The following is a 57,671-nucleotide window of genomic DNA, read 5'->3' on the forward strand; positions in this document are numbered from 1 at the left end:
TCGGACGGAAGGTTTTTAAAGGGATGTGTTGGTAAGTTGAAGAATATTGCAATCGATTGAAAATTGATGAAGTTCGTGAATATAGTGATATAAGAATGATTACAGAAGTTCGTAAATATTACGTTATATGAAACTTTAAAAACTGAAAAGGACATTAAAATATATGGATGAAGATTTAAGACCTAATTTAGCAGAACGTGAATTTTTAAATTTAGCTTACAACAGTTTTCATGACATTTTTGAAGAGATATTTGAAGATTCATTTTGGAATAAAGAGGCTTACTATCGTTTTTCAAAAGTTAGAGATGCTTTTGCAATCTATGTTGAACTACTGAATTATGAACCAATAAAATATGTTATTGAAGAAATGAAGAAACAAAGACCTCCTATGGAATCTGAAATTGGAAGTGAATTATTTAAATTTGTACGAAACTTGTTAGCTCATTTTCCATTCTTTAATAGTTGGGATGAAGTATGGATAAGTGAGGTGTTATGTAATTGGTTGAAACAAGGCCAGTCAATCGATCGATTTCTTAAAAAATATGTTGGTTACAAGGAGATTAAGTACAGATTATGGGAAGCAAGTAAAAAGGAAATGACATATTTGAGTATTAACTTTCCAGTTCAATACACCGAGAATACTAAGATATATTTGAAAGATATTTTAAATGAAACTGAAGGAATCAGATTTTCTTTAGTACTAATGAAACAGATAATGGATACACAGATAAATAAAGAGTGAATGAATAGAAGTTTCAAAGGAGCTAGGGATCCATATAATATTCACGCTGCGGGCATATGCTATTGATCCTGCATGCGTCGGTTCGTGAATACAGAAACGTTATCCGAAAAGCTTAAATATTTATTAATAACAAAATGAAGCAAAACTAGATTAGTTTGGATTAGGAGCAGAAGATTATGATGTGGATTGAAATGTCAACAGACGAAACACATGGAGGGAAAGGATGGGAATTTTCTCAATGCCTATGGTCTCCAGCATATAAGCTGGTTAAAAATTCTAGAAGACCTTGGGCATATTGGAATAGCTTGATACGTGTTAAAGAAGGAGACGTTATTTTACATCTTAAAGGTAATTCAGATCCTAGATTTGTAGGATATTCTATTGCTGAAGCTAATGGCTTTGTTACAAATCTCAGACCGTCTAACCCTGGAAGACAATGGGATTATGCAGAAAAGTTTAACAGAGTAAATTTAAAAGACTTTGAATTATTTGCTGAGGAAATTTTGCTTAGTAAATTATTCAGTCAGAAGGAAAGTCAGCTTAGATACTATTTCAATATAAATAAAATCAAGAAAGGAAATGAAAAAAAACTTTTGTTTTATGTAGTTCAAAATGATAGTTTACGCAGGCAAAATGGAGCTTATTTGTCAGAGTTAGATAGGACATTGAGTGATATTCTATTTGATGAAATTACAAGTTATACAAACGTTAAAGAAGCTAATATTAGAAGACAGGTAAAGGCATATGAAAGTCAATCAAGTTTAGCAATTCGGATTGGACAAAATGAATTTTCGAAAAATGTTAAAGGAAACTTTCACAATACATGTTGCTTTCCTAGTTGCGAAATTAGCGATAAAAACTTTTTGATAGGGTCACATATAGCACGTTGGTCGGATAGACCAGAATTAAGAGGAGAAATAGATAATGGTTTGTGTCTTTGTTTAATGCACGATAAAGCTTTTGAAATAGGTTTATTTACTTTAGATAGTGATTTGCTAGTATCAATAAATAATGAGCGTTTAGCCAATTATGGTGATCCAATAACTCGAATAAAAGAATTTAATGGTTATCCTATCAAGCAAGCGCAAACATGCATTAATACTAATTATTTAGAACATCACTGGACAAGAATTGGTTTTATACCTTAAATAAAGAAGTATAGCGGTTTTAAAAAAGCTCGTTCATTTGGATAACATAATATTCAACTTGAGAGTATACACCCTAAGTTCTACATGCTTAGTTTGTTGGATGAAGGAACTTCATAGGAAATCAGCAAACCAAAAATTAATCAACAAAACTAAAGGAGAATTGAAATTTATGAAAAAGTGTTCTTACTGCGGTAATCAAGCCCCAAATTTTACAAAAGAACATATTATTCCTTCTGGTCTATTAGAAATGTATCCTGATCAGGATGTGACTTTTAATAATACAACTACAAAAAATAGAATGTATAAAGACAATCAAGGACAGTCTATTAAAGATGTATGTGCTAATTGTAATAATAATTTGCTCGGTAAACTAGATGCTTATGGAGTAAGATTAATTCGACAATATTTCTTAGAGAAGTATGACGAAGATTCAACTATTAATATGAAATATGATTACCATCTTCTTCAACGATGGTTATTAAAAATAATTTATAATTCAATACGAAGTTCTGGAATTGAAAGTAAGTGGTTTAATGATGAAATTCAATATATTATCTCAGATGAAATTCAAGATGGGTTACCTCTGGTCTCAATATTTGGAGGCATTTACGTTGATATGACAGCTTTTGGCGAAGATAAAGCGCTACTTACAAGCCCACTTAGTTCTTATCAACCACTTTATATTCTTCATTCTCCTTTAATATTAATCAATGGTATTCAATTTAATCGAAAGCGAGGGAGATCAATTACTGAGGATAAAATGAAAATTCGTCGAGCTGATCATGTTGTTACTATAAGATTCGCTTCTGCTATTTTTTTAGTTGTGTTATGGAATAAAAAAACATTTCCAAGTGCAATTGAAAAATTCAATTCAGAATTTGAAGCAGATTACCCATATATATTGATTAAACAGAATCACAATAATGTTATTTTACAAAGGTCTACAGACAGTGTTAGCTGTTTGCAACCAAGCGTAATTCAGAGTAAGAAGGCAATGATTGAAGCGGATGAGGATATTAGAATGGTATTAGGCGGAAGAAGCATATCTGAGACACAAGAAGAATGGAATAAAAATTGGACACAAGAAGATCAACAAAAAGGCAGAGTCCTAATTGATAACTTACTTTTTCCTAATAATAAAAGTGTACAAAAAAAATATGAGGAGTTATCCAAAGAGAGAACAGATAATTAAAAAATTAAAATCAATTAAAGACTTAAAATATTTTAATGGATTGCTAACGTCCTATAAAAAATATTCATGCTGCGGACATTCGTCCTTGATTCGCCATAAGTCAGAAATCCCATATATCTCGGTTGAAATACAGAAACAGATGAAGAGCATATTTATATATTAACTACAACGCCCCAATTAAAAGAAGAAATAGAAACATTCGAAGTGAATAGAGATTTTAGCTTTTTAAACATTTTGATGGCTAACTCCATAAATATCTTCAAAAATTCACTAATCATTTAATAACTAGAAGCACATTACTAACATACAATTCAAGGTAAAAATTAGTTGCTTATGTTGAAGTATTCGGAATTTAATAGAGTTAACTACTTACCAACATATGGTATAGTTATGGATAAATTAGAAGTCAAAAGGATGATGTAGATTTGAGTTTATTTCCTGTTACCTACTCACTTTTGTCCAAGCAAGCCTTATTAGCGCATATCAAAGACAATTATAAATTTCAAGAGCCTATTCATTTAAAATACTTTCTTAAAGGTATGAACGATACCTATATTGTAGAAAATGGATCAGACAAATATATCTTTAGAGTGTATCGTGCCGATCGAAGAAATAGATCGGAGATTGCTTTTGAACTAGATGTATTGAATTATCTACATGAGAATGATGTAAACGTCTCCATACCTATAGCCCAAAAAGATGGAAATCTCATAAATGATTTTTTGGTCACTGAGGGTGTAAAGCATGGGGTTATGTTTAGTTATGCAGAAGGTAATGAGAAGCGGATTCATACTGTAGAAGATAGTTATTTGTTTGGCGAATCTGTTGCTCAAATCCATAAAGTGACTGAACATTTTAAAAGTGAACATGTAAGAGATCCTCTAGATTTGGAACATCTAATAGAGAGACCGCTTAATATCATCAAATTACATATGGAACATCGTTTAGAGGATTATCATTTCATTTATGAACTAATCTTAGGACTAAAGGAACAGTTAGTAAGCAAGATAGAACAAGGCTTAGATTGGGGTATTTGTCATGGGGACTTGCATGGTAACACTAATGTATCCTTTACTGACAATGGGAAACTAACACATTATGATTTTGATATTTCTGGTTACGGTTGGAGAGCTTATGATATCGCAGAGTTTAGATTGGCGAGAGAAATTCATAGTGGTCATGATCTGGACGAAGTTGAAAAGCTTTGGGAAGCATTTCTAAATGGATACAGGAATGTAAGAGATCTAAGTAGAAATGATGTTGAAGCCGTGTCTCTATTCGTGGTAATTAGACAACTGTGGCTCTTTAGCTTATGTTTTACTGAATAGAGCTAATAGGGGGAGCTGACTTTGATGATGAATTTATTGACAGTAAGATGGAGTATTTCAGGAAAGTAAATTTTTAATCTTTTGTATCATTCTTTTCGTGGATATAAAATATAAATCTTCAAATGATCTTCATAATAATGAATAGGAGCAAGCCTATGATCCTTGAATCTCTGAATCAGTCTCAAATCAACGATGAAAAAATAAAATCATTTGTGCGTTATTTGAAAAAAGAAAAAATTGAAAGTTGTTTGGTCAGTGTGGGCTCAGATATTGTACTTCAATATTTTAGAAACAATAAATCGAAAGATAAGCTCTATAAAATCAACTCGTGTACGAAAAGTATTACTTCATGCTTAATTGGAATTGCTGTTGAACAGGGATTAATTTCAGATCTTCGTACGCCGATTGTTCATTATTTTCCATCGCTTCAACAGGATCAAGACATCCGCAAACAAAGCATTACTATTGAGCACTTATTGAGCATGAGTGCAGGATTTGATTGGCCCGAGCTGGGTGAATGGAATGGTTGGCCTGCCATGATACATAGTCCGAACTGGGTTGATTATATATTAGAACGCCCATTAAATGCTGAACCTGGTGAAAGAATGAACTATAATTCTGGCTGTAGCCATCTATTATTAGCCATACTTCAACAGGTATCAGGAATGAGTGCAAAAGATTTTGCGATAAAGTATCTATTTTCTAGTTTGAAAATGAAAGATTTCATATGGCATGTAGATCCTCAGGGAGTGAATATTGGTGGTTTTGGTATACATATGTCTATACAAGATATGCAAAAATTCGGCTACTTTTATTTAAACAAGGGACGTTATGGGAAACGTCAACTGCTTAGTGAAGAATGGATAGCGACTTCAACTCAACCAAAGTATTTAACCTATGATGATATCGGTTATTACGGTCATCACTGGTGGGTGGCCAATGAATCTTTAGAGAACTCTTTTTATTTCGCTATGGGTATGGGCGGGCAGTATATCTGTATAGATCATTCTCAAAATATAGTTATTGCATTAACAAGTGATACCTACGGCGATACCTTTAAACCATTAAGAGCGATTACAGAACTTTTGCGATAACATTAAAAAGTCGGCACTTCTGCTAATAAAATATTTTTGTCTCGTTGTATGTGTGCTTAGTATCTCAAGCAAAATAATACTGGAAGTGTGAACTTAGGCTGTACATACTAATTAGCGAAGTCTGAAGACATATTGTTTTCGGTCAAATAAGAACTTTTGAACGTCAAGAATGTATACCTTTAGGTAGCAGAAATTCTTATTCTAGGAGGAGTCTACATGATATTAGAAAAAGTCATAAATAAAATTGAAATACAGAGCGAATACAAAGATTTTGTTGATAAGTATATCGATACCATCCTTACTGAATTCAAAGGTAAGGTTCATAGCATTTATATGTGCGGCTCGATTCCAAAAGGAATGGCTACCCCTTTTAAGTCAGATGCGGACTTTACGATTGTATGTGTAGATCCTCAAGATATAGATTACGAGAGATTATCCACGATTAAAGACAGGCTTTTGAAAGAATATCCAGTAGTTACTAAGATTGATACGATCATTTGCTCGATGGATAGTGTATTAAGTAAGCCCAATGAGTGGGGCTTTTGGGTAAAAATCATTTGTGTCTGCGTATATGGTCAAGACGTTGGCGAACAAGTACCACCGATCAAGATTTCTCCAGAGTTTATTGTAGATTTAAATACAGACACCAAGGAAGAAGTAGATCGTATACATTATTCACTTTCTAATGCTAGTGATCACACCATGCAAATGAGATATATCAAAGGTTACTCTAAGCGATTACTTCGTGCATTATACTCTTTGGTTTTGGAAGATACAGGTGTATGGGAAGATGATATGCTTAAGATGAAGAATGCCATAATAGACTATTGTGAGATTGACTCGGCTTTAGTTAATTATCTGTATGCTTGTTACTTGGATAGTCATGTAAATGTTAAAGAGTTTCTGGGAGTTGCAGATGAAGTATATCGTAATTTTGAGAAGGCTATACATGCAATGGCTGCTTCCAGAAATTCTTTTGACTGAAACTATATTGAGGTTAGGATTACACATGGAAACAAAGTATCACATCCATTTACTAATGACTCAAGATGTCTATTCGTTAAGTGTTTAACAAGTCATAGCTAGCTACAAATTGACTCTAAGGGAACATGATGTCGACCATAAATACAGTAGCATTATACGCAAATTAGATATTTAGGGAGCATTTTCAAAAATGATCAGGAATATAGAAAATATAAAACCTACCATCGATAATTTTTCGATCCATAGAATTCAGTGGTTTTCAGAATTACATTTTCAAGTTACTCAAGATAAATACTTTGAAAATATTTCTATACTGGATATAACATTCTTAATTAAAGAAAATGAAACAACTTATGAATTACTTATAAGATTTATGAATATAGATGCTCTACGCTTTCAATCTGGAGGAACATTAACTCACATAAGTGGATTTAATATTAAAGATTTAACAGAACACGGTTATTATCCAATGAAATATGAAATCGAAGATTACGAGAACGGAATTATCCATTTTTATTGTGCTGATATTGAATTCTTAAGTCTTACTGAGAATGAATACATTGCTATTTAGAAGATATAGGCTATTGGAAAAAGTGCTAATAAAAGTATGTTCTTTATTGTAAAATAATTGAAATAGCCTTTAATTCTGTGTATGATAGAAAAAGAGATCGATTCATAAAGAGCGATCTTTTCTTCAAAAATCGTTTTGTAAGCGTATACATATTACCTGATTAACTAAAATAAGTGGCTAAAGGAGACTTAGGATGGTCAAATCAAAATTAAAAAAAAGGTTGTTGGTATTGAACCACAGTCTATTGATTCTGGCATTACTAATCACAACGTATGGAGTGATTCCGATGAAAAATGTGTCTGCGGCAAGTTATAACGCAACGGTTAATCCGAATGTACAGTATCAGACATGGGAGGGTTGGGGGACATCACTTGCATGGTGGGCGAATCGGGTAGGTGGTGCTTCTGAATCGGTACGTAATGATTATGCTGACAAATTATTTGGCAGTAACGGGCTACAAATGAATATTGTTCGTTACAATATTGGTGGTGGCGAGAACCCAGCCTATCCGAATCATATGGAACTTCGTGCACGCATTCCAGGTTTCAAAGATTCAGCTACATCTGCTTATGATTGGACACGAGATAGTAATCAGCGTTCGATTTTACAAGCAGCCAAATCTCGCATCCCATCTAGTGAATTTATTGCCGAAGCTTTTTCCAATTCACCGCCGTGGTGGATGACGAAGAGTGGAAGTGTCACCGGTAATCAGAATGCTGCTGAAAATTTGAAAGAAGATATGTATGATGATTTTGCCGATTATTTGACTACAGTAACCAAACAATTCCGCGATCAATGGGGCATTAATTTCCGTACATTATCTGCTTTTAATGAGCCTAGTTCAGATTACTGGTATTTCGGCAATCGTCAAGAAGGGAATGTGATGTTTGCGCCTAATCAACAAGTGATGATCGGGCAGTTATCCAATGCGATAGCAGCGAAAGGTCTGCCGATCGGCATTAGTGCTCCTGAAGAAACCAGTATTGATCTAACTCGTCAAAGTATCGACAGCTATTCAGCAGCTACCAAGTCCAAATTAGTGCAGTACAACACTCATACGTATCAAGGTAGTGACCGCACAGGACTGAATACTTCAGCAAATGGTAAACGTTTGTGGAATTCCGAGCATGGTGACGGTGACGATACAGGTATGACGTTATCCCGTACGATTTTATCGGATCTCAAATATATGAAAAATAGTGCATGGGTCTACTGGCAAGCGGTAGAGACACCGGGCGGTTGGGGCATGATCGAAACGGATCTCAACAATGCGAGTGCCAATCTAGGCACGTACACCGTCAAAAAGAAATATCATATGATGGCGCAATGGAGTAAATTTATACGCCCGGGATACAAAATTATTGATATTGTCGATAACAACTCGGTGGCTGCTTATGATACAGCAGGCAAAAAATTAGTCATTGTCACTGTGAATAGCACAACGTCACCAAATACAGTCAATTATGATTTGTCTCAATTCACTACGTTAACAGGCAATGTGACCGGTTACCGGACAAGCAGTTCAGAGAATATGGCGGCAATTAGCGGATTGTCATTGGCAAATAAGAAATTTACTAATACCCAACCAGCTAATTCGGTCAGTACATTTGTGATTACAGGAATCTCTGGCGCAACAGGTGGAGGGACGACGATCGATGCTAATGCTTATTACAAAATCGTCAACCAAAACAGTAACAAATTATTGGATGTGAGCGAAGCGTCTACCGCAGATGGCGCCAATGTTATCCAGTGGATGGATATTGGTGGTACAAATCAACAATGGAAATTCGTAGCGACAACGAATGGTTATTACAAATTAATTAATCGCAAAACAGGGAAAGCACTGGAAGTGTCTGCGCAATCGGTAGCCGATGGTGGCGATGTCGTTCAATGGACAGATAATGGAGGCACCCATCAACAATGGAAGCCCGTTTTTACAGATAATACGCTGAAATTAATCAATCGCAACAGTAACAAGGTCGCTGATATCAGCAGTGGTTCAATCAGTAATGGCGGCGATGTGATTCAGTGGACAGACAACGGCGGTACCAATCAGAAATGGATATTGCTTAAAGTGACAGACTAATATCAATATAATAACGATAACATGTATAGCAAAAAGAAGCCCTTCACCGTCGAAAGGCTTCTTTTTGTTATTTGTATTATCCATAATCTTGTGTATGATCATGATTAATTGATTTGATTTTATAATTAGCCATCTGCGCTTACATATACAAACGAATAATTTTTTCCAAATAGACAGCGATCTTTTACAAAGTAGCGATATCAATAACAAAGCGATAACGCACATCACTGTTTACAACACGCTCATAAGCTTCGCCTACATAATCCGCACCGATCACTTCGATCATTGGAGCAATATTATGTTCTGCTGCAAAGTTAAGCATTTCTTGCGTTTCTGGAATACCGCCTACAAGTGATCCTGCAAGGCTACGACGGCCCATGATTAGTGAGAATACACTGTATTGATCTGGATCAGCAGGTGCACCTACATTTACTAGCGTTCCATCTACACGTAGCATAGAAAGGTAAGCATTCACATCAAGGTTAGCAGATACTGTATTTAAGATAAGATCAAATTTATTCGCAAGTGTTGTAAATGTCTCTGCATCACCTGTTGCATAATAATGATCTGCTCCAAAACCGATTGCTTCTTCTTTTTTGCTCATAGAACGACTCAATACGGTCACTTCTGCACCTAGTGCATGAGCGAATTGAATCGCAAGGTGACCTAGACCACCAACACCAACGATAGCTACTTTTTTACCAGGGCCGATATTCCAATGTTTCAAAGGGGAATATGTAGTGATCCCTGCGCATAGAAGTGGACTAGCTACATCCAAGCCTAATGCTTCTGGAATACTGACTACAAAGCGATCAGTAACAACGATTTTTTGGCTATATCCACCATAAGTTGGGTTACCATCGTAATCTCTAGAGTTGTACGTTTGGACAACACCTTTTGTACAGTATTGCTCGTCACCTTGCAGGCAGTATTCACATTCGCCACAAGAATCTACAAAACAACCTACACCTACACGGTCGCCTACAGCAAATTTAGTCACGTCTGTTCCTACAGCTTCAACCACACCAGCGATTTCATGACCTGGAACCATCGGGAAAATACCGCCGCCCCATTCATCATACGCGCTATGGATATCCGAGTGACAGATTCCGCTAAATTTGATATCAATTAAAATATCGTTTGGACGTAATTCTCTCCGTTCAATCGTTGTTTTCTCAAATGGTGCTTTTGGACTTGCAGCACTGAGTACGTGTGTTTTGCACATAAGTTTCTCTGCTCCTTCTCCTTAAGCAATATCAATTTCGTTTGAAATGCTAAAGTGATCGATTTTTTAGTGTACTACAGGTATAAAACATTTCACTACAAAGTAAAACATCTATACTTTAATGTACATCTGTATATTATCACCAAAATAAGATTGCTTACAATCGATAAAAAAGAGCGATTTGTCTATTAATGAACAATAGTTGCATACATGTTCATTAATTCATATGTTTGTTGTCTGTAGAAGTGCTTATAAGTTGCGATCTAATAATAAGCCCACTTGATCAGCCATCACTTCACTAGAATAAGGCATTTTGTTAATAATCCACCATTCGGTAATTCCGGCATACGAAGTAACGATAAATTGCAAAAGGATATCTTCGCTAATACTGTCATTTTTCTCACCGGACTGTTTGACTTCGTTTTGAAATTCTTCCCTAAGAAATTCAACAAATTGAGTACGAAAAGAAGTAGCACCTTTACTAGCTAACATCGTCGAGAAAAAAAGATAGTTCTGCTCTAAATATTCAAACCACGGCAATATTGCTTCTCTAAAATCAAGTTCAGCTACTGATCGGCAAATACTTCTTAATTTCTCAATATGTTCTTCTATCAGCTTATTCAGTAGATCCAATTTATCTGCATAATGAAGATAGATCGTCCCCCGACTTATATTGGCACGTTCAGCAATATCTTGTAACGTAATTTCATCAAAGCTTTTCTCGGTCATTAATTCGATAACTGCTGTTTTCATCGCTTCTTGTGATTTAAGAATACGGCGATCTATTTTTGACATAAGAAGTGCACCAGACTTTCGTAAAGTATATCTATATCGTTATAAGTTAAAAGTAAGTTCGTATTTTTCTTTGAGACGTTTAATATCGGTACGCGGCGGTGAGCCAAACATACGTGCATATTCACGACTGAATTGAGAAGCACTTTCATAACCTAACCGAAACGCCACATCTGCGGCATCTGCTGATTCAGCTAACAATAAGCGTCTTGCTTCTTGCAGACGTAATTGCTTCTGGAATTGAAGAGGGGTCATAGTTGTTATATCTTTGAAGTTACGATGGAATGAAGAAATACTCATACTGGCTACTTCTGCAAGCGTCTCGATCGACAACGATTGATCATAATGATTGATAATATATTGAATCGCATCTTGAATACGATACGTACTGCTTCCTTCCATAGCGCTCTGTGCTAACGTCGATCCATATTCACTTTGTAGCAGTCGATACAATATTTCTTTGATACATAATGGAGCTAGAAAAGGAATATCTTCTGGATGATCTAACAAACGAGCTAAGCGGAGAATAGAATCGAGTAGCCCTGCATTAATTTGCCCTACAAATAGCGCACGTTCAGCATGTTCACCAGCTACGGTTTGAATCGAAGAATCTTTAAGCACGTCTAGAATCTGTTGTTGAGTAAATTCCAGCTTAAAACTTACATACGGTTCCTCCGCAGAAGCTTTGATAATTTGTCCGACTACAGGCAAATTCATAGAACCTACTAAATAATCATTAGGATTATACAAAAATCGTTCTTTGGCTAGGTAGATTTCTTTGGAACCTTGCGCGATAAAACATAGTGCAGGACGGGCTACATGATAAGCTGGTTCTGTTGTATACAAATAACGTACAAAAAACAAAGAAGAGATAGCTGTTTCTTGAACACCTTCAGCAGTAGAATGACGTTTGATCAAGCTAGCAAGTTCGTCTTTTTTATGTTGCATTTCTTGAGACATAGGAGAACCCTTTCTTGTATGAATTTTGAATAAAGATTATAGTCGTGAGAGAATTAGGCAATCATTTAAGATAAATACGATACCTGTGTATTTGGGATATATTGCATACTATAGAGGAGCCGTTGAACAGATGATCTGTTTAATGTGTTTACTATTATAGACATCTGTTCATTAACGAAGCAAGCGCTTTTGAATCTGAAGATATGAAAGTGAGGAGAATGATCATGGAATATGTCAAATTAGGAAAAACAGGATTAGATGTATCACGCATTTGCTTGGGATGTATGGGTTTTGGCGATGCCAAACGTTGGACTCATTCATGGGTATTGGATGATGAGCATAGTCGCCCGATTATTAAGCAAGCGTTAGAACTTGGAATTAACTTTTTTGATACAGCGAACGTGTATTCATTAGGAGCAAGTGAAGAGATTGTAGGACGTGCACTGAAAGAATATGCGAACCGCGATGAAATCGTATTAGCTACCAAAGTCCATGGAAAAATGCACGAAGGCCCTAATGGCGGCGGACTATCCCGTAAAGCTATTATGAGTGAAATCGATAAAAGTCTTCAGCGTTTGGGAACAGATTATGTAGATTTGTATCAGATTCACCGCTGGGATTATGAGACACCGATTGAAGAAACGATGGAAGCTTTGCATGATGTGGTCAAAGCTGGTAAAGCGAGATATATTGGAGCTTCTGCTATGTATGCATGGCAATTTTTAAAAGCGATTCAGATAGCCAAAGCTAACGGTTGGATTTCATTTGTATCGATGCAGAATCATCTGAATTTGTTATATCGTGAAGAAGAGCGAGAAATGTTACCTCTTTGTCTGGAAGAAGGAATAGGTGTTATTCCATACAGCCCGCTTGCTTCTGGAAGATTAACGCGTGATCCAGAAGAAACGACTTATCGTTCAGAAAGAGATCATATTCAGAAATCGAAGTACGATGGTACAGCTGATGCTGATCGAGTTATCGTAGAAAAAGTAGCAGAAATTGCTCAAAAACGAGGCGTTCCACGTTCTCATATTGCTCTGGCATGGTTATTACAAAAGCAACCTGTTAGTGCTCCAATCGTAGGCGCAACCAAATCATCACATCTTGAAGATGCTGTAGCTGCGCTTGATATACAATTAACACCAGAAGAAGTAAGTTCTCTTGAAGAAGGATATATTCCACATCCTGTCGTAGGCTTAATTCCTTATCCTTTATAATGTCATATCGATAACGGATAATAGATAACTCAATCGTTTTGATGAAGAGCAGTAGTCTTAGCACTACTGCTTTTTGTTATACCTATTGTAACTATACGAGAGAATTACAAGTATTTTCGTTATAATATACATATTCGTATAATAGAGAGGAATGCAGTGATGAAGAAAGTAATTGTAATAGGCGCAGGGATTTTGGGAGCTTCTACCGCATATCAGTTAAGTAAAATGGGGGCAGAAGTCTTTCTTATTGATCGCCAAGATAAGGGGCAAGCTACAGATGCGGCGGCAGGCATTATTTGCCCGTGGTTGTCTCAACGTCGTAATCAAGCATGGTATCGACTTGCCAAAGCAGGTGCACAATTTTACCCTGCACTCATTCAGGAACTTCAAGATGCAGGAGAAACCAATACAGGTTATGCTCGGGTAGGTGCACTTAGTATTCATGAAGATTTGGACAAAATTAAGAAGATGGAGGAGAGAGCTCAGCTACGCAAAGAACAGGCACCAGAGATTGGAGATATTACCTGTCTGGATGCACAAGAGACTCATGATCAATTTCCTTTGTTGAAAAAAGGGTATCATGCTGTACATATCAGTGGAGCCGCTCGTATTGATGGTCGTGCATTGCGGGATGCGTTGATTCGTTCTGCACAGCACTATGGAGCACACAAGATCGAAGGCGACGCTACGCTATTATATGAAGATCACCAAGTCACCGGAGTGATGGTGAATGGACAGACGATTGAAGCAGATACTGTAGTCGTATGTGCAGGTGCATGGGCTAATCCATTGTTACAACCTTTAGGTATCAATTTTCAAGTCAGTTATCAGAAAGCTCAGATTATTCATTTACAAATAGAAGATCTATCAGCAGATACCGGAACATGGCCTGTCGTTATGCCGCCAGCCGATCAATACTTGCTTGCGTTTGAACAGCAAAAGATGGTCATCGGAGCTACTCACGAAAATGATATCGAAGGTTATGATACTCGAATCACAGCTGGAGGTATGCAAGAAGTATTAAATAAAGGAATAGAACTTGCACCTGATCTGGCACAGAGTACACTGCAAGAAGTACGTGTAGGCTTTAGACCATTTACTCCAGGATTCTTACCTGTGATCGGTAGTATTCCGAATTGGACAGGCATTATAACAGCGAATGGACTTGGAGCATCAGGCTTAACAATGGGGCCTTTTATCGGCTATCAATTAGCTAAGTTAGCACTGGATATGGATGTAGATATTGAACTGAGCGATTATAATATTCAGACTGCTCTTTAATGTGTAAACTATTCATTTTATTATTCAAATATAATATGTATATAACTGTGATATCAGACAATTATAATAAAAAGGCAAATCATTTTAGATCATATGATCTTGAATGATTTGCTTTTTTTGTTATGGAATAAATATTTTACAGATATGCTCAAGAATATAATCGGAAGAATTGCCACGTACCTTTTTTTGAAATACGTAAGAATCATTGCGCAATGCGCTCATTAACATATCTGCTTGAAATAAAGCAAAAGAAGGCTCATTCTCAGGCGATACTTCTTCAAATAAAGTACAAAGAATATGGTGCAATCGGTGGTACAACGGGCTTTTATTTTGTTCCTCTATGCCGCGATCATTGGAATTTTCAATTCCTGTAAGTAACTGCACATTTTTTTCTCTAAATTGTATAAACAAACTCATCAATCCTCGTAATCGCTCACCTGCTATATACGATTGATGGTTCTGCAAATACTTCTCAATATCCTCAAACAATAGATTGGCATTATCTTGAATAAGTTCAGAACACAGCTCACTTTTGTTGCGGTAGCGACGATATAGCGTACCTGCTCCAATATGTGCTTCGGTAGCGATCTGGTTCATACTGACTTCTTCCACACCATGTATTTCAAATAATTTGAATGCTACTTCCAAAATACGTTTACGATTCTCCGCAGCATCCCGGCGTTCCGGTCGATACGTTGTATTGGATTGATCCATTATTGTTCACTTCCCGTCATTCAATGTGAAATTTGACAAGAGGAGAGTTCTCCGTTTAAGCTTTAAGAGTGGTAAGCGGAGAACTCTCCTCTTTATTAATATCTGTAAGAAAGGAATACGCAACCTATGAAAAGTAAACCTAATAACGTTCTGTTTGTCAATGAATTACAGCGATGTACTGTTCACAGTTATGAAGTCCAAAACCGTTCTGTTGCTATTCTATATCTATACAAATGATTGATGTCTCTTCTAAAAACGTGCTGAAAGGATGATTGATATGAATACATTTCACTCTATAACTGCAACTTCAAAGCTTAATCCATTTCGTAGTGATGCTGGTGAAGGACAATTTTCTATTTTTGCTCAACTGCGAGCGATGGGAGCAGTAATTCCGATTACAGTACCGATGGGGAATACGAAGGGTCAGCAATGGATGATTACTCGGATGGAAGAAGTAAGTGAAGTACTCAAGAATCCAAGACTGTTTACTGTTGATCAAAGTCTAATTGAAGGATTGACACCTTCTGCACCTACAACAGTATTAGAAACAGATTCACCTGCACCGACTACTTTTTTTAGCGGTAAATCAATGATCTCTGTTGATGAACCGGATCATCGGCGTTTGCGTCGACTGGTATCCAAAGCATTTACACCAAGATACATGGAAAGTCTACGTCCAAGTGTACAGAAGATTGCAGATGAATTATTAGATAAAGTACAGGCTCAAGGACATATGGATATTGTCAAAGACTATGCACATCCACTACCGATCAACGTCATCTGCGATATGTTAGGTGTACCTGTAGAAGAGCGTGCTCAAGTTCATACGTGGTCGACAGCGATTTCGCATGGTCTGGGATTAGGAGTAAGAGAACCTGAAGTGGAAGCCAATTTACGTGCTTTTGGTGATTATACAGCGCAACTTGTACATGCTAAACGTAAAAATCCAGCAGATGATCTGATTAGTCAATTGATTGCCATTGAAGAAGAAGGCGATCATTTAAGTGAAGACGAATTACTATCAATGATTACATTATTGATCTTTGCCGGTCATGAGACGACTTCTAATTTGCTTGCTACAGGAACACTAATGTTATTGGATTATCCGGAGCAATTGAATAAGCTCAAAGCTGATCCTGAGCTCACTTTTTCAGCATTTGAAGAGTTACTTCGGTTCAATGGTCCCGCTACAATGACAGGACCACGCTATGCTACTGAAGATACAATACTAGGTGGTAAGCAGATTCGCAAAGGGGATGTTGTGATTCCTTTACTCAAATCAGCAAATCGAGACGAAAAGTTATTTGAACATTCAGAAGAGTTAGATATTAATCGTTCGGTGAATCGTCATCTGGCTTTTGGACATGGGATTCATTCTTGTCTGGGAGCACCGTTAGCACGTGTTGAAGGCGATGTTGCTTTTAGAACATTACTTCGACGTATGCCTAATTTGCAGTTGGCTGTTCCGCGTGAAGAAGTGAACTGGCATTTTGCGTTGAGTTCGCAGAGTTTGGTTACTTTACCAGTTACATTTTAATCGATATAATATGATGATTTGGAAGAAAAAAAGGAGGACAGGCTTGGTTTATACTCCTTTTATATGTCTAATTACCATCAACCCCAATTAATCGTGTGCGATTGATTGGGGTTGTTTTTGGTTATAATACAAATACCAAATCATATTCAAATATTTATATTACATTTATTTAGATTACATTCGAAAATGGAGGAATATATAATGAGTAACTTTGATGTTTTATTTATAGGTAGTGGTCAGGGTGCATGGAATGCAGCGATGCCACTTAGTATGTCAGGTCAAAAAATAGCGATTATTGAGCGTAACAAAATTGCGGGTGTATGTACAAACTATGGTTGTAATCCGAAAATTATTTTGGATGGCCCAATCAAAGTTATGGAAGATGCACAAGCATACAACGGAATCGGTATGACAAGTGAAATGAAAATTAACTGGTCTGAACTAATGGCTCACAAAAATAAAGTTCTAGACGCATTACCTGTGATGTTGGAAGAAAATTTCAAAAAAGCAGGCATTGAAGTGATCAAAGGCGAAGCATCTTTTGTAAATGAAAAAACAGTATCTGTGAATGGTCAAGAATACACAGCAGACAAAATTGTGATTGCAAGTGGTCAACGTCCAACACCACTAGATATCCCTGGTCAAGAATACTTAAAAACAAGCAATGAATTTTTATACTTAGAAGATCTTCCCGATCATATCGTATTTGTAGGTGCAGGTTATGTATCTATGGAACTGGCTTCTATCGCTGTCAAAGTAGGAGCGACTGTGCATGTGATTCAATCATCTGATCATATTCTAAATGAGTTCTATCAACCATATGCTCAAAAATTACTTAAAAAGATGCAACAAGACGGAATCCAATTCCATTTCAATGAGAAACTAAGCAAAGTCGAACAACAAGGCGAGCAATTACAGATCACGACAGAAAATGGTCTAACATTAACAACCAAATTAGTTATTAATGCAACAGGCCGCGTACCGAATGTGGAAAATTTGAATCTTGAAGCAGCAGGTGTCGAGTACAACAGTAAAGGTATTGTAGTGGATGAGTATTTACAGACTACCCAAAAAGGCATTTATGCAAGTGGAGATATTCTGGATAAAAAACAACCACGCCTAACACCAACTGCTGTATTTGAAGCAAAATATCTAGCGGCTTCTTTCTTAGGGGCTCAGACTCAAGGGATTGAATATCCACCAATCGCTACGATTGCTTTTACCGTACCTCGGATTGCGCAAATTGGGATAACAGTTGAAGAAGCTGAATCTACCGGACTTACAGTGAAGCCGATCGATTTGGGCAAACAATGGGATTTTGCAGGTCGTAATGAAACCGAAGCTCACTTGACTCTTATCTATGATCAAGAGCAAAAGCTTGTAGGTGCAGCAGCATACAGTCAGGAAGCACTTGAGATTATTAATAGCTTAACTCCTGTTATTACATTAGGTTTAACTTCCAAAGATGTAGACAAACTGATCTATGCGTTCCCTTCTTTTGAAACGATGATTCCAAGATACATGCAAGAAGCTAAATAAATAGAAATAAAATACAAACACCCTTACTGCAATATAGAGTAGGGGTGTTTTTTTGTATATGCGATATGACTATATTCAGATTGAATATGATCGGTACAGTAATGATCTAGATATCATCAATCATATTGCTAGTAACTGTCTAGATATCATCGATCATATCGCTACGATTGAATTTGTGCAGAGATTCTTCGGTGTTCTTCATATGATGCTTATAGTCGATTTTATACATACAACCATAGATCACATTCAGTACATATTCGAGTGCAATCTGGGAAGAAAAAGTTCCAATCTTTGCTAGCTTTACCTCATCATCCGGAAGCTTAATACAAATAGTACTGGATGTAGCTAATTTCCCTTGATGATTCGCTGTAATCGTGACATAAGGAATCTGTTCATGCTGTAGGTAACGAGACACTTTGGTGTAGCTAGGTGAATTGCCATGATACGTTAAAAATAGTGCACAATCACGAGTCGTCACATTCAGTGTATGATGTGCCCATTCTGATAGCTCTGTTGCAATCACAACATACTTATTGATTTTGAATAGTTTATTTTGAAAACTTTTGGCGCGAATCTGTGAATCACCCAAAGCATAGATAAAGATACGTTCAGCTTGATCTAGTAATTGAGCTGTCTGTGCAAGTAACTCGTCCTCGATCAGAGCCAGATTTTTATCAATCGTATTCTTCATAAGATCAGCAATTTCTTTAGCAATCTGTATAGAAGATTCTCCTAGACTAAAAGGATAATTGACATTAACCTCGCTAAATTGATGTTGACTCTGCTCAAATTCGCGTGCTAGAGAAAGACTAAATTCTTTAAACCCAGATAATCCAAGCTTATGCGTTAACCGATTGATTGCAGAATGAGAAGTATAGGTAGCTTTCGCTAGTTCCTGAATAGTGAAAGGTAACATTTTCTCTTGATGAGTCAAAATATAAGTAGCAATACTTTGTTCATTGGTTGTAAATTGTTTCATTTCAGCTAATTGTAAAAGCACTTTCAAAAGATTTCACTCCTATTCCGATACGACAATAACGTTCGAAATCTCTTTGTATTGAACATTTTGTTCAAAGAACACCTTATATTTAGTGTGATTAATCAGCGAATACTGGTCGAATATACCGTTATACAGCTAATCCCTTTACGCTATAGATTCTTTTTTTATAATAAAAGAAATCAAGTGATAAAAGGAGCAATCATCATGTTAACTATTGGCTATATTGGCAATGGAAAAAGTACAAATCGTTATCATTTGCCTTTTTCTATGAATCGCGATTATTTGAATGTCAAAACAATCTACGCACGTCATCTCTATAAAACAGACTGGACTCGAATGGATAATATCCTCTATACCGATGATATCACAAATATACTTCATGATCCTGATATTCAGTTAGTCGTGATCTGCACACATACCGAGTCTCATTATACGTATGCCAAAATGGCACTGGATCATGGCAAACATGTACTTGTCGAAAAACCATTTATGCTGACCAAAGACGAAGCAGATTCTATTTTTCAATATGCTAAAGAAAAGAACTTATTGATTCAATGCTATCAAAATAGACGATATGACTCTGATTTCTTAACGATGCAAAAAGTGATTGCATCCGGCAAATTGGGTGAATTGCTAGAAGTGGAAATGCATTACGATTATTACCGACCAGAGACACCAGAAAGTATAGATCATTTCTCCACCTACCAAAGTTATCTCTACGGACATGGGGTGCATACGATTGATCAGGTGATCTCTTATTTCGGTGAACCTCAGCATATTCATTATGATGTGCGCCAATTACTAGGTACAGGTAGAATGAATGATTATTTTGATTTGGACTTTTATTATGATCGCTTGAAAGTATCTATCAAATCAAGCTTTTTTCGTCTGATAGCTAGACCAAGTTTTGCCGTGTACGGTAAAAAAGGGGTATTTATCAAGCAAACCGAAGATCGACAAGAAGAGCATTTAAAGTTGTTTTATTTACCAAAAGGACATGCTGACTTTGGTATAGATAGACCCGAGCATTACGGTACATTAACTTATATAGATGATCAAGGACAATATCACGAAGAAAAAGTGATCTCTGAGCAAGGAGATTATACACGCATTTATGATGATATATATGAAGCGATTATACATGGCAAAGAAAAACAAATTAAAGATCACCAAACATCAAAAGTGATGGAAATATTAGAAAAAGGGATAAAGGAGTGTTCTTAAAATGAAGTTAGGTATTGTAGGATCAGGAATGATTGTTGAAGATTTACTAAGTTTTATTGGAGCTATTCCAGCGATTCAGTTACAAGCGATCTGTGCGAGAGCCGGTCATGAAGAGAAGTTGGCTCAATGGCAAGATCAATACCATATTAAGAAAGTGTATGTGGACTATGATCAATTAATTGCTGATCAGCAAGTAGACACTATTTATATTGGACTCCCTAATCATCTGCATTATGCTTATGCCAAGCAAGCATTAGAGCAAGGCAAACATGTGATTTGCGAGAAACCTTTTACATCGAATCTACAAGAGTTTCTAGAACTCAAACAACTTGCTACACGTCAACATCGTATCTTAGTAGAAGCAATTTCTAATCAATATCTCAAAAATGTACTCGCTATCCGCGAACAATTACCCAAGCTTGGAGATATCAAAATCGTAGAGTGTAACTACTCGCAATTCTCCTCACGTTACCGCAGATTCAAAAACGGAGAAGTCTTATCTGCATTCAATCCAGCCATGTCAGGTGGAGCATTAATGGATATTAATTTGTACAATATTCATCTTGTCGTGGGTTTATTTGGTCTACCGAAGTCTGTTCATTATCATGCTAATATAGAGCGTGGTATAGATACATCCGGTATATTATTACTGGATTATGATCATTTCAAATGTGTCTGTATTGGTTCTAAAGATACGAGTGCACCGAATCGCACCAATATTCAAGGAGATCAAGGCTATATCTCAATTGCAGGTTCTACTAATATTGTGGATCATTTCGAATATGTAAATGATTCCGAATCGCCTGTACGAATAGATGTCAAAGATCATCCGCATCGTATGTATGATGAGTTTGTAGAATTTGAGCGAATCATCTATGAACAAGATATGCTCAAAGTCTCTGAAATGCTTGAACACAGTGAAAAAGTAATGCATGTGATCCAACAAGCCAAACAATCTGCCGGCTTAGTATTTGGTGCAGATCACTAATGAACACCAAAAGCGCAATGATGTTTGCTATAAGATCGTTGCGCTTTTGATTGTTCTACAGATACACTAAACGTTTTCTCTATCTATTGAATGAAGATATTCACATTTGAAATTTGAAAATGTCGCAGCATGACCTGCTGGATGATTGGTAGCGTATAATCCGATCATCACTCCTGTAAACCCTCCAGCAACTTCTGAAGACAAATACTTGGTCTGAGCAGTGCCTAGTAGTATATCTCGACCTTCAACAGTTACAAAAAAGTGATAACATGTTGGCTCAGCTTTGACCATAATTGAAGCTTTATTACTTGTTAATGCAACTGTCTGCTGTACAGATTTGATATCTTGCGTATTTAATCGTTCAATCACTTCATAATGATCTTTCTGACCGCGTATAGCTAATTCATAATGATGATGTTCATCCATATATAACGTTATGCCTGCTTCTCCATCTATAATTTCTACATCACAAGTGATCACAGCATAGAAATCCTTTTGACGTAACCCGAGAAAGGTCGGAGAAAGAGGTTGATCCAGTGTAATATCAGTCCCTGTTAATATCAGCTTATGATCTTCAAATTGATAGTTTTCAGTCTGTGGAAAGCGAAGGTAACACCAATCTAGCTCCCAATTTGTATTCTCAAATGTATAGATACGTTTTTCCTGCTGAATCACATCGTCAGATATCCGATCTGTCTCAAAGCTAGAGAGTGTAGTCCCATGATACCCGGCAGTAAACCATCCTTCTTCATCAAATGTCACTGGCGTAAGAAATACTTCACGTCCTAGATGATGATATGTAAGCCATTGACCAATCTGACGAAATCCAAGATGATATAACCACCAATTGCCATTATTGTCCTGAATCAGATCGCCATGACCGACAGCTTGTAATTCATAACCACCTAGATTGCGATTAGTTAATACCGGGTTATGTGCATACGCTTCAAATGGGCCAGAAGGGGATATCGAGCGTGCATAGGTTGCCATATGACCATACTCTGTACCGCCTTCAGCCACCAGTAGATAATACCAGTTATTGATTCGGTACATATGAGGACTTTCCAGATAACGTCCACCTGTTCCTTGCCAGATCATACGACTTGGTGTTAATTTCTGACCTGTTCCAATATCGATCTGACATTGGAACACACCTTCGTTCCCATCTACATCGTGTCCATTACTCATAAAGTAAGTGGTGTCATCTTCAAAATACAGATCAGGATCAATACCGCTCTGATCAACAATTATAGGCTCTGACCATTCTCCATAAATATCATCAGTCCAGACAAAAAAGTTCTGACGCGTAGTATCATTAGTTGTGACCATATAGAATCGCCCTCTATGATAACGTAGAGTAGGAGCAAACACTCCACCAGAACTTTGAACCTGATCCAATTGAACTTGAGTCGTACGGGTCAGACAATGGCTAATCTGCTTCCAATTCATCAGATCATGACTTTCAAAGATCGGCACACCGGGAAAATACTGAAATGTACTGGTAGCCAAATAATAAGTATCGCCTACTTTGCAGACACTTGGATCAGGGTAAAAGCCTTTAATAATAGGATTGTTATATTTCATTAATAAGCACCTATGTAAAATGGACAAACAATAACCATCGTACAATTTCCTTTCTAGAGTAATATGACAGACTGATCATAGCATGATTACGCTTTCAAAAAAAGAAGATAAGGCATACACCTTATCTCATACTATTTTCTGTATCATATAGCTTCAATATCGGATTAGACGCTCTGTATTCTACAGGTGACATGCCGAATTGATTGCGGAACACCCGGTGAAAATAAGAGTAACTTGCAAAGCCGCATGTTTCTGCAATATGTTCGAGTGTCATTTCGCTATATTGAATTTGCTCAATCGCAGCTTTAAGACGAATTTCAATCGCATATTGGATCATCGTTTTGCCGTAATGTTCTTTGAACAATTTAACTGCTCTTGAAAGGCTAAGCCCTGCATATCTAGCGGCTTCTTCTAATTTGAAAGTCACTGTAGCATGTTCTTCAATAAACCGCTTTAGCAAAAGAGTCGCTGAACCTTTACGATCCATTTGTACCGTATCGCTAATCGCACGATCGATATACAGACAGAGGCTACGTAACAGTACATCCTCTAATTCAGTATCTTCTTCAGGAAGCCCGCGCCGCTTTTCCAATAACAAATTATGCCATAAGCCGATCAATTTACTTTCTGTTCCAATAGAATATACCGTAGAGCGTGGCTGGCGTTGCCACCATTCATCGATCCAAGTTCCCTGACAGAACAAATAATAATCTCCGCTAGATAATCCATCTTTTTTAGCCGGTTCTTGCACAACAAGATGATAATCATCACCAGGTTTGAGTAGCAGTAAATCTCCACTTTTTAATACATAACGATTTCCGCAGGTGAATGCTTCACAACTGCCCTCTGTTTGTAAGCGAAAAATGTAATGTTGTAGTCCATTTTTTATTTGATGATTAAATGCTTTGTAATGATATGAATGATCACAGATCAAAAGAGATGTGTCCAAAATAATCCCCCTAGCCAAAAGTTGAGCAAATAGTTCATGTTTTTACGATATTGTGTATGTTCATTTTAGCGTGTCTTGTTCTAAAATAATAGATGAAAGATAACTCTTACACATAGAATAAAAATAATCCAAAGAGGTGCTTTTGAAATGACAACATTAAATATTGGTCTGCAATTATTTACACTTCGCGATGAGACAGCTAAAGATTTCCCGGCAACATTACGTAAAGTGGCTGAACTTGGTTATCAAGGTGTAGAATTTGCAGGTTATGGAGATATTCCCGCAGAAGAAATGAAGGCGCTTTTAGACGAACTTGGACTCAAAGGATTCAGTAGCCATGTTCCTTTACAATCTATGCGCGATAATTTGCAAAAAGAGATCGATTACCTAAAAGTGATCGGTGCACAGTATATGATCTGTCCTTATATTATGCCAGAAGATCGTCCGCAAAGCAGTGAAGCATGGGGCGCTTTATTTACAGAGTTGCAACAATTTGGCGCAGAAGCTAGCAAACAAGGACTTACTTTTGGTTATCACAACCATGATTTTGAATTCCACGGTGCATTCAAAGATACTAACGCTTTTGATGGTATGTTTGCAGAAACGACTCCGGAAGCAGTTCAAGTTGAAATGGACGTATGTTGGGTACAATTTGCAGGACAAGATCCGTTAGAATATATTCAAAAATATGCAGGACGTTTACCACTTCTTCACCTCAAAGACTTTGACAAAGATGAGCAAGGTCAAATGAAAACATTAGAATTAGGACAAGGTATTGTCAACTTGCCACAAGTGATCGAACAAGCAGGTAAAGCAGGCGTACAATGGCTGATCGTGGAACAAGATGTGTGTCAGAATCCTCCACTTGAAAGCGTGTCCAACAGCTATAACTGGCTTAAACAAAATTACTTAAATTAATTGTATCTATTTCATACACATACATTCAATCGATACCCAATCAAAGGAGACTATTATTCATGAACAAGATTAAAGTAGCTGTATTCGGTTGCGGAGCTATTGCTCAGCGCAGACATATTCCAGAATATGCAGAAAATGAACAAGTAGAATTGGTCGCTTTTGCTGATCCTAACCTAGAACGCGCACAAGAAATGGTTGACCTGTATGGCGGTAAAGCCTATGCAAGCTACGAAGAAATTCTAGCGAATGAAGAGATCGATGCGGTAAGCGTCTGTACACCGAACTACTTGCATGCTCCTATGACCATTGCAGCAGCAAATGCAGGTAAACATGTATTGGTTGAAAAGCCTATGGCGTGTTCGATTGAAGAAGCAGAGCAAATGATCGAAGCAGCTCAAAAAAATAACGTATACTTGATGGTAGGTCATAACCAACGTCTAATGCCTCCTCATGTAAAAGCAAAAGAAATTTTGGATTCAGGCAAACTAGGTAAAGTCTTAACATTCCGCACATCTTTCGGACATCCTGGTCCTGAAGCTTGGAGTGTAGATGGAGCAGATAGCTGGTTTTTCCGTAAAGAAGAAGCGATTATGGGTGCAATGGGCGATTTAGGTGTACACAAATCTGACTTTATTCGTTATTTGTTAAATGATGAAGTAGCTGATGTCGCTAGCTTTATCGGTACTTTGCACAAAGAAGGTACAGAAGTAGACGATAACGCTACTTGCTTGTTACGTATGAAGAGCGGTGCGATTGGTACACTGGTAGCAAGCTGGACACAGTACAAAGGTGGAGACAACAGTACTATCTTGTGGTGTGAAAACGGTGTAATGAAAATCGGAACAGTTCATGGTAACGAAGTCATTGTAGAATTAACAGACGGAACTGTAGAAACGTATGAAGTAGGTATGATGTCTACCAATGAAAAACAAGTTCCTAGTGGTGTTATTGATGCATTTGTAGAGTCTATTACTACGAACACTCCTCCTACAATTTCGGGCGAAGAAGGTTTACGTGCGGTTAAGGTAATTTTGGGTGCTTTTGAATCGCAAAAAACAGGACGTGTCGTACAATTGTAATGGTTTAGCAAATAGTGCATGTGACTTGAACACGCATTATAACGATCTGTATATAATAAGTGGAAAGATCGTAACTTCTTTATCGAAGCTACGGTCTTTTTTCTATGCCTCTATATTTTTGCATGTATCTATAATGACATGATTATGTATAAATTTGTTTCTATTACATTCAACAAGAATACAAGCATGTTCACCGTACAACTTCTAAAACAGAAAGTCATTAAAACAAATTAAAAATAATAGTTGACTGATCGTTCTCAAATAAACTATACTTTATTCATCGGGAACGATCATTCTCGAAAGGTTACATGTTGGATCATTAATAAGCTATTGAGTAAGACATTATTTTTTTGACCATTTAAGAACGATCATTCTAAATTAGGAGTAGTGAAAACATGGACATTTCAAAACAAGTAGTTATTATTAGTGGTGCTAATCGAGGTTTGGGTAAGCAATTAGCTCTTGAGCTTTTATCAAGAGGAGCTAAAGTCTATGCAGGTGCAAGAAAGCCAGAATCTGTCGATCTACCGGGAGCTATTCCAGTACAATTGGATATCACTGATCCTCATTCTGTGATGGCAGCAACTGAAATCGCAAGTGATGCCACTGTTTTGATTAATAATGCAGGTACAGCAACAGGAGCTTCTTTACTTACAGGAAATTTAGACGATATTCATTTGGAATTTAACACTCATCTGTTCGGTACCCTTTCTATGGTTCGTGCATTTGCACCGATTATTGAAAAAAATGGTGGAGGTTCTATTCTAAATATCTTATCTGTATTGTCTTGGGTTAGTATAGGGCAAGAAGGAGCATATACGGCTGCCAAAGCTGCTGCATGGGGATTAACCAATGTGTTACGGCTTGAATTAGCTCCTAAAAATATCAAAGTAGCTGGATTACATGTAGGCTTTATGGATACAGATATGATGGCTGGTTCTGATGCACCTAAATCTGCTCCAGAAGATATCGCTAAAATCGCTGTAGATGGAATCGAAGCTGACCATTATGAGATTCTTGGTGATGAGATCAGCCAACAAGTACAACAAGGTCTTGCTGGTGGTATTCCTGCTCTATATCCGCAACTATTTCAATAAAAGTAGAGTCATAATTGATAGATATATTTAACGTTTGAATCTTTCTTTACTTAACGTTCTCAATATGTTACATTTTTCGTATTGGGGGGAGTTTTGTGTCCAGAAGCAAAGAATTTGACGTGAATGAAGTATTAGATAAAGCTATGATTCTTTTTTGGGATCAAGGTTACGAGAAAACATCGATGAGTGATCTAGTCACACATATGGGTATTCATCGTAGAAGTTTATATGATACATTTGGTGATAAACACTCACTATTTCTACAGGCGATCACTCGTTATATGGACAAAGTAAAAGCGAATCTTACGAGTGAAATCAAGCCATCCAAAACGGCTACAGAAGCATTGTATTCTCTTTTTCAATTTATGATTTCAGATAAAGAAGATTTGCCATCCGGTTGCTTAGTAGTTAATTCAGTAACAGAACTGGCGGCACGCGATGCAGAGGTAAATGCCAAATCTATCGAATCATTTGAAGGAATCGAAGATATGTTTGAACAAATTATTTTATGGGGTCAACAGGACGGAGAATTTACTTCAAAGCAGAGCGCTAAAGAACTAGCCAAATATCTGCATACGGTGTCTATCGGTATACGAGTCATGGGAAGATCTTCTGTAGATAAAGCCCAATTATCACATACGATAGATGTCTCTATAAACTTATTAAAAAGCTAATATCATATAGAAATAGATGTAAAGTCGCTCATGTAGCGGCTTTTTTTTACGTTATAGAGTTCTTGGAGTTTACTTCTAATGGCTGTAAGAGAATCAGGCAATCATTTAAGATAATCAGGATATTAGAATAACGATCTTATGAGTCATAATAGTCATATAGGGCAAGACACCCTGACGTACACCATTCCAAAGAAAGGATGTAGATACATGTATAATCATGACAAGACATTTCCCAATGATCGCTTACCATTAACGCAAACAGATCCTGACTTTATTGAACGTTTCGATCATTTTGTATTACATGAAGTCGCGAATCAAGATGATCTGGATGATCGTACTCGAATGATGGCTATTGTCGCTACATTAATCGGATGTCAGGGCATCGATGAATTCCAAGTTATACTTCCCGTAGCGCTTCACGCTGGTGTAACGGCTGTCGAAGTGAAGGAAATCGTATATCAGTCTGTAGCTTATCTCGGCATAGGACGTGTGTTACCTTTCTTACATGCTACTAATGATATGTTGACTGTACAAGGTGTAGAATTGCCTTTACCTTCTCAATCGACAACGACTATAGCTAACCGTTTAACAGCAGGGATTCAAGCACAGGTAGATATTTTTGGTAATCAGATGCAAGATTTCTGGAAATCGGGTGCAGAAGAAACCAGACATATAAATGAGTGGCTAGCGGCTAATTGCTTTGGTGATTATTATACTCGAACAGGTCTAGACCATTTGCAACGAGAAATGATTACATTTTGCTTTTTGTCTGCACAAGGCGGTTGTGAACCTCAATTAACCAGCCATGCGGTCGCTAATATTAGGCTAGGTCAGGATAAGCATTTTCTGATTAAGATCATTTCTCAGTGTCTGCCTTATATCGGGTATCCGCGAAGTCTGAATGCACTGCGTTGTGTAGAGGAAGCCGCCCAGCAATCAAAATAGTCAGATCGATGATTCGTTTAAGGTATTTTATTGTAACTAATACATAAGCTTATCAAAAGAAAGTAGGGATATATTATGGAAAACGAACAATTACAAAACAGTACTATTTTTCCTTTGGGTGAGAAAGTAAAAGCTAACTTTGTAGGGGATGCTTATTTGCAAATGATTTTCACTGATGCTACTCCTTTAAATACAGCGATTGGTAATGTGACATTCGCTCCTGGTGCTCGTAATAACTGGCATTCTCATCATGTAGGTCAAGTGTTGTTAGTCACTGGTGGCAAAGGATGGTATCAAGCTGAAGGACAGCCTGCTCAAGCTCTTCAGACAGGGGATGTTGTCAATATTCCAGCTAATGTGAAACACTGGCATGGCGCAACAAAAGACAGCTGGTTTGTTCATTTAGCGATGACTCCGGGAGAAACAGATTGGCTTGAACCGGTAGAAGATGAATGGTTCGATCATTTATAATATTAATGAAATATTAACAACGCATTTCAAAAAAAGATTGATATAAAACAGTCGATACCAGCTACCATCCAAGTAAACTAAAACTAAAAAAAGCTAGTAGAGTCACTCATACAGAGGGCTTTACTAGCTTTTTGATATGAATTATATGAATCGTTACTTAATCATAGTTAAGTTGATAGATTTGCAAACTTATTTATAAAGAAACAGCAATTAGCTTATCATTCTTGCTAATAGCATTTCTAAATAATAGCATTACTAGACTAATGATTAAGGATAGAATGCCTACAAATACGATATAGGATGTATTAAATCCTGCTAACAATAACCCTCCTCCGGCTGCACCAATCGTTGTGCCTAAATTACAAGCAGATATAAATAAGCCATTAGCAAAATCAGGTGCTTCAGGCGCTGTCGTAGCAATCAGGTATTGATTGATATTTGCCATCATTCCTCCGGCTAAGATTCCCCATACCAAAGCAATCATCATTATAGCTAAGGTGGATTGACCTGCTACAAACATGATCAGGTAGACAACTCCTAATAACAAAGGAAAACCAAATATAGTCTGAGTGGTACGCGATGTTAGCAATCGTCCTGATACGATATTTCCGATTATATTAGCACCACCGAAAATAAATAACGTAGCACTGATCAAACTGGGAGCCATATGTGTAACTGTAATTAGATAGTCTGCAAAATAACTATAAACACCAAAAATAGATGCATTCAAAAAAATAACAGCCATTATAGAAATCCATAATACAGGTTTGACCATAACAGATAGTTGTTTACGATAAGAAAGCTTTTTGACAACAGGCATCGAAGGGATAAAGAATAAAGTAGCTACAAATATGCTCGCATTGATCACAACAAAAAAGGCCATAGCCATCTGTAGCGAAAAGACTGTATTGATCAGACTAACTATTGGTACACCTGCTACCATTCCAGCAGACACACCTATAAAGACTTTACTTACAGCTTTAGGCATTTCCTGTTCACTTACTGAAGAAGCAGCGACTGTAAATGCTAACGAACAATAAATAGGATGAAAAAAAGCAGGCAAAATCCGAGCAATCAACAGCACTGTAAAATCAGTAGTCAATAGCGATACTGTATTGCTTATAACAAACACGCCTAACACCAGTAACATTACATATTTCCGATTAATAGCTGAGAAAATTAATGGCATCGTCGGCCCTGAGATAGATACGATCAAAGCAAATAAACTGACCAACAGTCCTGCTTTGGTCACACTCACATTAAAATGCTCTGCTATAGAGGGCAGTATGCCAATCACGCCCATCTCGGTATTGATGATACCAAATACACCGATCGTAAGTATGATGAGCAGTAAACGATTTCCTTTATTCATAGTCCGACTCCTATCTTTATCCCGTACGTTTATTCTAAAAGCTATATTTTTAGATGGGGATACTACAATTGATGTTTTTACAACAACTGTCTATAATTTATAACTGGAGTAGATCTATTACAAGATATGCAAATCGTTAATTTCACTCTGGATGATGTTTATACGACAATTTTATAAATATTGTTGATAATAAATAAGGATGTGTAGAACCCACATGGTAAAAGTAGATCGAAGAGTGTTAAGAACTCAGGAAGCGATAAAAAAAGCATTTTTAGAATTAATGTCAGAAAAGAAATTTGATAGTATTACGATTCAAGATATAGCTGATCGAGCGAATATCAATCGTGCAACAGTATATCTTCATTATCTAGATAAATTCGATCTGATCGATAAGATTATTGAGGAACATATTGTAAATATGTCTGAGATCTGCGAGACAGAAGCTGAACTGGATTGGTTCGAATCTACGGTACTTTGTATAGAGTATTTGGAAGAAAATTATTTGTTCTTTTCGACTATGCTAGCTAGTGAAGGAGCTTCTTTTTTCCGCAATCAATTTGTTCAGCATAATATTAAAGAATTCAAAAAAGATATTGATATTACTAAAGGTAGAAATAAAGGGCAGAATGAAGAAGTTGTCGCTGAATTTGTAGCTAATGCATATGTAGGCGTCGTAGAGTGGTGGATCAAAAATGAAATGCCTTACACACCTAAAGAAATGGCAGAAAAATTAGGAGATTTATTAGAGCGAGTAGTAGAATCTTAGAAGTATAGTGTAAGCCATATGATGAATACAGTAGTACCAAAAAGAAAAACGACTACACATTGGAGTCGTTTTTTTGTTTTAGTTATTTTAGTTGTGACTAATGAATGACTTGATTTCGTTTGAGTAATCCCCATAATTGATTGGAAATCTCATCAGGCGATTGTGGCATCTGATTGACAATCCACCATTCAATCGTTCCTAACTTGTAAAAAAGATATGTAGATAAAATTAAGTCGTGAGAAAAACTTTTTAGCTAAAATGAAATATGATAATTATGTATAAATTTTAATTTTATACCATACAAAAAAGCATGGCTAAAAGAACAAATCAGCTACGAGTTGTTCTTTGTTTGGATATGAAGCACTGTGACTAGCTCTCCGCTAAAAACAATTTTTCTAACTAATGGCCATCCCAAGCTTCAGGTCAAAAGGTTTCGATCCTGTGCGATGCCTACTTTTTCGGTCACTTTAGATCAATTGGAACGGTCAAACGGCAAATATTTATTAGCATGCTAAGGAATTCTGTTGACAGCTAAATTCTCTCATGATAAATTTAGTGTGCTAAATATATTTTGGGTAGTGGAGGTTTAGCAGTGAATAATCAAATTGATTGCGATATTCGTCAATTATTAGATAAAATCTCATCTCGAATGTATAGAGATTATAACGAAAGTTTGAGAGAACTTAATCTCTATGTAGGTCAAGATAATTTGTTTTTTCGCTTGTTTTCAGGGGATGGGATTACCCAGAAGTAACTATGTGAACATTTAAAATGTGAGCCTCCTATGGTGACAAATATGGTTAAATCGTTGGAGCAAAATGGATTTGTACATCGTAAACGGGATGAACAAGATGCAAGATTAATGCGAATCTATCTTACAGAGGAAGAACGCTTATTTTTAAAAGAATTGATGATTCGAATGGAGAAAAATTTATTTTGATTTTTCTTTAAATTAATATTTAGCCCGCTAATTTTTTTGTTTTCATGGAGAAAATTTAGTGAGAAAATGCAACCGACAGTTTTGGTGTATGACTTTTAAGAAAATACTTAGTGGGCTAAATAATGATAGAGTTTCTTAAATTATTTGTTATACGAATTTTTAAATTTGTTTTCATTATAAGAGCGATACAAATGGTTTCAGGATATGGGGGAGAATTCAGCGCTTGGCGGATACCAGGTAGGGCAAATCCCGCCAAGCTGCTCCGGTACGCGCGACCCAAAGTACCGCATTCAGTCGATGTCTACGATCTTTCGAAGGTCGTCCTCCTTGTGTTTTTCGGGCAGGTAGCAGAAAAGGCTTGATAGCGTTCCATCCTTCATCGATTAAATCGTATCGTCGTCCCATGTCTTTAATTTGACAGATTTGAGAGGGTTCTTGAAGTTTGTTTACAGGGCTTAGCAAGTAGATACCATATGAAAATAAATTAGGAGGATTTATTTATGTCTGAAAAAAAACAAATGTTACTTGGTTTAGGATTTACAGGGGCATACGGTGCAAATGCTAAAGCTTGGAAAAGTGAAGGTGTCAATGTGACTACTTATCCAGATATTAATGCAGATATTCGATATGCTCAACTTGCTGAAAAAGGTAAATTTCAATTTCTATTTGTAGGTGATTTCCCTGGAGCAATACCCGATGATAACAGGGAGGTGCCAGCGATGACGCTTGAACCTATCATTACTGCCACTGCAATATTACAACAAACAAAACACATTGGTGTGGCGTCAACTGTACATACTCAGTGGAATAATCCTTTTACTTTAGCACGTCAATTTAAAGGGATAGATTTAATGAGTGGTGGACGTATTGCTTGGAATGCGGTTACGGGATCAAGTCCAAAGGTAGCAGAAAACTTTGGTGTAAAACTAATGGATAGTAGATCACGTTATGAAAGTCATTATGAGTTCGTAGAAACTGTACAGCACTTATGGGCAACATGGGGAAAAGATGCTCTAAAAGCTGATAAAGAAACCGGTATATTTGCGGATTATAGCCAAGTAAAACCTGTCCATATATCTGGTAAATATATACAGTCAATTGGAGCCTTGCCAATTCCACCTTCACCACAAGGACAACCGGTCATCTTTCACTCTGGTGGATCTCCAAATAGTATTGAATTTGCAGGACGCTATGCGAGTGTAATGATTGGTGAAGTATGGACGAGAGAACAAGGTATTGCTACAAGAAATGCACTACGCCAGGTTGCGATAGACGCGGGTCGAAATCCAGATGAGATTAAATTTATCGCAGGACTCATGCCGATTGTTGCGAATTCTAAACGCGAAGCAATAGATCGTCACGCAAGTTTTATGGATGAAAATATAGTACAACAACGTGCATTTCATATCGGAATGGTACTAGGAATCAGCTTAACTCCTGAAGATTTAGAACGCCCGATCGCACCAGAACTTTTAGACAAAGTAAAAATCGGCGCTTACTCTGATCCTCGTGCCGAGAATGTTTTAAAGGTGGCGCGTGAAGGTTGGACATTACGCGATATCATTTATCATTCTGTGATTGATTACCATCCTGCAACATTAGGTGATGCAAAAGAAACTGCAGATTACCTAACTGAAATGTTTGAAAGTGGCGCAGCAGACGGCTTTTGGATACTCCCAGATGCTTATGAAACCGACTTTAAACGTTTTGTAGAAGAAGTGGTTCCTATCTTACAGGAACGTGGTTTATTCCATGAAGATTATAATGGAGATACATTAAGAGAAAATCTTGGTGTGCCTTATCAATATGGTGTAGATAAACGATTATCTTAATAGAATTCATATAGAGCACAGGCTGATAATGGCCTTTGCTTCTTTGAGTGGATATTTTATCTGATTACAGTATTCAATATCATGATCTTTATATACATCAAAATGGAAAATGGCTCATTAAAGAGCGTAAAGAATACATGATCATGGTCGAAGCTAGACCGCTACAAGCTTAAAAAAAAGAGCCGATGAATTCCTTCATTGGCTCTTTCTGTTGTTAATCTATCTGATCTATTGGCGATAGCGTTATTATTATATGTCAGAATGTTGTTATATTACAGAGGTCATGTTATGATAATTTCGGATAAAACATTATTTTCAATTAAATACATATTTATACTTTTATTCAGGTATCACTGATGCCATAAGACGTTGGTAATTATTTTTTTTAATCGATTATGTAAGCGTTAACATTTTGTGTTTTTGTATGATTATTTTTCTTGTAAGTACAAATCTGAGTCTATTCTCTATCTCTAAAATAATGGATAGCTCAGTTTTATACTATATAAAACTATGGAGGTACGCAGATGAGTAGAAAATGTTTGGCTTTGTTTCTTTCCTTCGCTTTATTGTTCAGTATTTTCTCTACAGTAAGTGTTGATGCTGCTAATCGACCATTAGCCAAGCTTCCGGGGAATTCGAATCCTTTGATGGATCACAAACTTGGAGCTGATCCGTATTCATTGGTTTATAACGGAAGAGTGTATATTTACATGTCTAGCGATACTTATGTGTATAACAGTGATGGATCAATCAAAGAAAATGATTTTAGCTCACTCGATCGTATTCAAGTGATCTCTTCAGCAGATATGGTGAATTGGACGGATCATGGAACAGTACCGGTTGCCGGAGCTAATAACAAAAACGGTGGAAAAGGGATCGCTAAATGGGCTGGCAATTCATGGGCTCCAGCAGTTGCCACTAAGAAAATAAATGGTAAAGATAAATTCTTTTTATATTTTGCTAATGGCGGAGCAGGAATCGGTGTCTTAACAGCTGATACTCCAATTGGACCTTGGACAGATCCACTCGGCAAAGCTTTGGTGACTCAAAGTACACCGGGTATGGCAGGAGTCACATGGCTTTTCGATCCAGCTGTTCTTGTGAATGATGATGGTAATGGATATTTGTATAGCGGAGGCGGAATCCCTAACGAATCTAACCCTGCTTCTATTGCCAATCCGAAAACAGCCAGAGTGATCAAATTAGGAGCAGATATGATTAGTGTGAATGGAAGTGCGACTACTATTGATGCTCCTTATATGTTTGAAGATTCGGGTATTCATAAATACAACGGAAAATATTATTATTCCTACTGCATCAATTTTGCAGGTACACATCCTGCACAATATCCAGCAGGTGAGATCGGTTATATGGTAAGTGATAATCCGATGGGGCCTTTTACGTACAAAGGTCATTTCCTCAAAAATCCGTATAATTTCTTTGGTGTAGGTGGTAACAACCATCATGCTGTATTTAATTTTAAAAATGAATGGTATGTCGTGTACCATGCGCAAACGGTCAGTAAAGCTCAAATTGGCACAGGCAAAGGTTATCGTTCACCGCATATCAATAAGTTAGTTCATAACGGAGATGGCAGTATTGCTGAAGTACAAGCAAATATGACTGGAGTCTCTCAATTATCGAATATCAATCCTTATACAAGAGTAGAAGCAGAGACAATTGGATGGCAAGCTGGAATTGCTACAGAACCAACCCAAGCAAGCGGTGGGCCGATTAGCAATCTTAATGTAACGAATATTAACAATGGTGATTGGGTGGCTGTAGGTAGAGCGGATTTTGGTTCAAGTGGAGCCAAGTCGTTCAAAGCTAATGTAGCTGCTACTAGCGGTGGAAATATTGAAGTGCGACTGGATAGTGATACTGGTCCATTGGTAGGTACATTGAAAGTAACTTCGACTGGAGGGATGCAGAACTGGAAAGAAATGCAGACAACGATCAATAATGTAACTGGTGTTCATAATGTATATCTTGTATTTACAGGATCAGGCAATGCTAATCTGTTCAATCTAGATTACTGGCAGTTTGGTTCTTAATATGTAAGTAACATTGTAACGATGGAATGACTAGGAAATGATCTGTAAAAGAGTAAACATCATTTTATAGTATTGCTTTTATCTCATACTCAGATGGAGGTATTTATGAAAAAGAAATCTTGGGTCACATTAGTAGCTACAGGTATTATCTCGCTGTTTGTATCAGTCAGTGCTTTTGCAGGAACTGTATTTTGGGAGCCATTAACGTATTTTAATGCAAGCACATGGCAAAAAGCAGATGGCTACTCTAATGGAGATATGTTCAATTGTACATGGCGTGCCAACAACGCTAATTTTACAAGTGATGGTAAGCTTAGATTGGGTCTAACCAGTTCAGCGACAAATAAATTTGACTGTGCAGAATACCGCTCAACCAACAAATATAAGTACGGCTTGTATGAAGTCAGTATGAAACCTGCCAAAAACACAGGTATTGTTTCTTCTTTCTTCACGTATACAGGACCTACAGATGGTACACCTTGGGATGAGATCGATATTGAATTTTTAGGTAAAGATACGACTAAAGTACAATTGAACTATTATACCAATGGTGTAGGAAATCATGAGAAAGTTATCAATCTGGGCTTTGATGCTTCGCAAGGTTTCCATACGTATGCTTTCGATTGGCAGCCTAATTCAATCAAATGGTATGTTGATGGCGTGCTCAAACATACAGCAACAACCAATATTCCAACCAATGCAGGTAAAATTATGATGAATATCTGGAATGGCAAAGGAGTAGACGATTGGTTAGGTTCTTATAATGGAGCGAATCCATTGTATGCAGAATATGATTGGGTGAGATATACAAGTAATTAATAATATTCTTACAACTAATACTAACGATAATAAAACAAAAGACAGCCTAAAAGGGCTGTCTTTTTACTTCTTTGCACTATATAGATTTCTGTAGTCATATATGATCAGAATATTCTAGCAACAGAAGGGATACTGTAAAATAAAGCAATAAATAATGAATAGAATACTTGAAATAAAAACGAATAAAAAACCAAAAAATAAATAGATAGTTCGTAATTAAAGACATAAAGAACAATATTTCATTGACAATATACGTTATATTCATTAAAATTCGAAATGGACGTCAGATTTAAAACGAATTATAAATATAATTGCCTTGATTTTATTCATAAGCCTATGTGTTAAATCCTTATGACTATTATAGGAGTACAACTCATATCATCCTATAAAAGAATTAGGATTTTTTAGCGTTTATGAATAGATACGGAGTGGAGGATGGCTTTACCATGGATAACTGGTTCAAACTCAAAGAAAGAGGCACCACCGTTTCAACAGAAATTATTGCAGGCTTAACTACATTTTTTACGATGGTCTATATCGTTATCGTAAATCCGGGAATACTCAGTAGTACGGGTATGGATTTTAACGGGGTATTTATTGCTACGATTCTAGCAAGTATTGTAGCAACTCTGATTATGGGATTATGGTCTAATTATCCGATTGTGTTAGCACCGGGTATGGGTCTGAATGCATTTTTTGCCTATAGTGTTGTCGGTGGGTATGGTGTAACCTGGCAAGTTGCTTTAGGCGCAGTATTTATCGCAGGGATTTTGTTTATTATTTTATCGGTGACTTCATTCCGTTATATGTTGCTGGATGCAATTCCGGCAAGTTTGAAGCATGCGATTACCGCGGGAATCGGGCTTTTTATTACCACAGTGGGTTTACAGAACTCTGGTATTATTATCGCTTCTGAATCCAATCTAATTACGATTGGTAATTTGACAGAGCCAATGACGTATCTAACGATTATTGGATTACTGATCACTGTCGTTCTGATGGCTTATAATGTAAAAGGATATCTCTTCATAGGTATGGTCGTTACCGCTATTCTTGCTTGGATTTTAGGATTGTTCCAATTGCCTGCATCGATTATGGCTATGCCACAAGGGCTTTCTACAACCGCTTTCCAACTGGATCTAGCAGGAGTATTCTCAAATGGTCTATATACAATCATATTCACATTCTTATTAATTACTTTATTTGATACTACAGGAACCATGCTTGGTGTTGCTGAACAAGCAGGGCTACTTAACAAAGATGGCAAATTCCCGCGGTCTCGTGGTGCGCTACTAGCAGATGCAGTAGGAACGACAACAGGTTCTTTACTTGGAACGAGTCCAACTTCTGCTTATATCGAGTCTAGTACAGGTGTTGCTGCTGGCGGTCGAACAGGGCTAACGGCGATTACAGTCAGTGTTCTACTTGCACTTACATTATTCTTTGCACCTATTGTCAGTGTATTATCCGGTATTTCAGCGATCACTTCACCGGCATTGATTATTGTGGGTTACTTTATGATCAGCGTAATTAACAAAATTGACTGGAAAGATCTCGAAGTAGCATTTCCAGCTTTCTTAATTATTATTTTAATGCCATTAACACACAGTATTGCAACAGGGATTGGTTTTGGTTTTATTTTCTATCCGTTGCTCAAGCTTCTTCGTGGTAAAGGTAAAGAAGTTCATCCGATTTTCTATATTTTTGCAGTGTTATTCTTGATTCAGCTTGTATTTCTGGATCACTAACATATCGCTTCTGATTAAGAAGAGGGCGGTCTATTATAGATCGTTCTCTTTTTGGTATTTACAGATATATGATTAGCGTACATCAAAGTAATGCCAAGTATAGAAATCAAATAAAACCGCTATAGCCATCAATAATATAGTAAAAAAGAAACGTTTCGCATCGCTAGCAGAAAAGGTATTCTGATTCTATCCTTTTAGTAAGCGTTATCAATTAATGGTTTACTGTGATGAAACATTCATGTTATTATAAATGGCGAAACGTTTCAAATTTTATTTGGAAGGAGAAAAGTAAATGAACAAAGTAAAAGTATTGAGTCTATTTGTAGCTTTTTGCCTGTTAACGGGTTTAACTTTCACTCCTATGGTTTCAGCTGCACCATCTTCAAGTAAAAAGGCTGCATTCAACACTGAATTGAAAGCGGTTGCAAAGAAAACATATGCATACTTTACAGACTATACAGATACGGTGACTGGCTTAACATACGACGAAGTTAGAACGACTGAAAAAGGAACAGAAGAAGCAAAACGGACATCACCTACTAATATCTCTATGTATATGATGAGTACTGTTTCTGCTCAGCAATTAGGTATCATTAGCAAAAAAGAAGCAGTAACACGACTGCAAACAACGCTAAATTCTCTTGAAAATATGGATAAATGGAACGGGTTATTTTACAACTGGTATAATACCGAAGACGGATCACTGAAAAAAGACTGGGGGCAATTTATTTCTCAAGTGGATAATGGCTGGATGTCAGCAGGTCTGATTGTAGTGGGTCAGGCATACCAAGAACTTCATGAGCAGACTAATCAATTAGTCAAAGCAATGAACTATACAACATTATACGATCCTGAAGTGGGTCAATTCCGCGGTGGATATGATGTAGCTAAAGGAGAACTGACAGAACATCATTATGGTTCTTTTTATACCGAGCCACGTGTAGCAAGTTATATTGCGATCGGTAAAGGCGATGTTCCCAAAGAGCATTGGTGGAAAATGTACCGCACAATGCCAGCAGAATTCGATTGGCAATCTCAAGTTCCTCAAGGCAAAACAGTCAAATACGATGGCGTAAAAGTATTTGAAGGAAGCTATGTATATAAAAATAAAAAATTTGTTCCAAGCTGGGGCGGTAGCATGTTCGAAGCACTGATGCCAGGCATGGTCATCAAAGAAAAAGAATTAGGTACCCGGGCACTTGGACTCAACAATAAACGCCATGTTCAATTACAAATTCAATATGCCAAAGATAAAGGATATGCTGCATGGGGATTCTCACCTGCTGCAACACCAACAGGATATAGTGAATTTGCAGCTACACCGCTTGGAATATCAGGATACAAAGACAGTACAACTGTAACGGCTCACGCAACATTTCTAGCCTTAGAATATGCACCTGAAGCCGCAAAAAAGAACATCAAAGCACTTCAAAAATTAAAGATGGCTGGAAAGTACGGTTTTTATGACTCTGTGAATGTGAAGACGGGTGAGCTTGCCAAAGCGTATCTTGCTCTTGATCAAGGAATGATCATGATATCTATCGCTAATTATCTACAAGATGGAGTCATTCGCGATTATTTCCACAGTGATCCTATTGGGAAGAAACCCGAAAGCTTGCTGAAGAAAGAAGTCTTTTCTATTCAATAAAAATACACAGAGTATTACAATAAGATATTCTTAAAAGTCGCTAAATAGCGGCTTTTTTTATGGCTTCTAACTATGATAATATAGTGGATGTAATACCAATACATAAACACGGGGTCAACCCAGGTGGATACAATGAGTTTAGAACATGAATTTTTTCTGATTAACAACGATTTTGATATGGACAATGTGTATGAGTGGTACAGCTCTAATCGGTATACATGGACACAAAAAGCAAGTATATCTGATGATATGATTTTGTATCTAATGGATTTTTTGAACTGGATACCTACTTATAATCCTGCAACACAACAAAGTACCAGAGGATTAACGTATTATGGCTTAACTATTATATCTGCAACAGAGTCTGGAAAGTTAAAACAGCTTTTAGAAAAATGGCTTGATTTTATAGAAGAAGCCCCAGACATATTTAGTTTGAGAGGTGAGACCGTTTGGAAAGAAACAGAGCACGAAGAAGGCTACTGGGAAAGTACTAGAAATCGAGTTCTCCGCAAGACTGTGCAAAACGAATTACAATTATTAATAAATCTAGCTATTGAAGCTTATAGCAATAATAAGTCTATTCTTCACTTTGGCATTTAAATATTTTGCAATGATATGTATGGAGGTACTGAGGATGAAGCGATATCAAGTGGTTCACTCTCATTTTTCAAATTATCCAGATCCTATTGTATTGGCTAAAGGCGATACTGTCTTATATGGAAGAGAAGATACCGAATTTCCGAATTGGATTTTTTGTGAAGCTGTTCATTCTCAAAAGCGTGGTTGGGTTCCCAAGCAAATATTAAGCTCACCTGATGCAAATCAAATTTCTACCGTTTTAACAGATTATTCTGCTTATGAATTAACGGTGACTCCCGGTATGATCGTGGAGCAAGAATATGAGTTGAACGAATGGAGTTTGGTACATACGACAGACGGGGAAAAGGGTTGGGTTCCTAATAAAGTATTGATGTTAGTAGACTATTCCAAACCAAAATAAAAGCTAGATACCTGAGACAGTCTATCATTTGATAGGCTGTTTTTTGTTGAAAAAACAAATATATATGGTACAAATCAACACGAATAATAAGTAATTGGAATGCAAAAGACGAATACAAGAGCTCTCATCTTATGAGATTACTTGTATTCGTCTACTTTAGCTATCGTACTTATTGATGATCATATAAGCAGCTTCATCTGATATTTGAAAAGCCTGTTCTCGAGAGATACTGAAATCGAGTAGTAGCATTTTAGGCCATAGCACTTGTCCTGCAATTGTACTCATAAATTCGTTAGCCGCTTTTGACGCATCAGGCAAGCTAATATTACCCAGCTCAACTTCATCCAGTAAATATTGCGTCAACTTCTGATGCACAGCGCCTTCGCCCAGTTCATAATGAAAAAGACTGAGTTCGGGGAACTGCTTGGCCTCTGCAATAACAACTCGAAACAAAGGAGCCATTCCATCACGAGTCAGTACGCATGCATAGTCTCGCCCGAATTTTATTAATCCTTGCAAAGGAGAACCAAGTACTGGTGGAAGATCCCATTCAGGATCAAGCTCCCAAAAATGCTTGACGATCGTTTCGAAGATCAATTCCTTTGTTGGAAAATGATTAAATAATGTTCCGGTAGAAAGACCAGCAACTTTTGCGATCTGAGATAATGTGGTGCGTGCATATCCTTTTTCAAAAAAAAGTTCTTGCGCTGCAGCAATAACACATGCTCTTTTTTCTTCTTTTATACGTTCATGGTAAGTTGATTTTGTGCCCATATTTCCACTCCAAAGTTGGATTTAAGTCCTATCGGAGGGGTGAAACCCTCTTGTATACTATACAACAATTGAAAGTATTCTAAAAGAAAAAGCTGCTTAAGTGCCCATGAAGGGCTCTAAGCAGCATTAATTTTAACTTTTTAAAGAATCGTTTGAGCGCCATCCAGAATCAAGTCAACCCCAATAGTGAAGCGTGACTCATCTGAAGCCAGATAGACTACAGCTTTCGCAATTTCTTCAGCTGTACCTAAGCGCCCAGCTGGAATACCATCACGAATACCGTCCATTACGATGTCACGAACTTCTTCAGTAATACCCAGTTTATTTTTATCATAAAGTGGTGTATCAATTGGTCCCGGGCTCACTGTATTGAAACGAATACCATGAGACGACAATAAGTCAGAGTTCCATGCTTTGGTTAGAGTAGAAATAGCACCTTTGGTAGCTGCATAAGCGTTAGAATTTGTATACCCTGCATGAGAACTGCTTGATCCCATAAGTACAACAGAGGATGGATTCGCCATTACAGGAACTAATGCTTGCATTAAGAAAAATGGAGCTTTTACATTGATAGAGAACAAGCGATCAAAGTTAGTTTCATCGATTTGATCAAATGGACGCCAGTGGGATACACCTGCGTTTAAGAAAGCAATATCTAGCTTGCCAAAATGTTGTCCAACACGTTCAGCCAATTGACGTTGAGCGTTAAGGTCTCGAGAATCTGCTTGAAGCACAAGGACTTGATCTCCAAGTTCCTTTTGCGTTTTTTCTACGTTTTCCGGAGTTACTCCGGTAACAATCAAACTAGCACCTTCTGCTAAAAATTGCTTAGCTGTTTCCAAACCAATTCCGCTAGTGCCACCTGTAATAAGTGCTTTTTTACCATTAAGTCTACTCATGTTCAAACCTCCATTGCAAATTACTTACATGGATAAATATAAGGTAAGATTAATACAAAGTCAAGTAACTCAACTTTATATTTTTTTGGTATTGATAAGAAGCTTATTAAAACAGCAGGAATAATAAATAAAAAGATTGTTAATATGGATTGAAGAAAGAGTGATATATACTGATCGCAGATATCAATGTAATCTATATTCATAAGCGGTATTAAAAGAATTTATCAACGTACTAAGCGTAATAAAAAGAGGATGATAATTGTCTGCTACTCAACGTTCTCGTAAACATAAAAAATGTATAAAAAAATTTGCTTGAGTAAACTATTTTTATAAAATGAATAATATCAAGTTAACTTATCTATATATTTGCGAATTCTTTTTGCTTTTTCTTCAAAATGCAGTTATGATATACTCAATTAAATGAAATTACGAGGAAGCACCTCGCTTGTAGATACTCTGTATCTGCGGCGAGGTGCTTTTTTTTGTTTTATAAAGGAGCATATATTATGAAAAATTCTAAAAAAATTATTGATCAGGAAGCAATACCAACTATTTATAATGAATTCCATCGCTTAGTATTTAATCGTAAACTACTTCAAACTTCGTTAAGTATTCTTATTTTAACATCTGTATTCGGGCCAATCCCAAGTGTTCATGCTGCAAACGTGACAGCCGATATCACATCTGCAAAAGCCAGCAATAACTCGGTTTCATTGAACTTTTCTGTAATTATGCCAGATAGTGAGGTGCTGTATAAAACTAACTTTGAATCCAACCAATTTTCTACCTATTACGGTGGTAGCGGTAACCAGGGCAATCAATCCTATGTCTCTACAGATAAAGGTACTTCATTACAAATTGCAGACACGATCACTAACCGTAAAGGTAATGCATATGGATACCCTAGTACATCTAGCGATACAAGCTTGGCTAGAACTTCTATCGCAAGTCTGCAACAAGGAGCACGACTTCAAGCTCAATATGATATGCGTTCTTTATCTGGATCAACCAATCAAAGCGCTGTTCAATTTAGTGATATTCGCGGTAAAAAAGGGCTCCAATTAACAGATGATAGTGGAAAGATTGTCCGCTTTAGAAATACCACATCTATTGTTCCAGGCAAGCCAGCAAATACGCCTCAAATTATTCCTGTATATGTGGATGGAGGGACTCCCAATTGGCCTGATGGAAAATTTCTAACGATACTTAGTTCCGCCAATACCGATTGGCACTGGGCAGTTGCTTATTATAAATATCAAACTGCAACCCAGTCACTGGTGCTAGACTCTTCGAATTCTTCGTTCTGGTATACAACGATAGGAGCATCAGGTATGACTAGCAATGGAGACTATACGTTTCAGCCGGGAGACTCGCTCGTTACTTTTCCGTATGGAGATTTTGGTACTGGTATGGATGATATAGGGTATCATCCAGATTGGACAACTTACAGTCGTAGCCTTGATATTCCGGCAGATACGACACAGTTTGACCTCGGTAAATACGGAGCAAATCTTAGCTTTACTTCATCTACCAACGGTATTATGCAGTTGGATGAGTTCAAAATCGGTTATGCACAAAAAGCAATTATTTACCGAAATGGTCAACAAATCTATGCTGGTTACGATTCAAATTATAACGATAATGCTGCTGTAGATATGGAGAAACCTAACAAAGTTGAAAGTCTGAACTACACATTTGCTCCTTCGCATAAAAATGTCGTTATAACATGGGCAGCACCAATAGATAATGGATCAGACTATACATACACTATTCAAGGTCAATTAAGAGACGGCTCGTTAGGTTCAGTTCAAGATCCTACTCAAGTGAAAGTCACGTCTGGCATCGCAGGATACATTGTAACTCCGGATAATAATCCTAATACAGTAATCACATCTGGATCTATAACTACTTCTGATACTCGTATGACGATAAACCCTAATGTCACTGCTCCATTTATTCATGTAGCAGCAGTTGATGGAAATGGTAATATCGGCCCAACACAAACGATCACTTTACAAGATAATAGCCAACCAGAATTGAATCTATCGCTTGCATCCCATGAATTGAATCGTTATGGAAATACGATTTATGTATCTGCTAATGATCCGGACACTTGGATTACAAAGACAACACTTCCTAATGGTCATAGTGTAGCAACAGGAGTCACTACATATGATGTGACAGAGAATGGAGATTATACATTTACTACGTATGACTGGATAGGTAATTCCTCTTCGAAAACAATCACAGTTGCGAATATTGACAAAGAAGGGCCGACAATTTCATTTACACCAGATGGCTCCGATTGGCAAGCTAATCAGGTGGATGTAGATATTCTGACTGCTGATCGATCATTACAATCTGTTCGTTATATTGTAAATCAACAGAGCACTCGTCCAGATATCAATGCGCAGTGGATCGAAGGTAACGAGAACTTTTCTCTTACATTACCATCTGAAAAACAGGGGATCTGGTATATTCATGTGCTTGCACTAGATTCAGCAGGCAATGAGTCATATGGACGCTCCAAAGAAATCAAAATTAAAGCTTTACCAGCAAAACTTGTCCATGATGATATTCAGTTAAGTTCTTCTTCATCAGGCATTATTCAAGGGATATTACCATCCAGAACAGATGAATCTTATGAAGTGATTAACCAGCAAACAGGAAATATATTAAATATACCTGCTGGTAGCAACTCATTTGTAGATACCGATCTAACGCCAGGCACTAAATATACTTATGTCATCACACCTATTAATGTATCAGGTAGAGGAGAATCTATAAGCTACAGTTATACAACAATTCCTGCCGTTACTAGAGTAGAAGGAGTCTATGCACTATCTGAGACTTCTATGCGTGTACAGCTAGAATCTGTTCCATCTGCTACGCATTATTTGTATGAACTTGCTGATCAAAATGGAGTAATCATTTCAAACGGAAGTATGAATACAAGTCATATATTCGAACAACTTACTCCTAACCATAGCTATACATTGAGTATTCATGCCGTCAATGCATCCGGTCAAAGTCTGGAGAGTCGCTATACATTTTTGACAATACCTTCGCTTGCTGGTCTACATATAGTAGGGGTTGGAACTAATTTTGCACAGCTATCATGGGACAGCGTAACAGGAGATGTTTATTATGATGTCAAACGCAATGATGAGCATATCGTGACTGTTACCAAAGAAACGTATACAACAGTTACAGATAATACTTATAACGAATACAATGTAGCTTATCCTAGTTCAAATGTTCTTTTTGCTGATCATAATCTTATGTCAGGTACACATTATAATTATGCTATTGCTGTAACCAATGCATCGGGACAAAGTAATTTTAAAAATATCTCATTATCGACATTACCTGTTGCCACAGAGTTGATAAAGAAAAATGTAACTATAGACTCTGCGTCTTATGTCTGGAGAGATGTACGAGGAGCCACAGGTTATGATATCTATCTGGACGGTATCAAAACAGCAACAACAGAACATCCAGGTTATGAATTTTCTGGACTAGATGCAGGTAGTGTACATGTAGTTTCTGTTGTTCCTTTTAACGATTTTGGTACAGGGGAAGCTGTGGATACGACTTTTATCACTTTGCCTGAATCTATTCATCAAGATTTGCGCATAGAAGATATTGCTTATACTTCAGCACAACTAAAGTTTAGCCCTGTAAAGGGAGCTTCAAGTTATATAGCGATCATCAATGGAAAAGAATATACCAGTTCAACTTCAACGATTGATTTAAATGGTCTAACCGCCGGTAAGATATATTCGGTACATGTGTATGCTGTCAATGAAAGTGGAAAGTCTGCTGTACAATCTCTTCAATTTCAGACTATACCGCTTGCTCCTAAATCGGGACACGTACACTCCAATACAAATGTTGATTTTCAATTAGCATTTTCACCTTCTGAAGGTGCTCTGTATTATCGTATTTATGATACACATGGGAAATTGATCCAAACAACCAGTGAATTACATGTAAACTTGTCTAGCCCGGGTGCTGGCATTTTATCTTCTTTTGGTATTGCGGCTGTAGGCAAAAATGGCGAAAGTCCTGAGCGCTTATGGATACAATATCAAGGAGCACCTATTCCATCTCAAGCCGATGTGCTCAATATTTTAGATCTACAGTCTGATTCTGTTACGATCGGGTGGGAGTCTTTTAAAGGGGCAACATCTTATCTTGTGTACGATGGTAATCAACTGATTCACACTACCGAAGACAATCAGGTACGTATAGATCATTTATCAAGTAGTACAACATATAATGATTTTGGAATTCGTGCAGTGAATTCATCTGGAATTATGGGAGACTTGTATAAGTTATCATTTGAAACGAATCCTTTTTCAGGGTTCCAACTCGATACAACAGATATCACTACATCTTCGGCAATTGTACATGCGCTAAATGGCAGCGATTTAGATCTATTTGTTTTTGCAGATGATAAAAATGAGCTTCAGCGATCATCATCGTCAACACTTGAACTTAACAATTTGTCAGATGCACATCGATATACAATAAAGATATGGACTGAAAATTCATCTGGGATTCGATCAGAAGTGAAAAGTATAACGTTTAAAACAAAAGACAAACCAGTAGGAAATGTGCCTTCGACGATTTTGAACCCGGCAGTGACGATAGACCAGCATAATCCTGATAAAATAGAAGATGATCATAATACATTATCTGTGCGCCCCATTGCTAACGATGATGATCTAGCTAATCGATTTATTGATGTGAAGTCACGGTATTCAGAGAGTGCTATCAATGATCTAGCTGACCGCGGCATTGTAAATGGTGATCAATCAGGTAAGTTCAACCCTACAGCAGGTATTACAAGAGCAGAATTTGTAAGTATGTTACTTCGCGCCAGAAATGAACAGCTTGAAGTTGCAACTACTTCTCTGCCAACATCCAATACATTTAGTGATATAAGCGAAAAATGGTATACCGCAAATATAGTGAAAGCAACTGAAATGAATTACATTTCAGGTTATCCAGACGGAACTTTTAAACCAGATCGAATCATAACAAGAGCAGAAGCGGCTACAATTCTGCAAAGTGTTATAAAGCAACAAGGAAATGCTGTATATCAGTTTACTGATAACACAAAGATCCCTTCATGGGCAAAAACAGCGATAAATACATTAGGCGGAGAACTCTTTATTGGTTATGAGAATGGTCAATTCAAGCCTAAGCAGAAGATTACCAAAGAAGAAACAGCTGTGGTGATTTATAGATTATTAAACAAATGAAAAAAAGGTGCTGCACATGACGTGTAGCACCTTTTTTTATACTCGATTACTTTTAAAAACAAAGCTTTTCAAAGATGAACAATGCTACTGATATTCCTGATCTTCATAATATGGATTCTCCTACTAAACTGTCCAGAAAATCAAGTATCCTTTATTCATCGTCTATCGGTATTACCAAGTCGTAGAAGCCTTCAATCTTTATGATAGGCTATTGTGGTTCGTTATATCTTATAAATTCCTCGAATTTTTAGCTACAAAAGAACGTATTAGCTCTTCGATCGGTGAATCATCCATTGTGTTTACATGCTTTTCACAAATTAATTTCCTCTTTTGCATCTGGTAGTAATCAAGCAGTGTCTGCTCTAAAGGTAACCCATGTTGAACAAGAAACGATGGATCAAGTATTCGGCGCAAGATCAGTTCATCGTCCAATATAAAAATTGCAGAGTTTACAGGATAAAAAATCCCTTGTTCCGCTCCCAAACGATACAGTTCATCTAACTGTTTAAAACGAAATTGCTGTGCATCAACAATTTCTTCATACAACCGCGGATTATAAGTTTTAAAATCGTTGAAAAAATGTTCTGGAAAATAGTAATTAATCATTAAAGATTGCTCAAATGACTTTTGATATCTTTCTAGGATCGCCTCATTCTCATCAGCAGAAGATATATCCATATTACGGATATAATCTGTGTAGTTTGAGATAACCAGGGATAATATTTCTTCTTTGGAAGAAAAATATTTATACATTGTTACTTTGCTTACATCCATAAATTTAGCCATATCTTCAGCTCGCATCGAAATAAGGCTATCTTTACGAGTACGCGTAACAAGTCGATATATCATTTCTTTACTTGTTTTATCACGTTGATCTTCGTTCATAATTCCTCCCCCTTAGCTAGCCTATATTATATCAGAATATACATTTAAATTACTATAAAAACCAAGTTAACTATTTTTGTTGATTTAGTTAACTTGGTATGATAATATAATCTTTGTTAACGAAACACTCTTCATATTTGAGTGTGTTATTCAAAAAAATAAAATCAAACAAAACTCAGGAGGTACGAAATATGGAAAGAAAAGTGGCTATTATAACAGGTGCAAGTAGTGGAATTGGGGAAGCAACAGCAAGAGAACTAGCGAGTAACGGAATAAAAGTTATGCTTGCAGCACGCCGGGAAGACCGATTAATTCAACTGAAAAAAGAAATTGAAGCTGCTGGGGGACAGGCAGAGTATCGAGTTACAGACGTAACCTCTCAAGCAGATATGGAATCACTTGCACAAGCTACCCTTGAAACTTACGGTAAAATCGATATTTTGATTAATAATGCTGGTATCGCACAAGTTTCTTTTATAAGAAACCGGAAAGTAGAAGAGTGGGATCGAATGATTGACGTGAATATTAAAGGTGTCTTATACGGAATCGCTGCTGTCTTTCCACATATGGAAGAACGAAATGAAGGACATATTATCAACGTTGCTTCAGTGGCAGGGCATGAAATTTATCCAAGCACCGCAGTATACTCCGGTACAAAATTTGCAGTTCGTGCTATTACAGAAGGCTTACGAAAAGAGTTGCGACCTGATCAAAATATTCGTACAACGATTATTTCTCCCGGTAATGTAGCTACTGAGTTAACGCACACGATAACAGACCAAGATGTGTTTTCGTTAGAGTCTGAATTTGCTAACTTAACCCCTCTACAAGGAGAAGATATTGCAGCAGCAATCCGATACGCAATTGAACAACCATCATCTGTGACAGTAAAAGAAATGATCGTTATGCCTACTTCTCAGCGATCTTAAAAGAATCTGCTAGAGCAAGAAAAATATTTTCATCTTTATCAGAAGAGAAGGTATTCTATCAGAACTTAGATAGATAGCTAACTAGTTAAGCTCTACGGCAGAATGTCCAAGAAAGCTATATCCCCACTGTTAAAATAACGATGTTTATGATGCTATAAATTCAATCAGATCAGATTGTGTAAGTCAGCGAGAGGAGCCTATTTTAAATGAGTAAAATTTGGACAACAGATGATATTCCAGATATGTCTGGGAAGGTAGTCATCGTCACAGGTGGGAATAGCGGGATCGGTTTCGAAACAGCGCTAGCATTAGCTCAAAAGAGGGCGACAGTTGTTATTGCTGTTCGCAATATGGAAAAAGGAACAGCCGCTGTAAATAAAATAAAAGCTGCCTATGTTAGTGCAAATGTCAAAGCTATGAAGCTCGATCTTAGTGATTTGATCAGTGTAAAAGCATTTGCAGCAAATTTTCTTAACAATTATAAATCTTTAGCCATTCTTATTAACAATGCAGGTATTATGTATCCTCCTTTTCATCTGACGAAAGACGGCTTTGAATCCCAATTTGGCGGGAACCATTTAGGACACTTTGCATTAACAGGATTATTGTTGCCACATTTAATTTCTACGCCAAATTCGAGAGTGATAACACAGAGTAGCTTAGTTGCTCATGATGCTCATATTAATTTTGATAATTTAGACGGTTCTAAAGGATATAGTCGTAAGTTCTATGGTCAAAGTAAACTGGCAAATCTATTGTTTGCAAAAGAATTACAAAATAAATTTCGTTCAAATCATATCAATTCAGTGAGCGTTGCTTGTCATCCCGGAATTTCGCATACCAATTTAGGCTCTTTTGGTTCAGGAAAGCAAGCCAATATATTTCTCAGAATGATTTCAAGTATGATAAGTCAACCAGCACATATGGGTGCATTGCCTGCTTTGTATAGCGCAACATCATCCACTATAAAAGGAGGAGAATATATCGCTCCTGATAGCAAAGGTGGCAAAAAAGGCTATCCAACAAATGATACGATCATTGAGAAACTGTATGACTCTAATATATCTAATAAGCTTTGGAACGTTTCTGAAGATTTAACAGATATATCTTTCAAATTTGAAAAGTGATTTGGAAATGAACGTGAAAGATGCATAAGGTAATTCTTAAAAGAGAGAGAAGAATTTATTTAACATCAGATAGAAAAGAATCAACATATTCGATGTTATTAAGCAGATTTTTTAGAGAATGGTCTAAAAGATAAAAAGTATACATCTAAATAAATAGTATCTCAATTATCAAATAACGTATTATAACAACGAGCAAAGCAGTCTGATTTTAATATGGCTGCTTTGCTCGTTGTTAATGAATAAAAAATAATATTATCAGTACATACGTTCAACAATCATGTTTTTTCATGGAGTATAAGAAAAAGGAATAGGCTGATAGCAAGAGCAGAAAAGACGTAAGACGAGTATGTAAAGAAAAGATATGCAGTAATAAAAAGAGCAATCTCCAATGAGGTTGCTCTTTTCGTTATGGCTTATTTTGTCTAACGGTGTATATGCAGTTTCTTCCTCCTGCTAAAATATACTCACTGCGTTCAATATGAACATTATTTCCTAGAACCGTTTGAAATAAATGTAACTCATTTTTGCACAATCCGGTACATACAGCAGCAGCTTCGCAGATTGGACAATGCTTCTCAATAAGTAGAAGACTGCCATCATCCTGCATCTTCACCTCGGCCATATAACCTTCGATTGTTCGAATCTCGGCAAGCTTTTCCAGTTTTTCTCGAATGTCTGATGTACCACCAAGATGCTGAAGATATTGTTCTTGCATCTTTTTATTTCGAATATCTAGTAGCTTATCCAGTCCTTCATTACCAAACGCTTCTTTCATCGAATGAATCAAGCTGACAGATAAATCTGAATAGCCATTTGGAAAAAAACGATTAGCAGCCTGAGTTAATACCCATAGCTTAGTGGGTCGACCCATAGGACGAGCTTCTTCCACATGGGTAACTAACCCTTCTTCTTTGAGCGCATTCAAATGTTGACGAATCGCCATTCCAGACAACGAAAAGTGAGAGGAGAGTGTTACAACATCCATTCCTCCTCGCTCTTTTAACAGATGAATGATCCCTCTTCGAGTACTTTTGGAGACATCCTTTTTAATTTGATCCCGGCTCATGGTACATCTCCTTTTAAAACAACTTAATCTATATCGCTATCTACATTTTAAACAAAAATGTTGACAAAGTCAAAATTGAACTGTAGTTTAGACTTTATAAACAAAAATGTTTACTAAGTATCCGGATACGAGGTATACATACTCATGTTGTAAAGTCACATTTGATATGATCTGATCATCACCGTATTTTCAGTCTAGTTATTTTTTATTATCTATTTTGAACTCTTCATAGGGATCGTTTTATCAGTAATAGCCTTTAGATTCGAAGGTTTATCCGTATCATCTATATTATCTCTGTGCCAACTCAAGGAGAGAATAGCATGAATCTATTTGAGAATCATATACCTTTGGAAAAAGTAAAACAAAATGAGCCTTTAAAAGATCACACGTATATACAGTTAGGTGGTAAAGCAGACATCCTTATTCATCCCACCACGAAAGACGAAATTAAAAGCATCGTTGAAATTGCAAAAAAACAGCAATTGCCGTTGACTGTTATCGGTAAAGGTTCAAATGTCATCATTAAAGACAGCGGCATAAGAGGAATCACTATTTCTTTGAGCCATTTCGATCAGATTCAAGTGAGCGGGAATAACATGGTTGCGCAAAGCGGAGCCAATATTATGGATGTCTCTAGCATAGCGTTAGATCATAGCTTAACAGGGCTGGAATTTGCATGTGGTATACCGGGTAGCACGGGAGGAGCTCTCTATATGAACGCTGGTGCTTATGGTGGTCAGATGGCTGAAGTTGTTGAGCGTGCGAGTGTTATTACCAAAGATGGAGAAGTGCTGGATATACCCCGAGCAGATATGAGACTTGGTTATCGGGACAGTATATTTAGAACAAATGACTATATCATACTTGAGGTCGAGCTGAAGCTTGCACAAGGAAATAAAGATGTCATCTCTAGTATCATGCAGGATTTGACGTTCAAACGACAATCTAAACAACCGCTGGAATATCCTTCATGTGGTAGTGTTTTTAAACGTCCAGAAGGACATTTTGTAGGAAGATTGATTCAGGATTGTAACTTGCAAGGCACGCGTATTGGAGGAGCGGAAATCTCTCTGAAGCATGCAGGTTTTATTATTAATTCAGATTATGCAACCGCTGACGATTATTTGGAGTTAATCCAGCTGATTAAACAAAAAGTATACGAGGCATTTAAGATTAATTTGGAGACAGAAGTGATTATTTTAGGAGAGTGACTTCTATTGCCTATTTTTAGGTATCGACTCGACTACTTTCAAGTCAATTATGGTAGTTTTTATGAGTAGTGGAAAGATCATTTGCATCTTTACTATGTATTAAACATTAGTTATTAAACATTTTACTTTACAAAGTAGAAAGAGTATTATGTATTCAGACCTTAAAAAAGGTTAATTTTACCAAAAATATTTTATGAGGGAGGTGTAGAAAACAAATAACAATCAGACTGGAATTTTTGATAAGCAGCACAGAGCGTTGACGATTGGTATTATGCTAGTTCTAACAACTGTAGCTTTCGAGGGACTGGCTATTACGACAATAGCAGCGAACATGGCACAAGACTTGCAAGGTATTCATTTATACGGATGGATTTTTAGCGCATTTTTATTATCTCAACTGATTGGAACACTTGTTATGGGTCAGCAGGTTGATAAGCGCGGCGTTTTTACATCTATGCTTGTGTCGTTTAGTATTTTTGTGCTCGGAACTGTAGTTGCCGCTGTTTCTTTTGATATGCATATGCTTATTGTAGCAAGAGCGCTTCAAGGTTTTGGGGCAGGAGCTTTGATCACATGTGTATATACTTGTGTAACTTTGCATTATTCAGATGCTCTTCGTACTCAAATTTTGGCGGCGTTCTCTATGGCATTTGTGTTACCTTCTTTAATTGGCCCTTACCTGGCAGGTCTTATGGCGTCGTATATATCATGGCGATTTGTTTTCTGGATTGTGTTACCTCTGATTGCATTAGCATTGAGTCTTACATTCCGCTCTTTCCGTGATCTACAGCTTCGGCAAGTACGTACAGGTATAGCGCCCAAAGCGGATTCCAAGACTCTGCATGCGATTCTACTTGCTATTGGAACAGGGTTATTACTTACAGGGCTTGGGATGATAACCGATTGGAAAGGAATAGTACTTACTTTGGGTGGCTTGTTGATCATGATCCCGCAAATGCAAAAACTACTTCCTAAAGGAACTTTTGCAGTGAAAAAAGGATTACCTGCTACATTGGTGTCCAGAGGGTTATATGTAGCTTGTTATTTTACAACAGAGAGTTTTGTAATTTTGGCATTAACTGAAGTAAAAGGGTTATCAGCAGATCTTGCTGGCCTTATTGTAGCAGCAGGTTCTTTAAGCTGGTCTGCCGCAGCGTGGTTGCAAGCCAAGCTTGATGTACGAGATCAAGGTCATGGAAGAAAGCGTAGAGTGATGAGCGGTATCGGAATTATGATCGCCGGCACTGTACTTGTAATCCTAGCCCTTATGTTATCCAATGGTGGAATTATACTCATTCTGCTCTCACAAATGATTACTGGCTTCGGTGTTGGATTGGCTAATCCTACAACTGCTGCTATTGCTTTACAACATGCAGCACCTAGACAAGAAGGAGAAATGTCTGCAAATCTGCAATTCGTCGATTCTTTCTATATGGGAGTAAGCATCGGAGTTGGTGGCGCTTTAATCGCTTTGTCAGAAACGTTACAGTGGGGCATATCTACAGGCGTGATGATAGTATTAATCCTGCAATTACTATGGGTGTTATTAAGTTTTTTAGCATCTTTACGCATCACCGAGCCTGTTCCTCAAGAACATGATCCGACTGTTTAGTCACAAGATAATATTCTTTTGTAACGTATAATATTATATTTTTTAAAATATTATGATAGCAGAAAAAATTGAATAGGGAGGTGGGCACAATAGCACGTGTATTAGTTGTCATTACTCCGGCTGAAGGTCATGTGAATCCGTCGTTAGGATTAGTTACTCAATTGATCGACAGTGGTGAGGAAGTTGTCTATGTGTGCACAGAAGAGTATCGTTCCCGAATCGAACAAACTGGCGCCCTGTTGATTACATATCCATTTCCTCAAGATGCTTTCTCTCTTGATCCTGTGTTGAAACCGCAGGAGTATACTCATCCTTATCAGTTCATTTATATGATGGTAGGCGGTATTATTCAGAGGATTATACCCGAGGTGCTACGAGTGATCGAAAATCAAAAGTTCGACTATCTGATCTTTGATTCTCTGATGGGTTGGGGAGGGACTATTCTTGCAGAAAAATTAGGAATTCCTGCAGTGTGTTCGATCGCTTCCTTTGCTTTTGTTAATCCATTAGGAGCTGGAGAAGGTATGCAGGAGATGGATACGAATACGAAAGAATTGTATGATGCTACGATGAAGATAACGAGTACGTTAGCGCGAGAATTTCAAGTGAGTATTCCCGCTATAGAAGAAATTCCAGTTCATGCAGGGGAGTTAAAGCTTGTGTATACCAGTCGTTATTTTCAGCCACAAGCAGAGCAACTGGACGATCGGTTTATTTTTACAGGTCCTTCGATCATTGCACGTCAAGATGCTCAGACTTTTTCATTCGAGCGGCTTCGTGAACGTTATCCGCAAACGGTGTATATTGCTATGGGTACTATTTTAAATAAAAACTTGGATTTTTATCAGCTTTGCTTTGAAGCATTTGGCGATCTGCCGGTGAATGTAGTTCTATCGTCAGGAAAATATACAGATATGGAACCTTTGGCTGATCAAATTCCTTCTAATTTTATCGTGATGCCATATATTGCACAGTTGGAGATGCTACAGCATACAGATGTTTTTATTACCCATGCCGGAATGAACAGTACAAGTGAAGCGCTCTATTATAATGTTCCATTAATGATGATTCCTCTAACATCGGATCAGCCACTTGTAGCTAATCGAGTACAGGAGTTAGGGGCAGGTATCACTTTAAATAAATATCAGCTTAGTGTAGCTGTTATGAGAGAAGCATTATTAGAAGTGCTAAGCAATCCATCTTATAAACAGCAGGCTTGTATTATCGGCGAATCTTTACGACAGGCGGGTGGTTATAAACGGGCTGCTGAAATGATTATGAGTCATATGGCTTCCATTGATCGTAATGTCTCCAATACTAAGTTATTTAATAAATAAGTTTCCCATCAATAAGGAATTTTAATTTAGAATAAGATTTGTTAGTAATTGAAACTCAAGCAACAGTAGGATGTAAGTACTTTTAAAGGGAGGTATGATATGAGCGAAGAACAACGTATTTTTGATGGATTATTGTTTAATCCAGGTCATCCTGATCTCAAAAAAATTAAATTGAATGCTCATAAACTTAGCCAACAGTATAGCAACACCTATGAAGATCAAGTAGAAGAACGTGAAGCCTTGCTAAGCGAACTGATCGGTGGTAAAGGAGAAAGATGTTTCTTGCAAGGACCTATCTTTTTTCATTATGGTCTTCATACTGAAATAGGTGATCACTTTTTTGCTAATTATAATCTTACGGTTCAAGATGATGCGAAAGTAAAGATTGGCAATCATGCTAGTTTTGGACCGAATGTTACTATCGTTACACCTGTTCATCCATTTATAGCTTCCGAGCGTCGCCAGATGATCGATCAACATCAAGAGCCAAATTCTTTATGCTATGCCAAACCAGTTACTATTGGAAATGATGTATGGCTGTCTGCTAATGTGACAGTATGCGGTGGTGTGACGATTGGAGATGGATGTGTTATTGGTGCAGGTAGTGTGGTCACTCAAGATATTCCAGCAAATTCTTTTGCAGCAGGAGTTCCTTGCAAGGTAATTAGACCGATTACAGAGTTAGACAGTATGCGTTTTAAACCAGAAATATTAGCTGATTGTAGTATCTTAGATAATGAATAAAGGTTAAAACTTTGAGAGTTGTTCTTTTGTTAAGAACAACTCTTTTATTTTGCTGTATACTGTTCACTATATAGACTTACAATAATCTTCTTAAAATTCCATATTATATATAATTAAATTGAAATAATGATAAGAAGGAGAGGTTTTTTATCAAAAAAAATATATTGTTATGGGTTTCATCAATATGTTTATTTAGTATAATCATAAGTTGCAATAGTGAGGGGAAAATAAAGCAAACTAAGCTTGATTCCAGCACTTCAATTGCTAAATATCAAAATGTTTCTGTAGACAACTCTACC

The 57,671-nt window shown here is 37.0% G+C and carries 52 protein-coding genes (2 of these 52 cut by a window edge); 39 read left to right on the top strand and 13 right to left on the bottom strand.

The window, feature by feature from the left end; translation table 11 throughout:
* From PQ460_RS12265 to PQ460_RS12305, 9 genes are all read left to right on the top strand, one after another.
* On the top strand, window positions 1-19 hold the 3' portion of the coding sequence (locus tag PQ460_RS12265) for a tyrosine-type recombinase/integrase (RefSeq protein ID WP_274172927.1). It extends 176 nt beyond the left edge of the window; the window shows 19 of its 195 coding nt (coding positions 177-195); the start codon falls outside the window, past its left edge; it ends in the stop codon at window positions 17-19.
* A 144-nt stretch (window positions 20-163) separates the two neighbouring features.
* Window positions 164-742, top strand: a complete 579-nt coding sequence (locus PQ460_RS12270; protein ID WP_274169932.1) for a hypothetical protein — start codon at window positions 164-166, stop codon at window positions 740-742.
* Window positions 743-918: 176 nt separating this feature from the next.
* Window positions 919-1,890: an HNH endonuclease gene (locus PQ460_RS12275; RefSeq protein ID WP_274169933.1), complete on the top strand. Its 972-nt coding sequence runs from the start codon at window positions 919-921 to the stop codon at window positions 1,888-1,890.
* A gap of 100 nt (window positions 1,891-1,990) precedes the next feature.
* Window positions 1,991-3,082: a hypothetical protein gene (locus tag PQ460_RS12280; RefSeq protein WP_274169934.1), complete on the top strand. Its 1,092-nt coding sequence runs from the start codon at window positions 1,991-1,993 to the stop codon at window positions 3,080-3,082.
* Between the two features lie 425 nt (window positions 3,083-3,507).
* Window positions 3,508-4,410, top strand: a complete 903-nt coding sequence (locus PQ460_RS12285; RefSeq protein WP_274169935.1) for a phosphotransferase — start codon at window positions 3,508-3,510, stop codon at window positions 4,408-4,410.
* Between the two features lie 155 nt (window positions 4,411-4,565).
* Window positions 4,566-5,504, top strand: a complete 939-nt coding sequence (locus tag PQ460_RS12290) for a serine hydrolase domain-containing protein (RefSeq protein ID WP_274169936.1) — start codon at window positions 4,566-4,568, stop codon at window positions 5,502-5,504.
* 216 nt (window positions 5,505-5,720) lie between these two features.
* Window positions 5,721-6,488, top strand: coding sequence for a nucleotidyltransferase (locus PQ460_RS12295; RefSeq protein ID WP_274169937.1), 768 nt, complete (start codon window positions 5,721-5,723; stop codon window positions 6,486-6,488).
* A gap of 190 nt (window positions 6,489-6,678) precedes the next feature.
* The gene (locus tag PQ460_RS12300) at window positions 6,679-7,059 is read left to right on the top strand and encodes a hypothetical protein (RefSeq protein ID WP_274169938.1); all 381 of its coding nucleotides are present in this window, start codon (window positions 6,679-6,681) and stop codon (window positions 7,057-7,059) included.
* Between the two features lie 193 nt (window positions 7,060-7,252).
* Window positions 7,253-9,145: an RICIN domain-containing protein gene (locus PQ460_RS12305; protein WP_274169939.1), complete on the top strand. Its 1,893-nt coding sequence runs from the start codon at window positions 7,253-7,255 to the stop codon at window positions 9,143-9,145.
* Between the two features lie 184 nt (window positions 9,146-9,329).
* Here PQ460_RS12305 and PQ460_RS12310 read toward each other — a convergent pair whose 3' ends face one another.
* From PQ460_RS12310 to PQ460_RS12320, 3 genes are all read right to left on the bottom strand, one after another.
* Complete coding sequence (locus tag PQ460_RS12310) at window positions 9,330-10,370, bottom strand: NAD(P)-dependent alcohol dehydrogenase (protein WP_273612391.1); 1,041 nt, start codon at window positions 10,368-10,370, stop codon at window positions 9,330-9,332.
* 249 nt (window positions 10,371-10,619) lie between these two features.
* Entirely contained in the window at window positions 10,620-11,165 is a 546-nt protein-coding gene (locus tag PQ460_RS12315) for a TetR/AcrR family transcriptional regulator (protein WP_273612390.1), read from the bottom strand.
* A 39-nt stretch (window positions 11,166-11,204) separates the two neighbouring features.
* Window positions 11,205-12,122: an AraC family transcriptional regulator gene (locus tag PQ460_RS12320; RefSeq protein ID WP_274169940.1), complete on the bottom strand. Its 918-nt coding sequence runs from the start codon at window positions 12,120-12,122 to the stop codon at window positions 11,205-11,207.
* A gap of 224 nt (window positions 12,123-12,346) precedes the next feature.
* Between PQ460_RS12320 and PQ460_RS12325 the strand changes: the two genes are divergently transcribed.
* Window positions 12,347-13,339 (top strand): aldo/keto reductase, encoded by a 993-nt coding sequence (locus PQ460_RS12325; RefSeq protein WP_274169941.1) that lies wholly within the window; start codon window positions 12,347-12,349, stop codon window positions 13,337-13,339.
* Between the two features lie 159 nt (window positions 13,340-13,498).
* Window positions 13,499-14,620: an NAD(P)/FAD-dependent oxidoreductase gene (locus PQ460_RS12330; protein ID WP_274169942.1), complete on the top strand. Its 1,122-nt coding sequence runs from the start codon at window positions 13,499-13,501 to the stop codon at window positions 14,618-14,620.
* A 120-nt stretch (window positions 14,621-14,740) separates the two neighbouring features.
* Here the strand turns inward: PQ460_RS12330 and PQ460_RS12335 are convergent, their stop codons facing one another.
* Complete coding sequence (locus PQ460_RS12335) at window positions 14,741-15,334, bottom strand: TetR/AcrR family transcriptional regulator (protein WP_274169943.1); 594 nt, start codon at window positions 15,332-15,334, stop codon at window positions 14,741-14,743.
* 277 nt (window positions 15,335-15,611) lie between these two features.
* Here PQ460_RS12335 and PQ460_RS12340 point away from each other — a divergent pair, with 277 nt between their 5' ends.
* Both PQ460_RS12340 and PQ460_RS12345 read left to right on the top strand, forming a co-directional pair.
* Complete coding sequence (locus tag PQ460_RS12340) at window positions 15,612-16,871, top strand: cytochrome P450 family protein (protein ID WP_274169944.1); 1,260 nt, start codon at window positions 15,612-15,614, stop codon at window positions 16,869-16,871.
* A 201-nt stretch (window positions 16,872-17,072) separates the two neighbouring features.
* Window positions 17,073-18,410, top strand: coding sequence for a dihydrolipoyl dehydrogenase family protein (locus PQ460_RS12345; RefSeq protein ID WP_274169945.1), 1,338 nt, complete (start codon window positions 17,073-17,075; stop codon window positions 18,408-18,410).
* Window positions 18,411-18,549: 139 nt separating this feature from the next.
* On the opposite strand, the gene PQ460_RS12350 is transcribed toward PQ460_RS12345, so the two are convergent.
* On the bottom strand, window positions 18,550-19,416 hold the full coding sequence (locus PQ460_RS12350) for a MurR/RpiR family transcriptional regulator (protein WP_274169946.1): 867 nt from the start codon (window positions 19,414-19,416) through the stop codon (window positions 18,550-18,552).
* A gap of 198 nt (window positions 19,417-19,614) precedes the next feature.
* Here PQ460_RS12350 and PQ460_RS12355 point away from each other — a divergent pair, with 198 nt between their 5' ends.
* Together PQ460_RS12355 and PQ460_RS12360 are read left to right on the top strand one after the other, a co-directional pair.
* Entirely contained in the window at window positions 19,615-20,634 is a 1,020-nt protein-coding gene (locus PQ460_RS12355) for a Gfo/Idh/MocA family oxidoreductase (RefSeq protein ID WP_273612382.1), read from the top strand.
* Window position 20,635: 1 nt separating this feature from the next.
* Window positions 20,636-21,622, top strand: a complete 987-nt coding sequence (locus PQ460_RS12360; protein WP_274169947.1) for a Gfo/Idh/MocA family protein — start codon at window positions 20,636-20,638, stop codon at window positions 21,620-21,622.
* 66 nt (window positions 21,623-21,688) lie between these two features.
* Here the strand turns inward: PQ460_RS12360 and PQ460_RS12365 are convergent, their stop codons facing one another.
* Together PQ460_RS12365 and PQ460_RS12370 are read right to left on the bottom strand one after the other, a co-directional pair.
* Window positions 21,689-23,206 (bottom strand): glycoside hydrolase family 43 protein, encoded by a 1,518-nt coding sequence (locus PQ460_RS12365; RefSeq protein ID WP_274169948.1) that lies wholly within the window; start codon window positions 23,204-23,206, stop codon window positions 21,689-21,691.
* Between the two features lie 121 nt (window positions 23,207-23,327).
* Window positions 23,328-24,155, bottom strand: a complete 828-nt coding sequence (locus tag PQ460_RS12370) for an AraC family transcriptional regulator (protein ID WP_274169949.1) — start codon at window positions 24,153-24,155, stop codon at window positions 23,328-23,330.
* A gap of 147 nt (window positions 24,156-24,302) precedes the next feature.
* On the opposite strand from PQ460_RS12370, the gene PQ460_RS12375 reads away from it, so the two are divergent.
* The 6 genes from PQ460_RS12375 (at window position 24,303) to PQ460_RS12400 (ending at window position 29,339) form a co-directional block, all read left to right on the top strand.
* On the top strand, window positions 24,303-25,073 hold the full coding sequence (locus tag PQ460_RS12375; RefSeq protein WP_274169950.1) for a sugar phosphate isomerase/epimerase family protein: 771 nt from the start codon (window positions 24,303-24,305) through the stop codon (window positions 25,071-25,073).
* Between the two features lie 59 nt (window positions 25,074-25,132).
* Window positions 25,133-26,152 (top strand): Gfo/Idh/MocA family protein, encoded by a 1,020-nt coding sequence (locus tag PQ460_RS12380; RefSeq protein WP_274169951.1) that lies wholly within the window; start codon window positions 25,133-25,135, stop codon window positions 26,150-26,152.
* A gap of 395 nt (window positions 26,153-26,547) precedes the next feature.
* Window positions 26,548-27,249 carry an SDR family oxidoreductase gene (locus PQ460_RS12385; protein ID WP_274169952.1) on the top strand — a complete coding sequence of 234 codons (702 nt, stop codon included), beginning with the start codon at window positions 26,548-26,550 and terminating at the stop codon, window positions 27,247-27,249.
* A 95-nt stretch (window positions 27,250-27,344) separates the two neighbouring features.
* Window positions 27,345-27,923 (top strand): TetR/AcrR family transcriptional regulator, encoded by a 579-nt coding sequence (locus PQ460_RS12390; protein ID WP_274169953.1) that lies wholly within the window; start codon window positions 27,345-27,347, stop codon window positions 27,921-27,923.
* A 207-nt stretch (window positions 27,924-28,130) separates the two neighbouring features.
* Window positions 28,131-28,868, top strand: coding sequence for a carboxymuconolactone decarboxylase family protein (locus PQ460_RS12395; protein ID WP_274169954.1), 738 nt, complete (start codon window positions 28,131-28,133; stop codon window positions 28,866-28,868).
* 75 nt (window positions 28,869-28,943) lie between these two features.
* A complete protein-coding gene (locus tag PQ460_RS12400) occupies window positions 28,944-29,339 on the top strand; it encodes a cupin domain-containing protein (RefSeq protein WP_273612373.1) in 396 nt (131 codons plus the stop codon).
* A gap of 193 nt (window positions 29,340-29,532) precedes the next feature.
* On the opposite strand, the gene PQ460_RS12405 is transcribed toward PQ460_RS12400, so the two are convergent.
* A complete protein-coding gene (locus PQ460_RS12405) occupies window positions 29,533-30,711 on the bottom strand; it encodes an MFS transporter (protein WP_274169955.1) in 1,179 nt (392 codons plus the stop codon).
* Between the two features lie 214 nt (window positions 30,712-30,925).
* On the opposite strand from PQ460_RS12405, the gene PQ460_RS12410 reads away from it, so the two are divergent.
* From PQ460_RS12410 to PQ460_RS12420, 3 genes are all read left to right on the top strand, one after another.
* On the top strand, window positions 30,926-31,477 hold the full coding sequence (locus PQ460_RS12410; protein ID WP_274169956.1) for a TetR/AcrR family transcriptional regulator: 552 nt from the start codon (window positions 30,926-30,928) through the stop codon (window positions 31,475-31,477).
* A gap of 592 nt (window positions 31,478-32,069) precedes the next feature.
* Entirely contained in the window at window positions 32,070-32,231 is a 162-nt protein-coding gene (locus tag PQ460_RS12415; RefSeq protein WP_274169957.1) for a hypothetical protein, read from the top strand.
* A 30-nt stretch (window positions 32,232-32,261) separates the two neighbouring features.
* Complete coding sequence (locus PQ460_RS12420; RefSeq protein ID WP_274169958.1) at window positions 32,262-32,417, top strand: MarR family transcriptional regulator; 156 nt, start codon at window positions 32,262-32,264, stop codon at window positions 32,415-32,417.
* Window positions 32,418-32,633: 216 nt separating this feature from the next.
* On the opposite strand, the gene PQ460_RS23540 is transcribed toward PQ460_RS12420, so the two are convergent.
* On the bottom strand, window positions 32,634-32,822 hold the full coding sequence (locus PQ460_RS23540) for a transposase (RefSeq protein ID WP_443147155.1): 189 nt from the start codon (window positions 32,820-32,822) through the stop codon (window positions 32,634-32,636).
* 95 nt (window positions 32,823-32,917) lie between these two features.
* Between PQ460_RS23540 and PQ460_RS12425 the strand changes: the two genes are divergently transcribed.
* From PQ460_RS12425 to PQ460_RS12455, 7 genes are all read left to right on the top strand, one after another.
* The gene (locus PQ460_RS12425; protein WP_274169959.1) at window positions 32,918-34,249 is read left to right on the top strand and encodes an NtaA/DmoA family FMN-dependent monooxygenase; all 1,332 of its coding nucleotides are present in this window, start codon (window positions 32,918-32,920) and stop codon (window positions 34,247-34,249) included.
* A gap of 524 nt (window positions 34,250-34,773) precedes the next feature.
* Window positions 34,774-36,303: a glycoside hydrolase family 43 protein gene (locus PQ460_RS12430; RefSeq protein ID WP_274169960.1), complete on the top strand. Its 1,530-nt coding sequence runs from the start codon at window positions 34,774-34,776 to the stop codon at window positions 36,301-36,303.
* Between the two features lie 105 nt (window positions 36,304-36,408).
* Window positions 36,409-37,122 carry a beta-glucanase gene (bglS, locus tag PQ460_RS12435; protein ID WP_273612365.1) on the top strand — a complete coding sequence of 238 codons (714 nt, stop codon included), beginning with the start codon at window positions 36,409-36,411 and terminating at the stop codon, window positions 37,120-37,122.
* Between the two features lie 446 nt (window positions 37,123-37,568).
* A complete protein-coding gene (locus tag PQ460_RS12440; protein WP_274169961.1) occupies window positions 37,569-38,870 on the top strand; it encodes an NCS2 family permease in 1,302 nt (433 codons plus the stop codon).
* 292 nt (window positions 38,871-39,162) lie between these two features.
* Window positions 39,163-40,518 carry a glucoamylase family protein gene (locus PQ460_RS12445; RefSeq protein WP_274169962.1) on the top strand — a complete coding sequence of 452 codons (1,356 nt, stop codon included), beginning with the start codon at window positions 39,163-39,165 and terminating at the stop codon, window positions 40,516-40,518.
* Window positions 40,519-40,650: 132 nt separating this feature from the next.
* A complete protein-coding gene (locus PQ460_RS12450; protein ID WP_274169963.1) occupies window positions 40,651-41,118 on the top strand; it encodes a coagulation factor 5/8 type-like protein in 468 nt (155 codons plus the stop codon).
* A gap of 34 nt (window positions 41,119-41,152) precedes the next feature.
* A complete protein-coding gene (locus PQ460_RS12455) occupies window positions 41,153-41,518 on the top strand; it encodes an SH3 domain-containing protein (protein WP_274169964.1) in 366 nt (121 codons plus the stop codon).
* A gap of 156 nt (window positions 41,519-41,674) precedes the next feature.
* Here PQ460_RS12455 and PQ460_RS12460 read toward each other — a convergent pair whose 3' ends face one another.
* Together PQ460_RS12460 and PQ460_RS12465 are read right to left on the bottom strand one after the other, a co-directional pair.
* Entirely contained in the window at window positions 41,675-42,292 is a 618-nt protein-coding gene (locus PQ460_RS12460) for a TetR/AcrR family transcriptional regulator (protein ID WP_274169965.1), read from the bottom strand.
* 140 nt (window positions 42,293-42,432) lie between these two features.
* Entirely contained in the window at window positions 42,433-43,191 is a 759-nt protein-coding gene (locus tag PQ460_RS12465; protein WP_273612359.1) for an SDR family oxidoreductase, read from the bottom strand.
* Between the two features lie 506 nt (window positions 43,192-43,697).
* Here PQ460_RS12465 and PQ460_RS12470 point away from each other — a divergent pair.
* Window positions 43,698-48,461: an S-layer homology domain-containing protein gene (locus PQ460_RS12470; protein ID WP_274169966.1), complete on the top strand. Its 4,764-nt coding sequence runs from the start codon at window positions 43,698-43,700 to the stop codon at window positions 48,459-48,461.
* Between the two features lie 228 nt (window positions 48,462-48,689).
* Here the strand turns inward: PQ460_RS12470 and PQ460_RS12475 are convergent, their stop codons facing one another.
* Window positions 48,690-49,346, bottom strand: coding sequence for a TetR/AcrR family transcriptional regulator (locus PQ460_RS12475; RefSeq protein WP_274169967.1), 657 nt, complete (start codon window positions 49,344-49,346; stop codon window positions 48,690-48,692).
* Between the two features lie 191 nt (window positions 49,347-49,537).
* On the opposite strand from PQ460_RS12475, the gene PQ460_RS12480 reads away from it, so the two are divergent.
* Window positions 49,538-50,275 (top strand): SDR family oxidoreductase, encoded by a 738-nt coding sequence (locus PQ460_RS12480; protein ID WP_274169968.1) that lies wholly within the window; start codon window positions 49,538-49,540, stop codon window positions 50,273-50,275.
* Between the two features lie 206 nt (window positions 50,276-50,481).
* Window positions 50,482-51,402, top strand: a complete 921-nt coding sequence (locus tag PQ460_RS12485) for an oxidoreductase (protein ID WP_274169969.1) — start codon at window positions 50,482-50,484, stop codon at window positions 51,400-51,402.
* Between the two features lie 406 nt (window positions 51,403-51,808).
* On the opposite strand, the gene PQ460_RS12490 is transcribed toward PQ460_RS12485, so the two are convergent.
* Complete coding sequence (locus tag PQ460_RS12490; protein WP_274169970.1) at window positions 51,809-52,468, bottom strand: helix-turn-helix transcriptional regulator; 660 nt, start codon at window positions 52,466-52,468, stop codon at window positions 51,809-51,811.
* Between the two features lie 320 nt (window positions 52,469-52,788).
* Between PQ460_RS12490 and murB the strand changes: the two genes are divergently transcribed.
* The 5 genes from murB to PQ460_RS12515 all read left to right on the top strand — a co-directional run.
* Window positions 52,789-53,679 (top strand): UDP-N-acetylmuramate dehydrogenase, encoded by an 891-nt coding sequence (gene murB, locus PQ460_RS12495; protein ID WP_274169971.1) that lies wholly within the window; start codon window positions 52,789-52,791, stop codon window positions 53,677-53,679.
* A gap of 271 nt (window positions 53,680-53,950) precedes the next feature.
* Window positions 53,951-55,291 carry an MFS transporter gene (locus PQ460_RS12500; protein WP_274169972.1) on the top strand — a complete coding sequence of 447 codons (1,341 nt, stop codon included), beginning with the start codon at window positions 53,951-53,953 and terminating at the stop codon, window positions 55,289-55,291.
* 89 nt (window positions 55,292-55,380) lie between these two features.
* A complete protein-coding gene (locus PQ460_RS12505; RefSeq protein ID WP_274172928.1) occupies window positions 55,381-56,628 on the top strand; it encodes a macrolide family glycosyltransferase in 1,248 nt (415 codons plus the stop codon).
* A gap of 99 nt (window positions 56,629-56,727) precedes the next feature.
* Window positions 56,728-57,372: a sugar O-acetyltransferase gene (locus PQ460_RS12510; protein WP_274169973.1), complete on the top strand. Its 645-nt coding sequence runs from the start codon at window positions 56,728-56,730 to the stop codon at window positions 57,370-57,372.
* A 164-nt stretch (window positions 57,373-57,536) separates the two neighbouring features.
* A protein-coding gene (locus PQ460_RS12515) for a hypothetical protein (protein WP_274169974.1) crosses the window boundary here: on the top strand, window positions 57,537-57,671 show its 5' portion. Its footprint extends 588 nt past the window's final position; the window shows 135 of its 723 coding nt (coding positions 1-135); the start codon lies at window positions 57,537-57,539; its stop codon lies beyond the right edge, outside the window.

This window comes from Paenibacillus sp. KACC 21273, from assembly GCF_028736095.1.
Lineage (GTDB): Bacteria > Bacillota > Bacilli > Paenibacillales > Paenibacillaceae > Saccharibacillus > Saccharibacillus kyungheensis.

Bases quoted from the DNA above. Each gene is read 5' to 3' on its own strand.
- PQ460_RS12440 (WP_274169961.1), top strand. From the start codon at position 37,569: ATGGATAACTGGTTCAAACTCAAAGAAAGAGGCACCACCGTTTCAACA.
- PQ460_RS12430 (WP_274169960.1), top strand. From the start codon at position 34,774: ATGAGTAGAAAATGTTTGGCTTTGTTTCTTTCCTTCGCTTTATTGTTC.
- PQ460_RS12330 (WP_274169942.1), top strand. From the start codon at position 13,499: ATGAAGAAAGTAATTGTAATAGGCGCAGGGATTTTGGGAGCTTCTACC.
- PQ460_RS12375 (WP_274169950.1), top strand. From the start codon at position 24,303: ATGACAACATTAAATATTGGTCTGCAATTATTTACACTTCGCGATGAG.
- PQ460_RS12335 (WP_274169943.1), bottom strand. From the start codon at position 15,334: ATGGATCAATCCAATACAACGTATCGACCGGAACGCCGGGATGCTGCG.
- PQ460_RS12340 (WP_274169944.1), top strand. From the start codon at position 15,612: ATGAATACATTTCACTCTATAACTGCAACTTCAAAGCTTAATCCATTT.
- PQ460_RS12470 (WP_274169966.1), top strand. From the start codon at position 43,698: ATGAAAAATTCTAAAAAAATTATTGATCAGGAAGCAATACCAACTATT.
- bglS (WP_273612365.1), top strand. From the start codon at position 36,409: ATGAAAAAGAAATCTTGGGTCACATTAGTAGCTACAGGTATTATCTCG.
- PQ460_RS12460 (WP_274169965.1), bottom strand. From the start codon at position 42,292: ATGGGCACAAAATCAACTTACCATGAACGTATAAAAGAAGAAAAAAGA.
- PQ460_RS12380 (WP_274169951.1), top strand. From the start codon at position 25,133: ATGAACAAGATTAAAGTAGCTGTATTCGGTTGCGGAGCTATTGCTCAG.
- PQ460_RS12305 (WP_274169939.1), top strand. From the start codon at position 7,253: ATGGTCAAATCAAAATTAAAAAAAAGGTTGTTGGTATTGAACCACAGT.
- PQ460_RS12325 (WP_274169941.1), top strand. From the start codon at position 12,347: ATGGAATATGTCAAATTAGGAAAAACAGGATTAGATGTATCACGCATT.
- PQ460_RS12410 (WP_274169956.1), top strand. From the start codon at position 30,926: ATGGTAAAAGTAGATCGAAGAGTGTTAAGAACTCAGGAAGCGATAAAA.
- PQ460_RS12485 (WP_274169969.1), top strand. From the start codon at position 50,482: ATGAGTAAAATTTGGACAACAGATGATATTCCAGATATGTCTGGGAAG.
- PQ460_RS12290 (WP_274169936.1), top strand. From the start codon at position 4,566: ATGATCCTTGAATCTCTGAATCAGTCTCAAATCAACGATGAAAAAATA.
- PQ460_RS12355 (WP_273612382.1), top strand. From the start codon at position 19,615: ATGTTAACTATTGGCTATATTGGCAATGGAAAAAGTACAAATCGTTAT.
- PQ460_RS12420 (WP_274169958.1), top strand. From the start codon at position 32,262: ATGGTGACAAATATGGTTAAATCGTTGGAGCAAAATGGATTTGTACAT.
- PQ460_RS12465 (WP_273612359.1), bottom strand. From the start codon at position 43,191: ATGAGTAGACTTAATGGTAAAAAAGCACTTATTACAGGTGGCACTAGC.
- murB (WP_274169971.1), top strand. From the start codon at position 52,789: ATGAATCTATTTGAGAATCATATACCTTTGGAAAAAGTAAAACAAAAT.
- PQ460_RS12295 (WP_274169937.1), top strand. From the start codon at position 5,721: ATGATATTAGAAAAAGTCATAAATAAAATTGAAATACAGAGCGAATAC.
- PQ460_RS12275 (WP_274169933.1), top strand. From the start codon at position 919: ATGATGTGGATTGAAATGTCAACAGACGAAACACATGGAGGGAAAGGA.
- PQ460_RS12400 (WP_273612373.1), top strand. From the start codon at position 28,944: ATGGAAAACGAACAATTACAAAACAGTACTATTTTTCCTTTGGGTGAG.
- PQ460_RS12455 (WP_274169964.1), top strand. From the start codon at position 41,153: ATGAAGCGATATCAAGTGGTTCACTCTCATTTTTCAAATTATCCAGAT.
- PQ460_RS12360 (WP_274169947.1), top strand. From the start codon at position 20,636: ATGAAGTTAGGTATTGTAGGATCAGGAATGATTGTTGAAGATTTACTA.
- PQ460_RS12300 (WP_274169938.1), top strand. From the start codon at position 6,679: ATGATCAGGAATATAGAAAATATAAAACCTACCATCGATAATTTTTCG.
- PQ460_RS12510 (WP_274169973.1), top strand. From the start codon at position 56,728: ATGAGCGAAGAACAACGTATTTTTGATGGATTATTGTTTAATCCAGGT.
- PQ460_RS12345 (WP_274169945.1), top strand. From the start codon at position 17,073: ATGAGTAACTTTGATGTTTTATTTATAGGTAGTGGTCAGGGTGCATGG.
- PQ460_RS12395 (WP_274169954.1), top strand. From the start codon at position 28,131: ATGTATAATCATGACAAGACATTTCCCAATGATCGCTTACCATTAACG.
- PQ460_RS12425 (WP_274169959.1), top strand. From the start codon at position 32,918: ATGTCTGAAAAAAAACAAATGTTACTTGGTTTAGGATTTACAGGGGCA.
- PQ460_RS23540 (WP_443147155.1), bottom strand. From the start codon at position 32,822: ATGGGACGACGATACGATTTAATCGATGAAGGATGGAACGCTATCAAG.
- PQ460_RS12320 (WP_274169940.1), bottom strand. From the start codon at position 12,122: ATGTCTCAAGAAATGCAACATAAAAAAGACGAACTTGCTAGCTTGATC.
- PQ460_RS12315 (WP_273612390.1), bottom strand. From the start codon at position 11,165: ATGTCAAAAATAGATCGCCGTATTCTTAAATCACAAGAAGCGATGAAA.
- PQ460_RS12490 (WP_274169970.1), bottom strand. From the start codon at position 52,468: ATGAGCCGGGATCAAATTAAAAAGGATGTCTCCAAAAGTACTCGAAGA.
- PQ460_RS12405 (WP_274169955.1), bottom strand. From the start codon at position 30,711: ATGAATAAAGGAAATCGTTTACTGCTCATCATACTTACGATCGGTGTA.
- PQ460_RS12480 (WP_274169968.1), top strand. From the start codon at position 49,538: ATGGAAAGAAAAGTGGCTATTATAACAGGTGCAAGTAGTGGAATTGGG.
- PQ460_RS12450 (WP_274169963.1), top strand. From the start codon at position 40,651: ATGAGTTTAGAACATGAATTTTTTCTGATTAACAACGATTTTGATATG.
- PQ460_RS12270 (WP_274169932.1), top strand. From the start codon at position 164: ATGGATGAAGATTTAAGACCTAATTTAGCAGAACGTGAATTTTTAAAT.
- PQ460_RS12445 (WP_274169962.1), top strand. From the start codon at position 39,163: ATGAACAAAGTAAAAGTATTGAGTCTATTTGTAGCTTTTTGCCTGTTA.
- PQ460_RS12365 (WP_274169948.1), bottom strand. From the start codon at position 23,206: ATGAAATATAACAATCCTATTATTAAAGGCTTTTACCCTGATCCAAGT.
- PQ460_RS12385 (WP_274169952.1), top strand. From the start codon at position 26,548: ATGGACATTTCAAAACAAGTAGTTATTATTAGTGGTGCTAATCGAGGT.
- PQ460_RS12310 (WP_273612391.1), bottom strand. From the start codon at position 10,370: ATGTGCAAAACACACGTACTCAGTGCTGCAAGTCCAAAAGCACCATTT.
- PQ460_RS12475 (WP_274169967.1), bottom strand. From the start codon at position 49,346: ATGAACGAAGATCAACGTGATAAAACAAGTAAAGAAATGATATATCGA.
- PQ460_RS12500 (WP_274169972.1), top strand. From the start codon at position 53,951: ATGCTAGTTCTAACAACTGTAGCTTTCGAGGGACTGGCTATTACGACA.
- PQ460_RS12280 (WP_274169934.1), top strand. From the start codon at position 1,991: ATGAAGGAACTTCATAGGAAATCAGCAAACCAAAAATTAATCAACAAA.